At 58.4% G+C, this 56,623-nt stretch carries 54 protein-coding genes, 3 tRNA genes and 1 pseudogene (2 of these 58 only partly in view); 26 read left to right on the top strand and 32 right to left on the bottom strand.

Annotation, left to right across the window (positions count from 1 at the left end; translation table 11 throughout):
• Together hslU and argB are read left to right on the top strand one after the other, a co-directional pair.
• Positions 1-577: the final stretch of an ATP-dependent protease ATPase subunit HslU gene (gene hslU, locus DFW101_RS14810; RefSeq protein ID WP_009182334.1), read on the top strand. 803 nt of this gene lie to the left of the window's left edge; only the last 577 of its 1,380 coding nucleotides appear in the window; its start codon lies beyond the left edge, outside the window; the stop codon is at positions 575-577.
• Positions 578-605: 28 nt separating this feature from the next.
• Positions 606-1,499, top strand: a complete 894-nt coding sequence (gene argB / locus DFW101_RS14805) for an acetylglutamate kinase (RefSeq protein ID WP_009182333.1) — start codon at positions 606-608, stop codon at positions 1,497-1,499.
• A gap of 252 nt (positions 1,500-1,751) precedes the next feature.
• Here the strand turns inward: argB and DFW101_RS14800 are convergent, their stop codons facing one another.
• The gene (locus DFW101_RS14800; protein ID WP_009182332.1) at positions 1,752-2,738 is read right to left on the bottom strand and encodes an SAM-dependent methyltransferase; all 987 of its coding nucleotides are present in this window, start codon (positions 2,736-2,738) and stop codon (positions 1,752-1,754) included.
• 127 nt (positions 2,739-2,865) lie between these two features.
• Here DFW101_RS14800 and DFW101_RS14795 point away from each other — a divergent pair, with 127 nt between their 5' ends.
• Positions 2,866-3,702 (top strand): ribonuclease H-like domain-containing protein, encoded by an 837-nt coding sequence (locus tag DFW101_RS14795; RefSeq protein ID WP_009182331.1) that lies wholly within the window; start codon positions 2,866-2,868, stop codon positions 3,700-3,702.
• Between the two features lie 153 nt (positions 3,703-3,855).
• Here the strand turns inward: DFW101_RS14795 and pyrR are convergent, their stop codons facing one another.
• The gene (gene pyrR / locus DFW101_RS14790; RefSeq protein WP_009182330.1) at positions 3,856-4,398 is read right to left on the bottom strand and encodes a bifunctional pyr operon transcriptional regulator/uracil phosphoribosyltransferase PyrR; all 543 of its coding nucleotides are present in this window, start codon (positions 4,396-4,398) and stop codon (positions 3,856-3,858) included.
• Positions 4,399-4,531: 133 nt separating this feature from the next.
• Between pyrR and DFW101_RS20015 the strand changes: the two genes are divergently transcribed.
• From DFW101_RS20015 to DFW101_RS14755, 5 genes are all read left to right on the top strand, one after another.
• Positions 4,532-4,855: an IscA/HesB family protein gene (locus tag DFW101_RS20015; RefSeq protein WP_009110673.1), complete on the top strand. Its 324-nt coding sequence runs from the start codon at positions 4,532-4,534 to the stop codon at positions 4,853-4,855.
• 120 nt (positions 4,856-4,975) lie between these two features.
• Entirely contained in the window at positions 4,976-5,320 is a 345-nt protein-coding gene (locus DFW101_RS14775; RefSeq protein WP_009182329.1) for an IscA/HesB family protein, read from the top strand.
• Positions 5,321-5,430: 110 nt separating this feature from the next.
• A complete protein-coding gene (locus DFW101_RS14770) occupies positions 5,431-5,763 on the top strand; it encodes a hypothetical protein (protein WP_009182328.1) in 333 nt (110 codons plus the stop codon).
• Between the two features lie 338 nt (positions 5,764-6,101).
• On the top strand, positions 6,102-6,488 hold the full coding sequence (locus DFW101_RS14760; protein WP_009182327.1) for a response regulator transcription factor: 387 nt from the start codon (positions 6,102-6,104) through the stop codon (positions 6,486-6,488).
• 29 nt (positions 6,489-6,517) lie between these two features.
• Complete coding sequence (locus DFW101_RS14755) at positions 6,518-8,257, top strand: HD domain-containing phosphohydrolase (RefSeq protein WP_009182326.1); 1,740 nt, start codon at positions 6,518-6,520, stop codon at positions 8,255-8,257.
• Between the two features lie 90 nt (positions 8,258-8,347).
• On the opposite strand, the gene fabZ is transcribed toward DFW101_RS14755, so the two are convergent.
• The 6 genes from fabZ to lysS all read right to left on the bottom strand — a co-directional run bounded on the left by fabZ (position 8,348) and on the right by lysS (position 15,691).
• Positions 8,348-8,812, bottom strand: a complete 465-nt coding sequence (gene fabZ / locus DFW101_RS14750) for a 3-hydroxyacyl-ACP dehydratase FabZ (protein ID WP_009182325.1) — start codon at positions 8,810-8,812, stop codon at positions 8,348-8,350.
• Between the two features lie 71 nt (positions 8,813-8,883).
• Complete coding sequence (locus DFW101_RS14745; RefSeq protein WP_009182324.1) at positions 8,884-9,390, bottom strand: OmpH/Skp family outer membrane protein; 507 nt, start codon at positions 9,388-9,390, stop codon at positions 8,884-8,886.
• Between the two features lie 171 nt (positions 9,391-9,561).
• Positions 9,562-12,210, bottom strand: a complete 2,649-nt coding sequence (bamA, locus tag DFW101_RS14740) for an outer membrane protein assembly factor BamA (RefSeq protein ID WP_009182323.1) — start codon at positions 12,208-12,210, stop codon at positions 9,562-9,564.
• On the bottom strand, positions 12,182-12,883 hold the full coding sequence (locus DFW101_RS14735) for an ABC transporter ATP-binding protein (RefSeq protein ID WP_009182322.1): 702 nt from the start codon (positions 12,881-12,883) through the stop codon (positions 12,182-12,184). Before DFW101_RS14735 ends, bamA begins: the two co-directional genes overlap by 29 nt.
• Complete coding sequence (locus DFW101_RS14730; protein ID WP_009182321.1) at positions 12,876-14,105, bottom strand: lipoprotein-releasing ABC transporter permease subunit; 1,230 nt, start codon at positions 14,103-14,105, stop codon at positions 12,876-12,878. Before DFW101_RS14730 ends, DFW101_RS14735 begins: the two co-directional genes overlap by 8 nt.
• Positions 14,102-15,691: a lysine--tRNA ligase gene (lysS, locus tag DFW101_RS14725; protein ID WP_009182320.1), complete on the bottom strand. Its 1,590-nt coding sequence runs from the start codon at positions 15,689-15,691 to the stop codon at positions 14,102-14,104. Before lysS ends, DFW101_RS14730 begins: the two co-directional genes overlap by 4 nt.
• A gap of 175 nt (positions 15,692-15,866) precedes the next feature.
• Here lysS and DFW101_RS14720 point away from each other — a divergent pair.
• From DFW101_RS14720 to DFW101_RS19600, 4 genes and pseudogenes are all read left to right on the top strand, one after another.
• A tRNA-Asn gene (locus DFW101_RS14720) sits at positions 15,867-15,942 on the top strand.
• Positions 15,943-16,452: 510 nt separating this feature from the next.
• Entirely contained in the window at positions 16,453-16,968 is a 516-nt protein-coding gene (locus DFW101_RS14715; protein ID WP_009182319.1) for a GNAT family N-acetyltransferase, read from the top strand.
• 582 nt (positions 16,969-17,550) lie between these two features.
• On the top strand, positions 17,551-19,821 hold the full coding sequence (locus DFW101_RS14710) for a methyl-accepting chemotaxis protein (RefSeq protein WP_009182318.1): 2,271 nt from the start codon (positions 17,551-17,553) through the stop codon (positions 19,819-19,821).
• A 486-nt stretch (positions 19,822-20,307) separates the two neighbouring features.
• Positions 20,308-20,446: pseudogene (locus tag DFW101_RS19600) on the top strand (IS5/IS1182 family transposase); the annotation flags it as partial.
• A 77-nt stretch (positions 20,447-20,523) separates the two neighbouring features.
• Here DFW101_RS19600 and DFW101_RS14705 read toward each other — a convergent pair.
• The 8 genes from DFW101_RS14705 to DFW101_RS19205 form a co-directional block, all read right to left on the bottom strand.
• Positions 20,524-21,231: a cytochrome c biogenesis CcdA family protein gene (locus tag DFW101_RS14705; RefSeq protein ID WP_009182317.1), complete on the bottom strand. Its 708-nt coding sequence runs from the start codon at positions 21,229-21,231 to the stop codon at positions 20,524-20,526.
• 12 nt (positions 21,232-21,243) lie between these two features.
• Positions 21,244-21,612 (bottom strand): thioredoxin family protein, encoded by a 369-nt coding sequence (locus tag DFW101_RS14700; RefSeq protein ID WP_009182316.1) that lies wholly within the window; start codon positions 21,610-21,612, stop codon positions 21,244-21,246.
• A gap of 356 nt (positions 21,613-21,968) precedes the next feature.
• Positions 21,969-22,199, bottom strand: a complete 231-nt coding sequence (locus DFW101_RS14695; protein WP_009182315.1) for a thioredoxin family protein — start codon at positions 22,197-22,199, stop codon at positions 21,969-21,971.
• A gap of 42 nt (positions 22,200-22,241) precedes the next feature.
• Complete coding sequence (locus DFW101_RS14690; protein WP_009182314.1) at positions 22,242-23,330, bottom strand: permease; 1,089 nt, start codon at positions 23,328-23,330, stop codon at positions 22,242-22,244.
• Between the two features lie 85 nt (positions 23,331-23,415).
• Positions 23,416-23,799 (bottom strand): putative zinc-binding protein, encoded by a 384-nt coding sequence (locus DFW101_RS14685; protein WP_009182313.1) that lies wholly within the window; start codon positions 23,797-23,799, stop codon positions 23,416-23,418.
• Positions 23,800-24,091: 292 nt separating this feature from the next.
• Positions 24,092-25,504, bottom strand: coding sequence for a radical SAM/SPASM family putative metalloenzyme maturase (locus tag DFW101_RS19210; RefSeq protein WP_009182312.1), 1,413 nt, complete (start codon positions 25,502-25,504; stop codon positions 24,092-24,094).
• A gap of 116 nt (positions 25,505-25,620) precedes the next feature.
• Positions 25,621-26,718 carry an ACR3 family arsenite efflux transporter gene (gene arsB, locus DFW101_RS14670; protein WP_009182311.1) on the bottom strand — a complete coding sequence of 366 codons (1,098 nt, stop codon included), beginning with the start codon at positions 26,716-26,718 and terminating at the stop codon, positions 25,621-25,623.
• A 21-nt stretch (positions 26,719-26,739) separates the two neighbouring features.
• Positions 26,740-27,087 carry an ArsR/SmtB family transcription factor gene (locus DFW101_RS19205; RefSeq protein ID WP_009182310.1) on the bottom strand — a complete coding sequence of 116 codons (348 nt, stop codon included), beginning with the start codon at positions 27,085-27,087 and terminating at the stop codon, positions 26,740-26,742.
• A gap of 329 nt (positions 27,088-27,416) precedes the next feature.
• Here DFW101_RS19205 and DFW101_RS14665 point away from each other — a divergent pair, with 329 nt between their 5' ends.
• On the top strand, positions 27,417-28,652 hold the full coding sequence (locus DFW101_RS14665) for an ISL3 family transposase (protein WP_009179504.1): 1,236 nt from the start codon (positions 27,417-27,419) through the stop codon (positions 28,650-28,652).
• A gap of 486 nt (positions 28,653-29,138) precedes the next feature.
• Here DFW101_RS14665 and DFW101_RS19595 read toward each other — a convergent pair whose 3' ends face one another.
• The 7 genes from DFW101_RS19595 to DFW101_RS14645 form a co-directional block, all read right to left on the bottom strand.
• Positions 29,139-29,741 (bottom strand): hypothetical protein, encoded by a 603-nt coding sequence (locus DFW101_RS19595; RefSeq protein ID WP_009182309.1) that lies wholly within the window; start codon positions 29,739-29,741, stop codon positions 29,139-29,141.
• A gap of 214 nt (positions 29,742-29,955) precedes the next feature.
• Positions 29,956-31,191, bottom strand: coding sequence for a hypothetical protein (locus DFW101_RS14660; RefSeq protein ID WP_157137660.1), 1,236 nt, complete (start codon positions 31,189-31,191; stop codon positions 29,956-29,958).
• Positions 31,149-31,856 carry an ATP-binding protein gene (locus DFW101_RS19200; protein WP_157137659.1) on the bottom strand — a complete coding sequence of 236 codons (708 nt, stop codon included), beginning with the start codon at positions 31,854-31,856 and terminating at the stop codon, positions 31,149-31,151. Before DFW101_RS19200 ends, DFW101_RS14660 begins: the two co-directional genes overlap by 43 nt.
• Before the next feature lie 172 nt (positions 31,857-32,028).
• A complete protein-coding gene (gene hsdR, locus DFW101_RS14655; protein ID WP_009182308.1) occupies positions 32,029-34,425 on the bottom strand; it encodes an EcoAI/FtnUII family type I restriction enzme subunit R in 2,397 nt (798 codons plus the stop codon).
• Complete coding sequence (locus DFW101_RS19195) at positions 34,425-36,056, bottom strand: restriction endonuclease subunit S (RefSeq protein WP_009182307.1); 1,632 nt, start codon at positions 36,054-36,056, stop codon at positions 34,425-34,427. Before DFW101_RS19195 ends, hsdR begins: the two co-directional genes overlap by 1 nt.
• Positions 36,056-36,481 carry a nucleotidyltransferase substrate binding protein gene (locus DFW101_RS14650; RefSeq protein ID WP_009182306.1) on the bottom strand — a complete coding sequence of 142 codons (426 nt, stop codon included), beginning with the start codon at positions 36,479-36,481 and terminating at the stop codon, positions 36,056-36,058. The genes DFW101_RS19195 and DFW101_RS14650 overlap by 1 nt, the downstream gene beginning before the upstream one ends.
• A gap of 3 nt (positions 36,482-36,484) precedes the next feature.
• Positions 36,485-37,990, bottom strand: coding sequence for a class I SAM-dependent DNA methyltransferase (locus DFW101_RS14645; protein WP_009182305.1), 1,506 nt, complete (start codon positions 37,988-37,990; stop codon positions 36,485-36,487).
• Positions 37,991-38,633: 643 nt separating this feature from the next.
• Between DFW101_RS14645 and DFW101_RS14640 the strand changes: the two genes are divergently transcribed.
• The 3 genes from DFW101_RS14640 to istB all read left to right on the top strand — a co-directional run bounded on the left by DFW101_RS14640 (position 38,634) and on the right by istB (position 41,483).
• On the top strand, positions 38,634-38,975 hold the full coding sequence (locus DFW101_RS14640; protein WP_009182304.1) for a DUF6573 family protein: 342 nt from the start codon (positions 38,634-38,636) through the stop codon (positions 38,973-38,975).
• A 203-nt stretch (positions 38,976-39,178) separates the two neighbouring features.
• The gene (istA, locus tag DFW101_RS14635) at positions 39,179-40,693 is read left to right on the top strand and encodes an IS21 family transposase (protein ID WP_232285950.1); all 1,515 of its coding nucleotides are present in this window, start codon (positions 39,179-39,181) and stop codon (positions 40,691-40,693) included.
• A gap of 13 nt (positions 40,694-40,706) precedes the next feature.
• Positions 40,707-41,483, top strand: a complete 777-nt coding sequence (istB, locus tag DFW101_RS14630; RefSeq protein ID WP_009180350.1) for an IS21-like element helper ATPase IstB — start codon at positions 40,707-40,709, stop codon at positions 41,481-41,483.
• A 745-nt stretch (positions 41,484-42,228) separates the two neighbouring features.
• Here the strand turns inward: istB and DFW101_RS19590 are convergent.
• Positions 42,229-42,978, bottom strand: coding sequence for a hypothetical protein (locus tag DFW101_RS19590; RefSeq protein ID WP_157137658.1), 750 nt, complete (start codon positions 42,976-42,978; stop codon positions 42,229-42,231).
• Positions 42,979-43,203: a hypothetical protein gene (locus DFW101_RS19585; protein WP_157137657.1), complete on the bottom strand. Its 225-nt coding sequence runs from the start codon at positions 43,201-43,203 to the stop codon at positions 42,979-42,981.
• Positions 43,204-43,748: 545 nt separating this feature from the next.
• Here DFW101_RS19585 and DFW101_RS14620 point away from each other — a divergent pair.
• The 7 genes from DFW101_RS14620 to DFW101_RS14590 all read left to right on the top strand — a co-directional run bounded on the left by DFW101_RS14620 (position 43,749) and on the right by DFW101_RS14590 (position 50,888).
• A complete protein-coding gene (locus DFW101_RS14620; RefSeq protein WP_009182302.1) occupies positions 43,749-43,985 on the top strand; it encodes a hypothetical protein in 237 nt (78 codons plus the stop codon).
• Positions 43,986-44,032: 47 nt separating this feature from the next.
• On the top strand, positions 44,033-44,269 hold the full coding sequence (locus DFW101_RS14615) for a hypothetical protein (RefSeq protein ID WP_009182301.1): 237 nt from the start codon (positions 44,033-44,035) through the stop codon (positions 44,267-44,269).
• An 82-nt stretch (positions 44,270-44,351) separates the two neighbouring features.
• On the top strand, positions 44,352-44,516 hold the full coding sequence (locus DFW101_RS19580; protein ID WP_157137656.1) for a hypothetical protein: 165 nt from the start codon (positions 44,352-44,354) through the stop codon (positions 44,514-44,516).
• Positions 44,517-45,060: 544 nt separating this feature from the next.
• Entirely contained in the window at positions 45,061-47,565 is a 2,505-nt protein-coding gene (locus DFW101_RS18705) for a DNA primase family protein (RefSeq protein WP_083838494.1), read from the top strand.
• A 1,380-nt stretch (positions 47,566-48,945) separates the two neighbouring features.
• Positions 48,946-49,323, top strand: coding sequence for a DUF6573 family protein (locus tag DFW101_RS14600; RefSeq protein WP_009182298.1), 378 nt, complete (start codon positions 48,946-48,948; stop codon positions 49,321-49,323).
• A 384-nt stretch (positions 49,324-49,707) separates the two neighbouring features.
• Positions 49,708-50,067, top strand: coding sequence for a hypothetical protein (locus DFW101_RS14595; RefSeq protein WP_009182297.1), 360 nt, complete (start codon positions 49,708-49,710; stop codon positions 50,065-50,067).
• A gap of 263 nt (positions 50,068-50,330) precedes the next feature.
• Positions 50,331-50,888 (top strand): tyrosine-type recombinase/integrase, encoded by a 558-nt coding sequence (locus DFW101_RS14590; RefSeq protein ID WP_009182296.1) that lies wholly within the window; start codon positions 50,331-50,333, stop codon positions 50,886-50,888.
• 240 nt (positions 50,889-51,128) lie between these two features.
• On the opposite strand, the gene DFW101_RS19575 is transcribed toward DFW101_RS14590, so the two are convergent.
• Entirely contained in the window at positions 51,129-51,293 is a 165-nt protein-coding gene (locus DFW101_RS19575) for a hypothetical protein (RefSeq protein WP_157137655.1), read from the bottom strand.
• Here DFW101_RS19575 and DFW101_RS14585 point away from each other — a divergent pair.
• Together DFW101_RS14585 and DFW101_RS14580 are read left to right on the top strand one after the other, a co-directional pair.
• On the top strand, positions 51,292-52,407 hold the full coding sequence (locus tag DFW101_RS14585) for a tyrosine-type recombinase/integrase (RefSeq protein WP_009182295.1): 1,116 nt from the start codon (positions 51,292-51,294) through the stop codon (positions 52,405-52,407). The genes DFW101_RS19575 and DFW101_RS14585 overlap by 2 nt on opposite strands.
• Before the next feature lie 34 nt (positions 52,408-52,441).
• Positions 52,442-52,648, top strand: coding sequence for a hypothetical protein (locus DFW101_RS14580; protein ID WP_009182294.1), 207 nt, complete (start codon positions 52,442-52,444; stop codon positions 52,646-52,648).
• A 157-nt stretch (positions 52,649-52,805) separates the two neighbouring features.
• Here the strand turns inward: DFW101_RS14580 and DFW101_RS14575 are convergent.
• The 6 genes from DFW101_RS14575 to panC all read right to left on the bottom strand — a co-directional run bounded on the left by DFW101_RS14575 (position 52,806) and on the right by panC (position 56,168).
• Positions 52,806-52,883, bottom strand: a tRNA-Glu gene (locus tag DFW101_RS14575).
• Between the two features lie 14 nt (positions 52,884-52,897).
• Positions 52,898-52,971: transfer RNA gene (locus tag DFW101_RS14570), tRNA-Gln, on the bottom strand.
• A 78-nt stretch (positions 52,972-53,049) separates the two neighbouring features.
• The gene (locus tag DFW101_RS14565; RefSeq protein WP_009182293.1) at positions 53,050-53,397 is read right to left on the bottom strand and encodes a hypothetical protein; all 348 of its coding nucleotides are present in this window, start codon (positions 53,395-53,397) and stop codon (positions 53,050-53,052) included.
• A gap of 35 nt (positions 53,398-53,432) precedes the next feature.
• Positions 53,433-53,936, bottom strand: a complete 504-nt coding sequence (locus tag DFW101_RS14560; RefSeq protein ID WP_009182292.1) for a DciA family protein — start codon at positions 53,934-53,936, stop codon at positions 53,433-53,435.
• A gap of 66 nt (positions 53,937-54,002) precedes the next feature.
• Positions 54,003-55,172 (bottom strand): methionine adenosyltransferase, encoded by a 1,170-nt coding sequence (metK, locus tag DFW101_RS14555; RefSeq protein ID WP_009182291.1) that lies wholly within the window; start codon positions 55,170-55,172, stop codon positions 54,003-54,005.
• A gap of 132 nt (positions 55,173-55,304) precedes the next feature.
• Positions 55,305-56,168 carry a pantoate--beta-alanine ligase gene (gene panC, locus DFW101_RS14550; protein WP_009182290.1) on the bottom strand — a complete coding sequence of 288 codons (864 nt, stop codon included), beginning with the start codon at positions 56,166-56,168 and terminating at the stop codon, positions 55,305-55,307.
• A 129-nt stretch (positions 56,169-56,297) separates the two neighbouring features.
• On the opposite strand from panC, the gene DFW101_RS14545 reads away from it, so the two are divergent.
• On the top strand, positions 56,298-56,623 hold the 5' portion of the coding sequence (locus tag DFW101_RS14545) for a hypothetical protein (RefSeq protein WP_009182289.1). The gene runs 910 nt beyond the window's last position; only the first 326 of its 1,236 coding nucleotides appear in the window; its start codon is at positions 56,298-56,300; its stop codon lies off the right edge, out of view.

Below are 56,623 nucleotides of genomic sequence, written 5' to 3'. Positions count from 1 at the left end.
CTTCATCGACGAAATCGACAAGATCTGCGGCAACAAGTCCGGCGGCTCGGGTCCCGACGTCTCCCGCGAGGGCGTGCAGCGGGACCTGCTCCCCGTGGTCGAGGGCTGCGTGGTCAACACCAAGCACGGCATGGTGAAAACCGACCACATCCTTTTCATCGCGGCCGGGGCCTTCCACTTCTCCAAGCCCTCCGACCTGGTGCCGGAACTGCAGGGCCGGTTTCCCCTGCGCGTGGAACTGCGGGCGCTCACGGCCGAGGACTTCTATCGCATCCTGACCGAGCCGCAAAACGCGCTGACCGTCCAGTACCGGGCCCTGCTCGGCACCGAGGGCGTGGACCTGACCTTTACCGACGAGGCCCTGCGCGAGGTGGCGGACTTCGCCCGGAAGGTCAACGAGGAGACCGAGAACATCGGGGCCAGGCGGCTCTACACCATCATGGAGAAGATCCTCTCCGACCTGTCCTTCGAGGCGTCGGACCAGTCGGGGCAGGCCGTGGTCGTGGACCCGGCCTACGTGCGCGACAAACTCAAAGACGTGGCCGAGGACCGGGACCTGTCCCGGTACATCTTATAGCAACCGGCAACCGGGGGGAGCGGGAGATATGGATCGGGAACACGCCAAGGCGCGGCTGCTGCTGGAGGCCCTGCCCTACATTCGCCAGTTTTTCGGCAAGACGGTGGTCATCAAATACGGCGGCCACGCCATGGTCGACGAGGAACTGCAAAAAAGTTTCGCCCTGAACGTCATCCTGCTCAAATATATCGGCATCAATCCCGTCATCGTCCACGGCGGCGGGCCGCAGATCGGCCGGATGCTCAAGCAGCTCAACATCACAAGTGAGTTCCGCCAGGGCCTTCGCGTCACCGACGACGCCACCATGGATGTGGTCGAGATGGTCCTCGTCGGCAAGGTGAATAAGAACATCGTCAACCTGATCAACTTAAACGGCGGCACGGCCGTCGGCCTCTCCGGCAAGGACGGCCGGCTGATTACCGCCAGAAAGCTCGAAATGGTGCTGGAAAAAGGCGACGCCCCGCCGGAAATCATCGACCTCGGCAAGGTCGGCGAAGTGACCGGCATCAACACCTCGCTCATTACCACGCTCCTCGCCCAAGGATTTATTCCCGTCATCGCGCCCGTCGGCGTGGACGAGGCCGGCGAGACCTACAACATCAACGCCGACACCGTGGCCGGCGCCATGGCCGCGGCGCTCGGGGCCAAGCGCCTCGTGCTCCTGACCGACGTGCCCGGCGTCCTCGACAAGGAACGGACCCTCATCTCGTCCCTGGACATCAAGGAGGCTTCCGAAGCCATGCAAAACGGCATCCTGACCGGCGGCATGATCCCCAAGGTCACCTGCTGCATGGAAGCCGTGGACGCGGGTGTGGAAAAAGCCCACATCCTCGACGGCCGGGTCGAGAACTGCATCATCCTGGAGTTTTTCACCAACTCCGGCATCGGCACCGAGATCGTCTGCAAGCGCTGCACGGCGTAGAGAGAGAAAGAAGAGAAGAAAAGATGCCTCCGGCGTCCGGGGGGGGATCATCCCCCCGGACCCCCTGAATGGGAAAAATAGAAAAAGCCCCGGTGGTGACGCCGGGGCTTTTTTATCGCTGCATGGAATGAGATGTGCGGGCTTCAGCCGGTGCCCCCTTTGAGGGGGTCCGGGGGGAATCATTCCCCCCGGCGGGTCCAGGGCAGAGCCCTGGCGGGGTTCGGGGCGGAGCCCCGATTCGTCTTTCCTCGGCTACCAGCGTCCGGGCATGGCCGGGAGCCAGGCTTCGGCGATGTACGGCTTGAAGTCCTTGCCGATCTGCCACAGCCGGGTGAGCCGGCCTTCGATGACGATGGACCGGGGCCGCAGCCGCAGGTTGCGGTAGTGGCGGGGCACCTGGAAGCGGTTGTTTTTGGACAGCACCACGTCGAGTTCCGCCTCGCGGTCGCGGACGACCAGGGCTTCCGGGAAAAAGACGGTGTTTCGCAGCCGCTTGGAAAACATGGTGAAAAGCGTGGCGTGCAGGGCGGAAAACGGTTCGGCCGACAGCCGGGCCGTGGGCGCGGCCACGTTCTCGTTGCCGACAAAGGCGATGGGTCCGTCGGGCAGGCCGGCATAGGCGGCGGGCAGCCGGGCGTCGGCCAGCCGGATCTCGCCGATGCCGAGCGAGCGGAAGATCTCGTCCGTGCGGGCAGCCACGTCCGGGTCGCGCTCGATGCCGTAGAGGTGCGTTTCGGACACGCCGTTGCGCCTGGCCTGGAACCAGGCCGCAGCCAGCAGGATGCCGCTGCCCGTGCCGAGGTCGAGCCCGAGGAACGGGTCCTGGACCTGGGACGGCGGCAGGGGCCTGTTGGCCACGGACCGGAAGATGTGGGCCGTGCGCGGCAGGTCGGCCAGCATGCGCAGCGGAAAAGCGCTGCCGTTGCCGGCCAGGGGCACCGCCCCGTCGGCCCCTTCCTCGGACCACAGGTCATAAAACCGACCGAGCAGGGTGCTCAGTTCCGTCAAAGGAACGGCATGGTCCTCGGAACCGGGGTAGAGCGAGGCGAAAAAATACTTGAGCAGGAAACTCAGCACGTCGGCATCGGCCATGGGCACGCCGGGGTGGGCCAGGCGTTCGAAATCGTCCCGCAACGGGCCGGCCCGGTAGATTTCCCGCGCAATGACGGTTTCCCGGCCGGGCCTGGCCGGCGATGCCGCCTTGGGCGACGGGGACGAGGCGTCGGTGTGTCGCAACATGGGCGCTCCTTCCTTGGAATGGCGATCAGCCCGGCGGCAAAATACGCCGGCTCCCGTAACCCATGCAGGTTTGGTGCCGTCACACACGGAGGTTGAGCCCGGACCGCAAAAGGGGTAAGGCCCTCGCGTGCTCAAACATACTTTCGTGCATCTGCCCGGCCTTGGCCCCACCACCGAACGCCGCCTCTGGGCGGCCGGCATCCTCACCTGGGACGACTTCCTGGACGCAAAGACGCCGCCCTTCGGTTCCGTCAAGGCTCCCATGTGGCGGCAGGAGCTGGAGCTTTCCAAGGAGCGGCTGGCTGCCGGCGACGCCGACTGGTTCGGCGAACGCCTGTCCCCGGCCGAGGCCTGGCGGCTTTTTTTCGAGTTCCGCGACGGCTTGGCCTGCGTGGACATCGAAACCGACGGCACCCCGCAAAACGAGGTCACGGCCGTGTCCCTCTACGACGGCCACAATACCGTGCGCACCTACGCCCACGGCCAAAACCTCCACGACTTCGCCACCGACATCCTGGAGAGCAAGGTGCTGGTCACCTTCAACGGCCGCTGCTTCGACGCGCCGGTCCTGCGGTCCCACCTGCGCGCCGTGCTGCCCAAGGCCCACATCGACCTGCGAAACGTCCTGACCGCCATCGGCGTCAAGGGCGGGCTCAAGAAGTGTGAGGAACGCTACGGCGTGGACCGTGGCGGCCTGACCGGGGCCGACGGCTATTTCGCCGTGATCCTGTGGCGGGAATACACCCGAAGCGGCGATCCGGCCCTGCTCGAAACGCTCTTGGCCTACAACGCCGCCGACGTCCTGGCCCTGCCCGTGCTCCTGGCCCACGCCATAAACGAGCTCTTGGAGCAGACGCCCTTCGCCGCCCGCTACGCCCTGCCCATTCCCCGTCCCGGCGACAATCCCCACGCCCCGGACCCGCGCGTGCTGCGAAAGCTGGCCTGGGCCTTTTCGCGCAAATAGCCGGCAGGACGCGGCCGGCCCGGGCGGCGCTCCCCCTTCCCTGGCGGGGTCACCCGGGGCGCCTTGTGATCCCTTGCGAACTGCGAAGTCAACATGTTTAAATAATTATACTATTTAAAAAAATCCCGTCCTGTTTTTCGGAAGACCACAACCCTAGCCGACCAGCAGCACGCCGTCTTCGCCGTCGAGTTCGGCCACGGCCACGTCCACGTGTTCGCCCTGGGCGGTGTGGACGCGTTTGCCGAAATAGTCGGCCTGGATGGGCAGTTCCCGGTGGCCCCGGCGGTCGATCAGGACAAGCAGTTCCACCCGGTTGGGGCGGCCGTAGTCGAGCAGGGCTTCGAGGGCGGCCCGGATGGTGCGGCCCGAGAAGAGGACGTCGTCGATCAGGACCACGTTCTTGCCGGCCAGCGGAAACGGGATGTCCGACGGCCCGACCTGGGGCTGCACGTCCCGGTTGGTCCAATCGTCGCGGTACAGGTTGATGTCGAGCTTGCCGAGCGGCACGTCGCAGCCGCCCCGGGCGTCGAGCAGGGCTTTGAGGCGGGCGGCCAGTTCCGCCCCCCGCCGCTGGATGCCGACCAGGGCCAGGCCGCAGGCCGGATCGTGGCGTTCGATGATCTCGAAGGCCAGCCGGTCCAGGGTGCGCCGCACTTCGCCGGCGGTCATCAGTTTTTTCGATTTTGTCACGCGCATTCCCCCAGGCTTTTCCGGCAGATACCGCAGATGCCCGGGCGGCGCAACGCTGCGTCGCCCCGGGAGGAACCCATTTGACTTTCCGATCGGTCATGCTTAGTTGCATCGAAAGAGCTTGATTGCGGAGGATACCATGGTTGAATTGACGGAAAGCGCCAAGACCCAACTGGATGGGTATTTCGCGGACAAGGAAAAGACGCCCATCCGGATTTATCTCTCGTCCGGCGGCTGAGCTGGCCCCAGGCTGGCGCTGGCTCTGGATGAGTCGCGCGATACGGATGCGGTGCTCGATGTTTCCGGCTACACGTTTGTCATAGAAAAAGACCTGCTTGAGAAGGCCTCGCCCCTCAAGGTCGACATGACCTACATGGGATTTTCGGTCACTTCGAGCCTGGAACTCGGTGGCGGCAGCAGTTGCGGCTCCTCGTGTTCCGGCGGTTCCTGTTCGACCAGCTGATCTCCCGGGAGATCGCATCGGGAATCACCGGAAGTTTGGCCCCGCATCCATAGACGAGGCTTATTTGACAATCCAAACCCCGGTGATTACCCCTTTGACATCTCTCGTTTGGAGGTTCGCATGGTTTCATTGACAGACACGGCGCGAGCCGAACTCGACAACTATTTTGCCGATAAAGACAAGGCCCCTATCCGGGTGTATCTGAACAAGGGCGGCTGCTGCGGCCCCTCCCTGACCCTGGCCCTGGACGAAGCCCGCGACAACGACGACGTTTTTGACGTCAACGGCTATACCGTCGTGGTGGAAAAGGAGCTGTTGGCCTTGGCGAGCCCCATCACCGTGGACATGACCGACTACGGCTTTGCCGTGAGCTCGAATCTGAAGCTTGAAGGCGGCGGTTCCTGCGGCGGCGGTTCGTGTGGCAGCGGTGGCGGCGGTGGTTGCGGCGGCGGCTGCTCCTCCTGAGCGTTTCCCGAAAGACACGTCAGCTCCAAGCGGGCCGGCCCCTGGCCGGCCCGCTTTTTTCGGGCGAACCCCTTGTTGACAGGCCGGCCCGGCCCTTTTAGATTTTGGCCATGGACATCCGGGAAAACGATCTTTTCAGCCTGACCGAGGCGGCGGACATCGCCCTGTCCGCCCTTTTCACCCCTTCCGGCCGGCCGAGCCTGCGCGTCTTCCTGTCGTTTCTGAGCGACAGCGGCCCGCGCCTGGAACTGGCCGCGGACGAACCGACTGGCGACGATGCCGCCTTTTCGGCCCGGGGCTGGCGGTTCGTGGTCAACCGCGCCCTGTTGCAGCAGGCGGCCCCCCTGGTGGTCGACTGCGGCGAGGAAGGGTTCGTCATCCGGTCGAGCCTCGATTTCTCCCTGGCCGGCGGCAATTGCGGCGGCTCCTGCGGCACGCACTGATCCCCTTGGCCTTCCGGCCCGGCCCCCCGGCTCCGCCGGGTCCCCGGACGCGTCGCGGCACGCGGCGTGCCGCGACAGCCCGGCCCGACCGGCCGCTCCTTGGCCAACCGGCCATGATTTTTTGCTCTTTCCCGTGTCTCCCCCAGGGTCCGAAGCCGGCGTCTTCCTCCTCATTTTTTTGGTTTTTTTTGACATGCCCCTTACCGGCCCAAACCCGGACGGGGGAATTTCCCCGTTCCCGTACGGTTTTATGATGGCCCCGCCGCCGGCACGCCTTGCCAAGCACGCCGGCTTTCACTAGTATTCAAATTGGTTGGCGCCATGCAAAGGAGTCGTTCATGCCCGGGAAGATTCTCATCGTCGATGATGAGGTGCATATCCGCATGCTCCTTGAGCAGACGCTTGAGGAACTGGAGGAAGACTGCGGCGTGGAGATCCTGTCCGCCCAGAACGGCGAGGAAGGGCTTGAACTGATCCGGTCCCAAAAGCCGGACGTGGTCTTTCTGGACATCATGATGCCCAAACTCAACGGCTACGAGGTCTGCCAGCGCGTCAAGGAAGACCCGGCCATAACGAGCATCGGCATCGTCCTCTTGACGGCCAAGGGCCAGGAAGTGGACCGGCGCCAGGGCCTGGAGCTCGGGGCCAGCCGGTACATGACCAAGCCCTTCGACCCGGACGAGGTGCTGCGGGTGGCCAGGGAACTCTTGAACCTCGAGTGCTGAGTTTCCGGCTCGGCCCGTCCGCATCCTTCATGGTTCCCCTGCGCCGGCTGCTCAAGAAAAAAAATCTCGCCCCGCTGCTCGGCCGGGCCGAGGCCCTGCTCGGCTCGGGCTGGACCGTGGCTGTCCTCGAATCCGCCCCCGAGGGGGACGATTCCCCGTTCCGCCACCTCGAACCCCTGCACCTGGACGGCGCCCTGATCGGCTACCTGAGTGTCACCGCCCCCCCCGAGGCCAGGTCTGGGGCCTTGGACGCGGCGCGGCTGCCGGAACTGGCCCGGTTTGTCGCGGGCAGCATCGAGGCCCTGATCGAGGGCGAATCGCTCCGCCGCAGCCTGGCCGGCGAAGCCCTCGGCAAATACCGGGAGATTTCCCTGCTCCACCGGGCCACCCTTGGCCTGAACGGTTCCCTGCGCCCCCGCGACGTGGCCCAGGCCCTGCTTGGCGAATACCGGCACGGCGAGTTGCCGGCCGAGGTGGGCATGGTCTTTCTGCGCCCCCCGGACCAGGACGAGTTTGTGCCCATGTGCGCCTTTGGCGACGTGGCCGGCTGCCGGCTGGCCGACATCGCCCGATCGACGCTCTTCTGGGACATCGCCCGGACCCAGAAGGGCGAGATCGTAAACGACCTGTCCGTGGACCGCCGGTGGCGCGGCGAAGCCGACCTGACCTCCCTGCTCCTGTCCCCGCTTTTCGCCTCCAACCGGTGCGTGGGCATGCTGGCCCTTGGCGGCGTGTCCTCGGTGCGCTTCGAGGCCAGCCACCTCCAGTACGTGGGGACGCTGGCCACCGTGGCCGGCATCGCCATGGGCAACGCCCTGCATTTCGAAAGCTTCCAGACGCTCATTAATTCCCTGATGCAGGCCCTGGCCACGGCCATCGACGCCCGGGACCCCTTCACCGCCGGCCACTCCCAGCGCGTGGCCAGGCTCGGCGTGGCCCTGGCCAAGGTGGTGCACCGGGATACGGAATTTTTCCCGGACGTGGCCTACACCCCGTCCGACCTGGAAGAGCTGCTCTATGCGGGACTGCTCCACGACGTGGGCAAGATCGGCATCCGCGAGGAGGTCCTGACCAAGGCCACCCGGCTTCCGGCCGGGACCATGGCCGTCATCGGCCAGCGCCTGGCCCTGGCCGCCTTGGCCGACAGCCGTTACGCCAAGGTCGGGCTGGACGATTTCGCGGAACTGGAGCGGATAAACGCCGTCGACGCCATCAGCCGCGAGGACGCGGCCTTCGTGACGGCCATCGGGGCGAGCCAGGTCCGGATCGCCGGCACCCCGTTCCCCCTTTTGACCGAAGAAGAATTGACCTGCCTGCTCATCCCCCGGGGCAACCTGACCCCGGAAGAGCGCCGGGAGATCGAGCGCCACCCGGCCGAATCCCACCGCATCCTGCGCCACATCCCGTTTCCGGAGAACATGGGCCGGCTGCTCGACATCATCTCCCAGCACCACGAGCGCCTGGACGGCTCGGGCTACCCCGCCGGGCTCAAGGACGCGGACATCCTGCTCCAAAGCCGCATCATCGCCATCGTGGACATCTACGACGCCATCACCATGGCCCGGCACTACAAGCCGGCCCTGCCCCGGCAAAAGGCCCTTGGCATCCTGTGGAAGGAGGCCGAGGCCGGCCGGATCGACATCCGGCTGGTCACGCTCCTCGACCGGCACATCGGGGTCATCGAGGAAGACTGCGATCGCCTGCGCGGCCGCCTGGACCTGTCCGACTACCTCGACCACGAATCCAGGCCGGCCTGCGCCACGGCCTGACGGCCGCCGCAAGGCTTCCGGCCGCCCCCGGCTCCCCGGAGGCCCCCCGGAGGCCGGGCCGGGTCGCCCGTCCGGACCGGCCGGGCCGGCCTAGACCGCGCCCTTGTCCACCACCGCGGCCGACAGGTCGGCCTCGGCCACGACCTTGCCGTCGACCGAAGCCTGGGCCCGCATCTTGCAAAGGGTCATCCGGCGCTTGAGGTCGAAACACCGGAGCACGAGCTGGTCGCCGGGCGTCACCGGCCGGCGGAACTTGGCCTTCTCCACCCCCGTGAACATGAAGATCCGGTCGCCAAGGGGCCCGTCCAGGCTTTTCGACACCAGGATGCCGCCGGCCTGGGCCAGGGCTTCGAGGATCAGCATGCCCGGCATGACCGGCACGCCCGGGAAGTGGCCCTGGAAAAACGGCTCGTTTATGGTCACGTTTTTTAGGGCCGTGATCGAAACGCCGGGGTCGTATTCGAGGACGCGGTCCACCAACAGGAACGGGTAGCGGTGGGGCAGGAGGTCGAAGATCTCGGTTATGGCGATGGGTGCGCCCGGGGTCGTGGTCATGGCTGGTCCTCCATGTGAAAAAGGCCGGGACGACAAACGCCCCGGCCCATCAAGACGGCTTGGCGAACGCCCTATTTGGCTTTGTCGAACTGGGACTGGATGGCGGCGGTCACATCCATCTTGGGATCGTAGTAGGGCACGCTGCGGGCTTCGAGGATGATGCTGAAGCCATTCTGGGTCGCGTAGTCGGAAACGACCTTCTGCAGGCGGTTGAGCAGGGGCTGGAGCACGCCCTGCTGGGCCTGCTGCTCTTCCTGCTGGAGCTTGTTGCGGTCGTCGAGATACTTGCGGGCCTTGCCTTCGAAATCGGCGGCCTTGGCCTTCATGGCGTCCTGGGACAGGGCCACGCTCTTTTTCTGCAGTTCGTCCTGCATGCGTTTCAGTTCCTCGCCCTGGGCGGCGATGGCCTTTTCGCGTGCCTCGAACTTGCTCTTGAGGCCGGTCAGGGCGGCCTTGCCGGCGCTCGAGTTGGACAGGGCCTCATCGAGGTTGATGATGCCGATTTTGCCCTGGGCAAACGCCGTCACCGGCAGGACCAGAACGGCCAACACAATCAAAACCCGTACCATTACGGCCATTACGCGACTCCTTGCTCTTTCCGTGTTTCGGGGGGCCGTCGCCCCCCGGTTGTTTTGCTCTGTTTCCCGGTCCGCGTCCCGGTTGCGCGACCGCCTGTGCGGCACGGCCACGGTCCGGTCATCCTTCCATGCCTGCCCCGCGGGTGTCCGCGCCGGCGTTCCCTGCCGGACCTAGAAGGTCTGGCCCATGGTGAAGCCGACCTGCGACGGCTGCAGGTGGTGCCGTTCGGCATCAAGGCCGTAGCCGTATTCCACCCGGATGAGCCCGAGCGGCGAATACCAGCGCACGCCGGCACCGACACTCTTGTAGAAGTCGAAGCCCACATCGCTGTAGTCCATCCAGGAGTTACCGGCGTCGAAGAAGACCACGCCGAGCAGGCCGTTGGACTTGCTGATGGGGAAGATGGTTTCGAAGTTGGTGAAGAACTCCGCCTTGCCGCCGATACGCTCACGGGTCCAGGGGTCGCGGGGAGAGATCTTGTCGAGCTCGTAGCCGCGCACGTTGTTGATGCCGCCGAGGTAGAAGCGTTCGTAGACCGGGATGTCGCCGCCCGCGTTCGGGAAGAGCACGCCGGCCTGGCCGCGCCAGTGGAAGACCATGTCGAGCGGCAGGGGCTGGAAGTAGTTCGAGGTGAAGACCGGCTTGATGAAGGCGTCGTCGCCGCCCACCGCGCCGCCGGCGTATTCGAGCGACAGGGTGTTCTTCGTGCCCTTGGTCGGCTTGGTGGCGCTGTCCACGGTGTCGCGGTCGATCTCGGCGTACACGGAACTGGCCCAGTGCCAGCCGGCCGACTGCTGGATGACGCTCGAAGCGTCCCAGTTGGTATGGTAGATGTGGTAGTGGTCCAGGCGGTAATCCCAGGACAGAACCGTGTATTCGCCCAGGGGATAGGCGAACCGGAGCTTGGCGCCGGTGGTGGACTTCTTGAAGTCGTCGTAGGCCCGGTAGACCTGGTAGACGTCCACGCCCGCGGCCAGGTTGGAGTCGTAGACGCGCGGGTTGGTGAAGCTTAAGATGCCCCGGCTGGACTTGCCGCTGAACATGCCCTGGAACTTGGCGTGGTAGCCCTTGCCGAAGAGGTTCTTCTCTTCCACCGAGCCGCCGAAGAACACGCTGTCCGAGGTGGAGTAGCCGGCGCCGAGGCTGATGGCGCCGGTGTTCTTGTCCTTGACCTTGACCTTGATGTCGACTTCGCCCGGATTGTCCGTGGGCACGGTCTCGATGTCGACCTTCTCGAAGTATTCGAGCTTGTCCAGGCGCTCGTTGGAGCGGCGAAGCTTGGAGCCCGAGAAGAGATCGCCGTCGGCCAGGCGGACTTCGCGGCGCACCACGTTGTCGCGGGTCTTTTCGTTGCCCTCGATGGAGACGCGGCGCACGTAGACCTTGCGGCCCTTGTTGACCACGTAGACGATGTCGATGACCTTGGTCTCGGCGTTTTTCTTCATGTCCACGTCGGCTTCGGCAAAGGCGTAGCCGTCGTCGGCGTAGAGCTCGGCCAGGGCGTTCAGGTCGTCGCGCACCACGGACCGGTTGAAGTAGTCGCCCTTGGCCGACAGCTCGTCGAGCTTGATCCGCTCGAGGAGCTTGGGCTGGTCGTAGAGCAGGTCGCCGCCGAAGGCCACGGAACCGACCTTGTAGCGGTCGCCCTCTTCCACCCGGAAGATGACCGTGATGCCGTCGTCGCCGTAGACGACCTCGGGCTGGCCCACCTTGGCGTCCACGAAACCGCGGTTGGCGTAGTAGGCCTCGATGGCCGCGGCGTCGCGTTCGAGCATCTCTTCCTTGAGCACGCCCGAGCCCGTGACCCAGGACCAGAAGTGCCGGGTGGAGGTGGCCAGCTCGGACTCCAGGTCGCCGGCCGAAATCAGCTTGGCGCCCTCGATCTTGACTTCCTTGATGTAGAGCTTTTTGGGCTCCTTGATGATGATGTTGAGCCGGGCCACGCGCGGGTCGGTCTGCTCGAGCTCGTAGGTGACCTCGGTCTTGTAGTAGCCCTTCTTGCTGTAGAGCTCGCGGATCTTGCCCAGGTCGTCGGCCAGGACCTTGAGGTTCAGGACCCCGCCGGACTTGGTGCTCATGGCCTCGAGGACATCGTCTTTTTTCACGTCCCCGTTGCCGGTGACGCCGATGGCCTGGATGCGCGGCTTTTCCTTGACCACGAACGTCAGGCGCTTGCCGCCCGGGGCGTTGTCCAGGCGGACCTGGACGTCGTCGAAGTAGCCCATGTCGAAGAGCTTCTTGACGTCGTCGTTGACGGCCTTGGGGTCGTAGTTCTGGTTGACCTGGCTCTTGATCTTTAAGAGCACCACCTCTTTGTCGAGGATGGAGTTGCCTTCCACGTCGACTTCGACGATCCGGTCCGAGGAGCCGACGGCCGAGACTTGGGGCCTTATCTTGTCGGCCAGCTCGGCGGCCGCGGTGTCGAGGCCGACCACGCTCTTGGCCGAGGCGAAAACGGCCACCGGCTCGCCGCCGCCGGCCTTGGCCACGCGCGCGTCGAGGGAGAGGCCCTCGCCGACCTTGGAGATGCTGCCAAAGACCACGTATTCGGCCCGGGCCCCGGCGGCGAGCCGGCGGGCGGCGTCGGCGCCGGCCACGGCCTTGCCGCCCTCGGCCGTGGCGGACACGCCGGCCGCCTTCAGCTTGTCGGCCAGAATGCGGGGCAGGCTCGCCTGGACGGACTGCAGGGCGTCGGCGGCGTTGATCTCAAAGGGCAGGACCAGCACCTTGCCGGACTGGGCCATGGCCTGGCCCGCGGCCAGCAGGAGGCACACGACAAGAAGGAGCCCCTTAAGACCGAAATGTTTCGTTGCGCGCATAGAGTTCTCCACCCTGCAGCTCCAGTCTCCGGCCCATGAGGGCGGCCAGGTTATGGTTGTGGGTGACCACAACCAATGTCATGCCCAACTCGGCGTTCAGGCGGGCGAGGACCTCGCCAACCCGGGCGCCGGTGGATTCATCGAGATTGCCGGTGGGTTCGTCGGCCAAAAGGACGGCTGGCCGTAATAGCACAGCACGGGCGATGGCCGCCCTCTGTCGCTCTCCCCCGGAAAGGGTAGTTACCCTGTGTTCGGCCCTTTCATCAAGCCCCACAAGCGACAAAGATGCGCGGGCCTTCTCGAAAGCCTCGCGCTTGGATTCGCCGGCGATCAGGGCCGGCATGGCCACGTTTTCGACCGTCGAAAACTCCGGCAGCAGATGGTGAAACTGAAAGACGAAGCCGATTTCCCGATTGCGCAACCGCGCCGCCTCGTGCGGGGCCAGCCCGCCAAGGTCCCGGCCGCGGAACCGGATGGTGCCGCTGCTTGGCCGGTCCAATGCGCCGAGGAGATGGAGCAGCGAGGACTTGCCCGACCCCGACGCCCCGAGAATGGCCATGGAGTCCCCGGCCCTGATGGTGAAATCCAGGCCCTTTAAGACCACGATCTCCTCGGCCGGGCCCTGGTAGGCCTTCCTGACCTTGGTCAGCTCGTAGAGCGGGGCATCAGTCATGGCGCAGGGCCTCCGCCGGTTCCAGTCGCGAGGCCTGGCGGGCCGGGTACAGGGTGGCCAGGAAACAAAGGGCCAGGGCGGTCAGTCCGATCACGGCCAGATCCGGCCAGTCGAGCCGGACCGGCAGGTGGTCCATGGGATAGACGTCGCCCGGGATCTTGATGAACTGGTATTTTTCGAGGGAGAGCGCCACGCCGAGGCCCAGGCCGTAGCCGAGCGCCGTGCCCACGAACCCGATGATGGTGCCCTGGAGCATGAAGATGTTGCGGATGTTTTTGGCTGTCGCGCCCATGGACATGAGGATGGCGATGTCCCGGGTCTTTTCCATGACGAGCATGACCAGCGTGGTGATGATGGAAAAGGAGCCCACCAGGACGATCATGACCAGGATGACGAACATGGCCGTCTTTTCCAGGTGCAGCGCCTTGAACAGGTTGCCGTTCATGTCGATCCAGGTCCGCACGTAGACCGGCGGCCCGCCCATGGCCGTGCGGACCAGGGGGGCGAGGGTGTCCACGGCGTCCACGTCCGCCACCTTGAGTTCCAGGCCCGTGACGATGTCGCGCTTGAAGCCCAGCAGTTCCTGGGCGGCCGGTATGGAGACGTAGGCCAGGGTGGAGTCGTATTCGTACATGCCGGTCTTGAAAAGGCCGCAGATGGTGAAGGTCTTGACCTTGGGCGAGAAGCCGGCCGCGGATTCCTTGCCGGCCGGGGACATCAGGTTCAGGGTGTCGCCAAGGGCCAGCCCGAGCCGGTCGGCCAACTCCCGGCCGACGATGATGCCCGGGAAAAGCCCGGGTGCGGTCAGGTCCTCGAGCTTCCCTGCCGTCATCTCGGCCGGCAGGGCCAGGACCTTGCCGGCCGAAGCCGGGTCCACGCCGCGAAGGACCACGCCCTTGACCCCGCGCGGGCTCGACAGCATGACCTCGGTGTAGACGAAGGGCGTGGCCCCGAGGACGCCGGGCACGGCCTCGGCCTTTTTCATGTCCTCGCGATAGTCGTGGAGGGCCCCGCCGGCCACGGACGCCACCATGTGGGCGTTGATGCCGAGGATCTTGTCGCGAAGCTCCAGGGAAAAGCCGTTCATCACCCCGACCACGACAATGAGCGAAGCCACTCCGAGGCCGACGCCGAGGATGGAGATCAGCGAGATGACCGAGATGAAGGCCTGCTTCTGGCGGGCCAGGAGATAGCGTTTGGCGATGTAAAGTTCGAAACTCATGAACCGGGGGAGCCTTCGGGCCGAAGCAGCGGAAACAGGATCACCTCGCGGATGGAGGCCTGGTCGGTCAGGAGCATGACCAGCCGGTCGATGCCGATCCCCTCCCCCGCCGCCGGCGGCATGCCGTACTCCAGGGCCCGGACGTAGTCGTCGTCCATGCGGTGGGCCTCGTCGTCGCCGGCTTCCTTCTCGCGGACCTGGTCCTCGAAGCGCAGGCGCTGGTCCACGGGGTCGTTTAATTCCGAAAAGGCATTGGCCATCTCCCGACCGCAGATGAACAGCTCGAACCGGTCGGTGATGGTCGGGTCCTCGCTGTTGCGGCGCGACAGCGGCGAGATCTCGGTCGGATAATGGTAGATGAAATGCGGCTGGAGGAGCTTTGGCTCGACGAAGATGTCAAAGAGCTTGGCCTGGACCTTGCCGAGCTTTTCGCCCTTGAGGACTTTTTCCCCGCTCTTTTCCACCAGCGCCTTGGCCGCGTCGAAGTCCCGGTAGACGTCCGGGGAGATGCCGCCGACCTTCTCCAGCGAATCGTGGAAGGCGAGCCTGGTCCAGCCGAGGCCGAGATTGATCTCCTGGCCCTGGTAGGTCACCACGTCGCCGCCGGTCACGGCCCGGGCCAGGTGGCTGAAAAGCCGCTCGGTCAGGTCCATGAGGTCGGTGTACCGGGCATAGGCCCAGTAGAACTCGCACATGGTGAATTCGGGGTTGTGCCGGGTGGAGACGCCTTCGTTCCTGAAGTTGCGGCCGACCTCATAGACCTTCTCGAACCCGCCGACGAGCAGCCGCTTCAGGTAGAGTTCGGGCGCGATGCGGAGAAACAGCCCCATGTCCAGGGCATTGTGGTGCGTGACAAAGGGCTTGGCCGTGGCCCCGCCGGGAATGGCCTGCATCATGGGGGTCTCGACCTCCATGAAGCCGGCGGTGTCCAGAAACGCCCGCAGTTCGCGCACGATGGTGGTGCGGGCCTTGAAGATCTCGACGGCCTTGGGCGTCACGATCAGGTCCACGTAGCGCTGCCGGTAGCGGGTTTCCACGTCTTTTAAGCCATGGAACTTCTCGGGCAGGGGGCGCATGGACTTGGTCAGCAGGCGGACGGTGTCGGCGTGGAGCGTCAACTCGCCGGTCTTGGTGCGGAAAAGCCGCCCCGAGACCCCGACGATGTCGCCAATGTCGAATTTTTTAAACGTCTGGTAGGCCTCGGTCCCGAGCTTGTCCCGCTCGGCAAAGACCTGGATCCGGCCCGAGGCGTCCTGGATGGTGAAAAAGGCGACTTTGCCGAAGGAACGCAGCGAGACGATGCGTCCGGCCAGGCGGAAGACCGTGGGCACGGCCGCCAGGGCCTCTTCGTCCAGGGGTTCGTGGCCCGCGGCCACGGGACCGATGTCCTCGCCCTTCTCGAAGTCGTTGGGGTAGAGCGGAACGCCGTCGTCAAGGAGCTGCACGGCCTTGGCGATGCGGTTCTTGAAGACCTCGTTGAGTTCGTTGCCGGCGTCCAGGCTTTCGAGCAGGGGACGAAAGTCCTCCACCCGCTTGGACTTGACCGGGAGCTTGTATTCTTTCTGACGTGGCGCGTCGCTGCCCACGGGGATTCTCCGTTGCTTGGGGCGTTGGGCCGCCTTTCCAAGCGGCCAAGCGCGTATCGATACGAGAAATGGCGGACCGCGTCAACGCGTGGCCGCCAGGGATTTTTCCGGCCTCCCGCAAAAAACGCTTGACGGGATGGGCGCACGAGTATAATTCGCTTCTTCGCTTCGCTGTTCCCCGGTAGCTCAATTGGCAGAGCGGGTGGCTGTTAACCACTAGGTTGGCGGTTCGAGTCCGTCCCGGGGAGCCAGAATATCCAGGGCGTCGGCCACATCGGCCGACGCCCTTTTTTGTTGTCCGATTTTGTTGTCCGAAATTTCTCCCCCTGCCGCCGGTGCCGCGACGGGGCCGGGCCGCCGCCCTTCCGGAACACGCCCTTGGCAGCCCGCGCGATCTTGACGCCGTGGGGCCCCCTGCGTAGGAAGGCCTCACGCAATCGCTTTTGCAGCAGAGGTTTTTTTGCAAACACACACATTGGATCTTGTGGCGCTGGTTGCCGGCGAGAGCTGCGGCCGGTAACGCTCCCAAGGCGTGCGCCTCCTGGCATGAAGGAGGCGTCTTTCCCCTGCGGAGCGGCCTTTCCCGCCCGTACCGATCCGGTCCGACCTCCTCGGGCCGGCCATTCTCCGCTCTTGTCCGGCAACCACTTCCTTGGCGTTTCCCTGGCCATCACGGACCACGCGCGTCGCATGGGACGGGCCTTGCCCCCGTCCGGTCCCCTGACGCCCATGCGCCGCCAACGCGCACAAGGAGTGCCGCCATGCACATCAGAGAAGAACGACCCGAGGACGTTTCGCGCATCTCGCCAATACAATACGCCGCCTTCCAGGGGCATCCCATGCACGCGCCCGGCGCCGAGCCCACCGAGCACCATATTGTCGAACGCCTGCGCGCTTCCGGGGCCCTGGCCCTGTCCCTGCTGGCGGAAGCCGGCGGGGAGGCCGTGGGGCATATTGCGCTTTCGCCCGCGGCCGTGGGCGAGGAACCGGACGGCTGGCTCCTCCTTGGCCCGGTCGGCGTCCTGCCGCGCCGCCAGGGCCAGGGCATAGGTTCCGCCCTGGTCCGCGAGTCGCTCCGGCGGGCACGCGGCAGCGGGGCCGCCGGGATCGTCCTGGTGGGCGATCCCGGATTCTACGGCCGCTTCGGGTTCGGGAACGTACCGGGGCTGGTCTACCGGGGCGTGCCGGACCAGTATGTCCTGGCGGTGTGTTTCGGCGACCAGGCCCCCGCCGGCGAAATCGTCGCCCACGCGGCCTTCGCCGTATCGGGCGCATAGCCCCGTCCTGGCGGCAGCCGGGGGCAGCGAACGCCCCGGCTGCCGCCAGACCAGGCAGCCCCCCTGGGCAAGCCGCCATGCACAGAACCGACCGGCTGCTTGGCCTGATCCTCCCATGGCGCAACGAGGGACAGCAATGTCCGGGGCAGCGGCTTGCCCCAGGTTTTCGCACATCCTCCCCGTATCCACGTGCACGACTCCCGGGCCCCGGCGCGTGGCACGCATGACGGAAGAGAAACCGGCAAATCTCCCGCTGGCCACGCCAGACGCTTCCGACCTTTCGCCCGTGCGGGCCACTTTTTGACCGGCGGACAAGCCGACCCACCCGCAGACGGATGGGCCGTTCTTTCTTTGGCAAAATACGGTTCGAGACAAGGCCTCAACGACAACGGGGCATTGCGAAGAAGAAAGGATGAGAGTATTATTACAGCATCCACAATCACCCGAAGCGACAGGGGTGATGCATGCGCGCAATAGCGCTTGTCGTTCCTGTGGTGGCCGGGTCTTTTCGATGGATTGGAGCAGGCGGTGTACACGTTTCGGTTATGTTGATGCAAGCGTCTTGTCTAAAGGGGGGGGTATATGCAGCTCAAATCTATCCAGGCAAAAATTTTGCTGCTGGCTGGAAGTTGCTTGTTGGCGAGTGCGGCGTCACTCGTCTGTTACAATTTGTATTCAACGACAAAGACGCAAAAATTGGTCTCGGCGCGTGTGGGGGCAATCCTCGAACAAGAGGCCAAGCGGAACCTGACGACGCTTGCAGCCAACCAGGCGGCGGTCATCCAGAGCGCCCTGGAGGACAATCTGGTCACGGCCCGGACCATGGCCAAGGTTTTCGCGGTCGTGCGCGAACACATGGCCCGCCTGGCCGCCAGGGACGGCATCCCCAATCCCTCGCGCGACATCCTCAACGACATCTTGCATCAGGTGCTGGAGAACAACCCGGCCTATCTGGGTGCGTATTCGGCCTGGGAGCCCGATGCCCTGGATGGGCGGGACAAGGAGTTCGCCGGAAAAACGGACGCCGGGTACGATGCCACCGGCCGCTTCATTCCCTACTGGAACCGCGACGCCAACGGGAAGATCGCACGCCAGGCCCTGGTGGACTACGAAAGCCGGGAGCTCAATGACAACGGCGTCGGCAAGGGGGCCTGGTATCTGGGCTCACGGGAGACGGGCAAGGAGATCGTCCTCGACCCGCTGCCTTACATCATCCAGGGCAAGCGGGACTGGCTGACCACCCTCAACGCGCCCATCAAGGAAAACGGCAAATATCTCGGGCTGGCGGGCACGGACCTGCGCCTGAACTTTCTCCAGGATCTGGCGGGAAAGGTGGACACCAGCCTGTACGGAGGCAAGGGGGACGTGGCCATCGTGAGCCATGACGGCCTGGTCGTCGCCAGCAGCGAGCATCCGGAGGCCATCGGGCTGCCGCTCAAGAACATTTCGGCAGAGTGGGAGGTCGTCACCCAAAACGTCAAGGCCGGCAAGGCGATGCTCGACGTCAGCCCCGCCACGGGGGTCTATCGGGCTCTGGCCCCCATCAGCCTCGGGCGCAGCGGCCGGCCCTGGGCCGTGCTCATCCGCGTCCATCCCGACATCGTCCTGGCGGAAAGCAGGAGCCTCGACGCCCAACTGACCGACCTCAACCGGGAGAACACCCTGTGGCAGGTCGGCGTCGGGCTCGGGGTCACGGCCCTGGCCCTTGGCGTGCTGTGGGTCTTCGCCTCCGGGCTCGTGCGCCCCTTGCGTCAGGCGGCGGCGTTTGCCGGCAAGGTCGCCGAGGGCGACTTCTCCCAGACCCTCGATATCCACCAGGCCGACGAGACCGGCATCCTGGCCAAGGCCCTGACGCGCATGGTCGCCAATCTCAAGGAGATGATCGCCCAGGCCGAAGAGAAGACCAAGGAGGCGGGCGCCGAAGCGGCCCGGGCCCGGGCCGCGGTTGCCGACGCCGAGCAAGCGCGCCGCCAGGCCGCCGAGGCCCAGCGCCAGGGGAAGCTCGATGCAGCGGACCGCGTCGAAGACGTGGCCCGGGCCGTGGCCCAGGCTGCGCAGGACCTCTCCCTGCAGGTCGAGCAGTCCAAGGAGGGGGCGGACCTCCAACGCCAGCATGCCGGTGAAACGGCCACGGCCATGGAGCAGATGAACGCGACCGTGCTCGAGGTGGCGAAGAATGCTTCCGAGGCCGCGCAAGGGGCCGGAGTGGCCCGGGACAAGGCCAAGGACGGAGCGGACGTGGTGCGCCAAGTGGTGGCGGCCATCAACGGCGTGCAGGAACGGGCCGCCACGCTGCGGGCCAACATGGACGAACTCGGCAAGCAGGCCGATGGAATCGGCAATATCATCGGCGTGATTTCCGACATCGCCGACCAGACGAACCTGCTCGCCTTGAACGCCGCCATCGAGGCGGCCCGGGCCGGCGAAGCCGGGCGCGGATTCGCGGTCGTCGCCGATGAGGTGCGGAAATTAGCGGAAAAGACCATGAACGCGACCGGCGAGGTGGGCAATGCCGTCCGAGCGATTCAGGCCGGGGCACGTTCCAGCATCGAGGGCGTGGAAGGTGCGGCGCGGGCCGTGGACCGGGCCACGGAACTGGCGAGCCATTCGGGCGCGGTGCTTGGGGAAATCGTGTCCATCGTCGAAAATTCCGCCGACCAGGTGCGCTCCATCGCCACGGCCTCGGAGGAACAATCTGCGGCAAGCGAACAGATCAACCGGGCCGTGGACGATATCAACCGGATTTCGGAAGAAACGGCCGATGCCATGGCTCGGGCCGCCGGTTCCGTCGAAGAGCTGGCGCATCAGGCACAAAACCTGACGCGTCTGGTCGAAACGCTGAAAGCCGACTGAGCGGACCGGCCCCGCCAGCAAGGAAGGCGGCTTCGGCCGCCTTCCTTGAAAACGAGCCCTGCCCCGCCAAGATCCTGAAACCACCCCGCCCCGCCAGCCGAACCCCCAGCCCGTCCATGGCTGTCACCTCGGCAATCATATTGGGCCAGGGCTATGGCCCGGCCCGCCGAACCTCCAGCCCGTCCGTGGCCGGGCCGAGGCGCAGACCTGCCCCTTTCGCCAGGCCATCGCATAAAGGCAACGGTGCTCCGATCGCCTGTGATGGGACCCGCCTTCTCCCGAAGCAATAGCCAGCCGGAACACCGTGACGCTGTGGACGAGGAAGCGCGCCGACGGCGACTTGGAGGCCGATCCCGTTCCCATGGTTGGCCGGCTCAAGCTGATTTTCATTGCGAATTCCGTCCCCCAGGCCTGTGGCCCCTCTGGGAATCGGCTATCAATAAGAACTGCCTCATTCTTGGCCAAAAGCGCCAACAGCTCTTTCCCGGAACATTAAGGAATCCCACGGATCGGGGGGAAAAAAGGAACAAAGCGCCATATCTCTGGAGACGGGCGTGGCGTCCCGTTCTCGGTCGTCGTTGCCGGAACCAATCGGCATGATGTCAGTCAACTGCAAGCAGTGCTGGGAAACAAGATGGCCGAGCCAATCATGGACTTATGGCATGTCCCTTCCTTAAATCCCTATTCAGACTGTTGGCAACCTTAAGCGGCCAGAAACGGCCTGGCAAGGAAGTAGATTCCGAGAAGCGCGATCATTGCCCCGGCGGTTTTTCGGAACCAGGTTCCCCCGTGACGCATGGCTCCGTTGTCCAGCCAGCGCTGGACCAGGGCCGTGGAGCTGCCGGCCACCACGATCGGCAGGCAGTGCCCGATAGCGAACAGTACGATGAGCACCACGCCGGTGAGGATCTTTTCCTGAATGGTGATGATGGCCAGGATGGGAGCGATGAACCCGAAGGTGCACGAACCGGACAGGACGCCGTAGGCCAAGCCGAGGAGAAACGCTCCCCCAACCCCCTTGACCTTGAGCTTGCCCATCATGCCGCCGGAGACCGAGCACTTGGCGACCCCCATCATGTCCAGGGCCACCCAAATCAGCACGGCGCCGACGAGGATTGTCCAGTATGGCCCGATATCACCAAGCATTCTTCCAAGGAGCGTACAGAGAATCCCGATGACTGCGATGGTCACAAACAGGCCGGCGGTAAAGGCGACGGCATAGCGCGCCGCCTCCCGACCATGGATGATTCTGCCTTGTCCGGCGACATAGCCAACGATCAAGGGGATGGAAGCCAGGTGGCAGGGGCTGAAAAGAACACTCACCACCCCCCAGAGGAAACAGCCCACTGCGGCAACGATGAGGCTGCCGGTCATCCAGGTATTGATGGTCAAAAACAGTTGGTCCAGCATGCCACGCTCTCCTTACTGGGCCAATAATTTATCCAACCTTTCGCTGATCGGCGCTTTGTCCAGAAATCCTTCGTGGCGGTACGTTTCCTTTCCCTCTTTATCGTAAAATATTTGCGTCGGAATTACCTTCAATCCAAATTTAGCTCCCTGATCCTTGTTTTCCCATACATCGATAAAAATGATCGCCGCTTTCCCCTTATATTCTTTTTCCACTTCCTCCATGACGGGCATCATCATTTTGCACGGGATACAGGCCTTGGCTCCGATATCCACCATGGTCACCATGCCCTTGACCGGGACCTCAGGAACAGGCGAGGCGGCGAAGCAAACCCCGGCACCAAGCACAAAGACGAGAGCAAAACACAGTGCGGTATGTTTCATGACGTTCCTCTATTGAAATATTCGGTGTAACAAGCAGGAATTATGCCACATTTTTTAACTTATATTTTCAGTGTCTTGTCGAATACACCCCCTTTATCGCGCAGCATCTGAAGAATTACTATACACTCGGAATCGTCTTCATGTCTATTTTGTAGACATCTTATCTCGCCATATCATACTTTCGCGCTCTACATAGAGACTTTTCATAGCCAATAAATTTGATCGTGCATGGGTGCTCTTCCTCCGTACCTATGCGAAGAACCAAACGCCCCGGGGCTAGCCGCAGGCGGCAAGATGACCACGCGAACCAAAGAGGAGAAGGCCCGCTCCTGCTGTGGTTTTTTTGGGCCTGCCGCCTACTTGAGCCAGGAAAGGACGTCAGCTTTGGAGGGCACTTTGCCCACCACTTTGACCTCGCCATCAATGACGACGGCCGGGGTCGAAAAGACGCCAAAGCCGGCGATCTGCTGGAAATCCGCAATTTTTTCCACGGTGGCGTCAACTCCGGATTCCTTGACCGCCTCCAGGACTACTTTTTCGGCTTCCTTGCATTTGGCGCATCCGGGACCAAGAACCTTGATTTCCATAATATTCCTCCAATGTTGGCAATTTTCGATCAACCCAACCCGTTAGACGATGGCGTTGAAAAGATACCCCACCAGCAAAATGCCCACCCCGACGACCCCGGCGAAGACAACGATCAAGCGGGGCTTGAGCACTTTACGCAAAATGATCATCTCGGGCAGGGACAGGGCGATCACCGCCATCATGAACGCCAGAACCGTGCCCAGGGCCGCGCCCTTGCCAAGGAGCGCCTCGACCACCGGCACGATTCCCGCCGCGTTGGAATACATGGGGATGCCGACCAGGACGGCCGCCGGCACCGACCACCAGGCGCCCTTGCCCATGATCGAGGCCATGAAGCCTTCCGGCACGTAGCCGTGGATGCCCGCGCCCACGGCAATGCCGATCACGACGTACAGCCAGACCTTGCCGACGATGTCCGTGACGGCATGGAATCCGGCTTCGAGGCGGTCTACCCAGGTCTGATCGTCCGGGGGAAGCACCGAGGGATCGGTCCGGATCTTCATGACCCAATCTTCGATGTAGGGCTCCAGATTGAGCTTGCCGAGCACCCAGCCCGCGACAATGGCCACGGCCAACCCGGTGCCGAGATAGAGGGCCGCCACCTTCCAGCCGAGCAGGCCGTAGAGCAGGACCAGGGCAATTTCATTGACCATCGGGGCAGAGATCAGAAAGGAAAACGTCACCCCCATGGGCACGCCGGCCGTGACGAAGCCGATGAACAGCGGCACGGCCGAGCAGGAACAAAACGGCGTGACGATGCCAAGCAAGGCAGCCATGACGTTGCCGGCGGATTCCCGCCTGCCGGCCAGAATTCGCCGCGTGCGTTCGGGCGTGAAAAAAGTGCGGATGACCCCCACGCCAAAGACCACCAGGGTCAGCAGCATGAGCACCTTGGGCGTGTCGTAGAGCAAGAATTCGACGGCGTCGCCAAGATGGCTTCCCTGGGCGATCCCCAGGACATCGTAGGTCAGCAGCCGGGAAAATCCGGGCAGCATGCCGTACACCACCCACCAGACGGCCAGGGCCGGCGCGAGCAGCAAGAGATAGCGGACAAGCTTCCCGTCGCGCGGACGCGGGCCTTGGGCCACGGCTTCTTTGGTACAACAGGTCTTCAATTCAAGGGGTTCCATACAAACATCTCCTCGATTGCCGCTTCCGCGGCCGGACTGACGGAGCAGTCCACCAGATTCGCGCAGGCCTTTCGTGGAAAAGCGGTCAGGACAGATTGGCGAAATGCGGGGCCACGGCCATGGCCGCCGTCAACACCCGCTCCTCGGTCACGGGGCTTTCCCCTTTTTTAAAACCCAGATCGGCCAACTGCACATGGCCGAAGTCGGTGAATCCGGCCTCTTCCAGCGACTTGCGGGCGCAGTTGAGGGGGCAGCCGTCGATGGCCACGATCTTGGACGCTGCTTCCGTGGTCTTGAGGATGCCGCTGACCCGACCGCCGATGCCGGCCAGACAGAACATCTTGGCCACGCCATCCGCCGTGAGTTTCCTGGCAACTTGATCGGCCAAGGCCCCGACGTCAGCCCCGCCGGAGCAGGCGAACAAGAGTTTGGGGGCGGCGGAACAGCAGCAGCTTTTTTTCTCGGACATGGGTTTCTCTCCAGTGTTTGGCAAGACGACCTCCCCTGCGAGGCAATCTTGACAATGCTTGTATGTTTTGCCAAATAGCAAAATATCAGCACAAAAAACTACTGGGCATCGACGCTCCATTGCGCACTTGTTTTTTAATTTGGCAAAATAGCCAAAAATGAACCCTTGTCAAGCACCGTCTCGTAGCGGGGAACGGATTGGGTTGTCACTCAAGCGGAAAGGCATTCTGATATTTTGGTTCAGAAAATGCCGTTCCCTCTTGTTTTGGCAACAGAATGACCATGCTGTTAAATTATACCAGGCCAGAAATACCCAAGTGGACAGTCTGTTCAAATTTGTCGATGCGCTGCGCAGCATCGCAGCAATCGTCGAACTCTCCATGTTCATCTTCCTGTCCCATACACTGGAGGAGTCCCATGCTCCACAAGCAATCTCCACAAGGAACTGTTTCACCGTAACAATCATTTTCAAAATCGATGCTATTGATATCTTCGCATGGATACACATTGCAGCCGGGGCAATGCGGGTATCTTTTTCGCATGACATCAGAATGAAATGATTTATATTTTGAGCTGTTCCATATCCAAGACAACGAATCCTTGGATAAGTCTCCGAATACTTTATGGGCGACTTGCTTCTCTCGCCCATAAAAATAGCAGTTGAAGCTTCGCCAGAGAAAATGGCACGGAGAAACCTTGCCATCCCACGCAATAAACGCACCTCCTTGTTTGACTCCCAAACAGGCGCGCCCGCTGACTGGCCTGACCGCCGGCAGAACAAGCTGGAGGCCAACAGCAGAAGCAACGGCCTCTGCCTTACGGAATACTGTCTCGACAGGACCAACATCATCGCCACCGATCAGATTTGCAACATGCAAAGGGATATCGTTTTCAAGCGCCTGGGACACCATCTGCCGGACAAAGCTCACCAACCTCAGGTCTTGCGGCGTCTTGTGATACTTCCAGAGAACGTTGAAGTATCGAGCAACATCTATTCCCTCTTGCCGTGCTTTGTCAGACCAAGCCTTGTAAAAATATTTCGCCGAACTTGTATTGATGCCAAAGACCGTCTGATTCGCTACGGTAGCACTAAAAGGCAAAATATGGGATACGACCAGCCTGCTTACGCCACGCTTAGCAAGCCATGCAATGATCGCAGGAAGCTCAGCGATGTTATCGCGCATGACAACAAACTCCGCGCCGACCTCCAACGTGTTCCCCGGGTGTTCTTTTTTCGCTTGAGCCAAAGCAGCCAACGCACGTTCGACATGCCCCAGGCTGCCTCCATTCCGGACGGCCTTGAAAAGCTCCGGAGAAGTCGAGTCCACGGAAAGAAAGATTCTGTCCAGCCCGGCCGCAAGGAGCGAGGAACAACGAGCCGTATTGAGCAGGTGCCCGTTGGTTTGAAAACCTACCCAGCTTTGGGCAGGCATCAAGCGTTTGCCCGTTCGAATGAATTCTTCGAGCAGCGGATGCAGTAGCGGTTCACCTATGCCATTGAGAACCAGGGCTTGAAGATACTTACATTCTGGCGCTAACGCATTGAACGTTTCTGGAAGCATGTCGCCGTCCATTGACTTGGCAGCTCCAGATTGCTTCACGCACATGGCGCAACGAAGATTGCATCTGGACGTCACCTCGACAAAGAGTCGCGACGGATGGTCTCGCTGCGCGAGATCATTGGATGTGCTGTCAATACTTGTCATTATGCGCCTCGCTGAAAAGCACTTTCATGAAGTACAACGGCCGAATTCTCTCAAGCCCAAAAGCCGCTTAAAACAGAGTCGTAGCGTCTCCAGCCGAAAGGAGCATGCGTTTCCTGTTACCGCGAAGGCGGACAGGCGACATGACAGACGCCGGTCGGCGTTTCCACCGCATACGGAAAGTACTTGCGCCGGAAAAACAGAGCGACATTCACAAGCGCGATCAGTACCGGGACCTCCACAAGGGGGCCTATCACGGCGGCAAAGGCCTCACCGGAATCGATGCCGAAAACCGCAATGGCCACGGCAATGGCCAGCTCAAAATTGTTGGATGCGGCGGTAAAACTGAGCGTCGTCGACTGTTCATACGTCGCTCCGGCCTTGGCCGAGAGATAAAACGAGGCCAGAAACATGAGCAAAAAATAGATGCCAAGGGGTATGGCGATGCGCACAACGTCAAGCGGCAACTGCACGATGTATTCACCCTTGAGCGAGAACATCACCAGGATGGTAAAAAGCAGAAAAACGAGGGTCAGCGGGCTGATTTTCGGAACGAAGACGGTTTCATACCAGTGTTCGCCCTTCATTTTGAGTCCGACAAACCGCGTGATCAGGCCGGCAAGAAACGGTATGCCAAGATAGATAAAAACACTTTCGGCGATCTGTCCCATGGAGATGTTGACCACAACGCCTTCAAGGCCAAACACTCGGGGCAGCACTGTGATAAAGAAATAGGCGTAGACCGAAAAGAAAAGGACCTGAAAAATGGAGTTGAAAGCCACCAGCCCGGCGCAGTATTCCCGGTCGCCCTGGGCCAGATCGTTCCAGACGATGACCATGGCGATGCAGCGGGCCAGCCCGATGAGAACCAAGCCGACCATGTATTCGTGATGCCCCGAGAGAAAGGCAATAGCCAGAAAGAACATCAGCACCGGACCGATGATCCAGTTCTGTACCAGAGAAAGAGCAAGCACTTTTCCGTTGCGAAACACCTGCCCCAGCTGCTCGTACTTCACCTTTGCCAGCGGCGGGTACATCATCAAAATGAGTCCCAGGGCTATGGGGATGTTGGTTGTCCCTACCTGGAAGGTATTGATGATGTCTTTCGTTCCAGGATACAAATACCCCACCCCCACGCCAACGAACATGGCCGCGAAAATCCACACGGTCAGGAAGCGATCAAGAAAGGACAGCTTTTTTACAACGCTCTCGCTCATGACGATCCTCCTGGGAGACGGCTATCCGCAGTGGGTACCCGTTTTAGTCTTCAGGTATTTACGGAGCCTTGCCTCATCTGCGATGGCGATTTCGTGGCTGCCAAGATTTTCGTGCAATGCTTCCATCACCCGGATGAGGATGGGATGTCGGGGGATGGAGAGTTTGTAATACATCCATTTGCCGACGCGCCTCCCACAAACCCATCGTTCTTTTTTCAAGTAGCTCAAATGCCTTGACACTTTTGGTTGTGGCAGTTCAAGCGACGCCGTCAAATCGCACACGCACAATTCCCCGTTCCGGAGCAGATTGAGCAAGCGCAGCCGGGTCGGGTCAGCCAACGCCTTCAATCCTTCAGCAAGCTCGTTCATGACTCCTCAAGTATTCGTTTAGGCGAATTTGTCAATATGTTTTGGCAAGCCAAGCAAGGTCAACCTCGACAGTCCTTTGGGACTGCAACGGGCCGAGATCCCCAGACGACTGCGGCACGGGGTCACGGTTGAGACCGCCCCGGAAGGCCGGCCCGTAAACGCGGAGCGGCCTTTGCAAGGGTTGAGGCAAGGGTGAGGCAACGGAAAAAAGCCCGCAGGGTGCTGCGGCAGCACGTCCACGGGCTCCAGGAAAGGCGGGAAAAAGAAAGGGTCCTTCCGACTTTTCCGTGGGTAGGTGACCGGATATGGTCCGCCCCGGGAGGGTGACCATGAAGGACACGGACCTGTATTCTCGGATTCTGGGGCTGAGTGACCCGTGGTTTGTTGCCGACGTCGAGTTGGACACGGCGGGAGGCCGGGTGGACGTCCATGTTGATCATGTTGCCGGTGTCCGCTGGCGCTGTCCGACCTGTGGTCGCGAACTGGCTTGTCGGGATCATGCCGAGCCTCGGGTATGGCGTCACCTCGACACCTGCCAGTTCAAGACCTTCCTTCATGCCCGGATTCCGCGCGTCGAGTGCCCCGAGCACGGCGTGCTTCAGGTGAGAGTGCCTTGGGCCGAGGCTAAAGGGCGTTTTACCTTGCTCATGGAGCGCTTGATCATCGATGTGTTGCGCGAGTGCGCCACCGTGTCCGGCACCTGCCGGCTCATGCGGATCAGCTGGGATGAGGCCTGGAACGTCATGGATCGAGCCGTCCGGCGAGGGCAAACCAGGAAGAAGACCACCCCCGCACGCTATCTTGGTATCGATGAGAAGGCCTTCCGCAAAGGTCACGACTACATGACCGTGGTCTGCGACCTGCTTGGCGGAACAGTGGAGTTTGTGGCCCAGGATCGCAAGACCGAGAGCCTCGAGGACTATTACCGGCAGTTCACGGCGCAGCAACTCGAGCGCATCCGGGCCGTGGCCATGGACATGTGGGAACCGTACTTCAAGGCCACGATCAAGCACGTGCCCGATGCGGCGCACAAGATCGTCCATGACCGCTTTCACATCATGCAGCACGTGGGCCAGGCCGTGGACAAGGTCCGCCGGCAGGAACATCGCGAACTGCTCCGCCAGGAAGACGAACGCCTCAAGGGCACCAAGTACATCTGGCTTTACCGGGAAGAGAATCTGCCGGACAAGCACCGACCGACCTTGGAAGCCCTGAAGGCCACGAACCTGAAGGTGGCCAAGGCCTGGGCGATGAAAGAAAGCCTGGCCGGATTGTGGAACTACCTCAGCGTCGGCTGGGCAAAGCGGTTCATGAAACGCTGGCTGACCTGGGTGAGGAAGTCAGACTTGCCCCCGATGCGCAAGGTCGGGGAGATGCTCTCTCGGCATCTGGACAACATCCTGACCTTTTGCCGGCATCGGATCACCAACGGCGCGGCCGAGGGACTCAACAGCAAGATCATGGCCATCAAGCGCAGGGCGTGCGGGTACCGCAATCGGGAGCACTTCAAGACCGCTATCTACTTCTTCTGCGGCGGCCTGGACCTCTATCCTAGACAGGCCTGAACCCGGGTACCCACGGAAAATCCGGAAGGACCGAAAAAGAGAAAGGCGCCAAGACCCCACTCTCGCGGGACCTTGACGCCTTGCAATTCTTTGGCGTCCCCAAGGGGATTTGAACCCCTGTTACCGGCGTGAAAGTGGCAGAGCAGACTCAAACACTTTACCAAACACCCCAATATACTTTGATTTTTTCCATTCACCACGGTCAAGAAAGGTGCTGTGTTCATGGCGTGGTGTGGACCTCGTGTGGACTTCGCACGGGGGAACACTGAGCACGTATCCCTCCCCAAATAGTTCTGTAATCTCGACGAAGCAAAACCATCTGGTTTGGATTAAGCGATGAAGCTGAACCGAATGCGCAGCATCCTGCGCAAATGGTTTCACTTGGTTTTAGGAGCCTACCCAATTCCAGTGTGATCACTTCCCTCATCTTCCCCGCAAGGGAACGCTTTCTTATTGCAATGTACAGCAAGCTAACCAGATTTGCTATTAAGATGATTTAATGTCTTTCAGGACTCTATCACATGCGCTAAGGTAATCACGTTTGATTTCCGGCGTGACAGTATCTGGACCTTCATGAACAAGTTTATTTCTAACGGATGCTATAAAACGTATGGAATTAACAGATCCATCTGAAATCTTATCTTCAACACTTGATGCTTTTTCATGAAGGCCTCGCCCAGTGCCACCTTTGTTTTCAAGGATACTTTCAATTGTTGAAGAAGCTCTAATGAGGTTGTCAAGAGACGTGTCTTTAGAATTTATTGCACTCCTGGACTCAATTTTCTTCTTGGGATGACTATGCTTATTGCGATGATTCAGATATGCATTTTTTAAATTTTTAGATCGTCTGTCGTCGGCTGCCCTAGAAGTAGTTGAATCGTACCCGCCCTTTGTCATGACAGTTGCAACAATTGAAACGCAGGCAGTCCCAGCTGCTACTACCCATTGTTTCAACTGCCTTTTCTTTTTTTGCGTATCGTCCAAACCAATCTCAAAATCTACAACTTCTTCAGATACAAAATCAACAACAGTGTCTTTGGCTGACTTTGCTGCGTTCTTTATCTTTGTTATATTGTCTCGGAAGTTCATCGCATATCCTTTTGCTAAGGGCACTGAACAATTCCAGGCGTTGGGCGTACTTTAGCACAGCAGACGCTAATTTACTGAAGAGATTTATAGTCAATTGCTTGGTCCGTAAACATTTCCAAGAGTCTATATTGACGGAGTAAGAGTGGACGAGCCGACTTAAACACTTTTTCAAACACCTTCTCTCCGGAGGGTATGATTTTATTAGGCATCTAATTTACCCATCTACCTTCGGTTTATGGATTTCACTTGCCGAGCGACATCGCGTCGGGGATGCCCCGTTCATAATCTCAATAAAGATTTCGTTTCGTTTTTTTGCCATAGACAACAAGGCTTTCACGTCTAGCACCGTCAAAAGCAACTTTCGTGGGCCATAATAGCGTGAATATGCAAACCCATTTTCTGTGTAAACCTTGTCGAATCCATTGTCCGAAAGATGTTCTTCGATTTGTCTGTCAAAATCAATTACCAAAAAACCCCAAGTTATGTTGATTGATTCTATATTTTTTCTTAGGGCTGATGCGTATGTTTCAATCTGAGTAATTCCCTTCGTCTTGTCAAAAAAGCTAACGCCAATTTTTTTAAGCTCAAAAAGGACCACGTCAGAAACAAAATTGGCATCCTCCCTTGGCATAACCATGAAAATGTCTGGCTTTTTATCTCCGAAAGTGTCCTTGACTACTTCCTGATCAAGAGCGCCGAGTATTGATGTTATCATTTTGTCGCTAGCGATGTAGTCGTACCCCATAAACTGGTGGCCAAAAATCCACATGTTGTTTTGTTCGGATTGAACGACATTCTCCCCCCTGAAATAGTCATCGTTCTTTTTTATAAGAATATTGTGAATAACGCTTTCGTTGCACAGGTTGTTGTCGACAAAGTGAAGTAAAAACTTGAGAATCGTGTCAGAGTACCAGACAAATTCAACTAAATTTTCTTTATTAATTTCGTTCGTATCTTCAATGTGACCAATAAACTCCTCAATAAGTGAAGAGTCTATGTTCTGCTCAAGCAGCCTTTTGTGGTATTTTTTTTCAAGGTATTCTTGTCTCGAAATATTGTACTCCTTGGCTTTTTTTCTAGAATTTATGGCTTTGGTTACAATGTCTATGTCATCAACTAGGCCGACGCACCCTTCCGTAGAAAGATATCTCTTTAGATAGGGATATTTCTTTTCTAGTTCAGACAAAATGTCTTCGTTCTTTTTATTTATTTCAGGGCAAACGGCTTTAATAATATCCGAGATTTGTCCTTGAAGGGATTGAGTGATTATATCGGCGGTAACAATATTGTCTCTTGGTATTTCATAGCTTGTCCTAAAATCATTGACGTACTTGTCTAGATACGGGCTGAACACTAAAAAAACAGCACCAATTTCATCGTCTAGATGAACTTTTATTCCAGTCTCTTTTACCGTGCGACGCTCTGTACAAAAATATGATTTTGTTGGCACATTTTTTTGAAAAAATATTTTATTAAAAATTCTTCGTCAGCCCTGATGAGCATCTTTTCTTTTGTAATTTCCTCTCGTGATATTTTGAATTTTGACTCTTCAAATTCCGGTATGTCTCTGTTGCAAATTGTTTCTTTGTCAAAGTCTTTAGATACAATGTCTATGGCGAATGAATTATTCATTGAAAACTCAATGAGAAGTTTCTCTAGAAGATAAGCTTTAACATCTTGGGACGATCTCGCTGCTTGCTTTGTCGTGTCAAATTTTTTCTTTATACCAGACAGGATTAGTTTTGTCCCCGTAGATTTTCGCATGCTTTTTGATATTCGAAAATATGATGCTTCAAATTTTTCATCAAAAATAAAGCCAACATCCGTAAATTCATCGTCGCCCTTGTAAGTGCTCTCGTATTTTACGATTGAAAACACCTTGAGATAGGCAAATCTACCTACGCCTCGACCTCCAATTTTCAACTTGTAGTCGGACATGAATTCATTGAATGAACCCTGGTTCTCGATGTGAAACCCAGCTCCATTGTCTGACACTTCAATAGAACGAATATATTTCTTGGAGTCTGTCCCATCTTGGTAGCCAATGGCGATTGAAATGTTTGTTGCGCCAGCATGAAGGGAATTGGCAACAGCTTCAACTACTGTGTCAAGCACGTTGACCCCATGAAGTCTGTGAACATAGTTTTTTATATTAACATACATTGTTGAGCCTTTTATTTAGTCATGTATGATATGCTGATTTTTTTGTCAGCGGTTCACTATGCAAAATAGTGCATGCCTTGGTTACGATTTAAACTTGCATGTTACAACATTGGACCTCTGATCATTACTTATACCGCACGTAAAGGTTTTTCTGAAACCCCACAAAAACATCTCGTATCCCAGCCACACTCCCCAGCTCCGCCACTGCATCACTCATCGAATGGTATTTCAATTCAATAAACCCAGGCAACTTTTCCCGGTCCAGCTCACTAACCCCTAGGGCCACGTAATGGTCAAGGACAAAAGCCAGGAATTGCTGTTCCTTGGATGAATACTTCGAGAAGATGTGATCTTTTCTGTTCTCGACACGGTCAGCACGACTTATGGGAGCAAGGGTGAAAGCGATGTAGGCGAGAACGTCGAACAGGTCGCTGTCCTCGGCATCAATCATCTTACTGACCTCTGCGAGCTGTTCACCCCCGAAGCCTTTCTCCTCAAGACCTTGAAGTAGGCGCTTCCGGGTGTCTGGTTTGCTCCAGATGGCTCGCAACTCGTCCTCGTCCTTGAAGAGTTCGGGCAGTTGCCCGTACAGGCTTTCAATGAACTGGGCTGCCGAGAGGGGCTTCCCATCAGGACTCCAGAAGGTGGTGGCGGTCATGTGCTGGATCATCCGCTCTTTGCCATCCGCCAGCTTGATCTTCGTCTTCACCCTTTTGCCGCATATGCACGGAATCCGACCGCACTCAGGACAGGGTTCAGGCTCTCGGACACACTCGCATGGGAGCTTGCCGCATACTGGGCATTCCTTGGGTGGCTTGACCGGCGGACGAGGTTCAGGCTCGATGGGGTCGCCGTCCCACTCAGGGTCATCGAAACGCTCATAGGCCTTCACGAAGTCGTAAATGGTGAAGTAGTCCTTGCCCTCGAAGAGGCGGGTGCCGCGACCAACGATCTGCTTGAACTCAATAATGGAATTGATCGGACGCATCAGGACGATATTCCTGACATTTCGAGCATCAACCCCGGTGGATAGTTTCTGGGAAGTAGTCAGAATGGTGGGGATGGTCTTGTCGTTGTCCTGAAAGACCCGCAGCCAGCGTTCCCCTTCACTCCCGTCGTTGGCGGTCACGCGGATACAATAATCAGGATCGCTGTTCTGCTTGGTCTGGTTGATGCAATCCCTGACCGCCAGGGCATGATCCTGGGTCGCACAAAAAACCAAGGTCTTCTGGGTCTGGTCGATCATGTCCATGAAAAGTTTGACCCGGTAGCGCTCGCGCTCGGCGATCTCGATGACCCGATTGAAATCACTCTCGGTGTAGCGCCTGCCTTCCTCGATGTCCCCTTCAATGACATTATCGTCAGCGGTGTATACGTACTCATCCAGGGTGGTGGCGATTTGCCTGACCTTAAACGGAGTCAGGTAGCCATCGTTGATCCCCTCTTTGAGTGAGTACACGTACACGGGGTCGCCGAAGTAGGCATAGGTATCAACGTTCCCTTTACGCTTGGGAGTCGCCGTCAGGCCGAGCTGCACCGCTGGCGAAAAATAGGTCAATATCTCGCGCCAGTTACTTTCGTCATTGGCTCCACCCCGATGACACTCGTCGATGACAATAAAATCGAAGAAATCGGGAGGATAATCCCCAAAGTTCGGGGCTGGATTGCCTGCCGCGTCCCGACCCGCCATGAAGGTCTGGAAGATCGTGAAGAAGATGCTGCCATTCTTGGGAACCATCCCTTTCTTGCGAATCGCGTCAGGGGAGATGCGGACCAAGGCGTCTTCGGGAAATGCCGAGAAAGCATTGTATGCTTGGCTGGCGAGGATGTTTCGATCCGCCAGGAACAGGATTCGAGGTCTGCGGCTGGGTTCTCCCCCGCCTTTCCAGTCCTTGAGGTTCCAGCGACTTTGGAAGAGCTTCCAGGCGAGTTGGAAGGCGATGAAGGTTTTGCCTGTTCCGGTGGCGAGGGTAAGGAGGATGCGATCCCTACCTGCCGCTATGGCTTCCAGGGCTTGGTTGATGGCATTGTGCTGGTAGTATCTTGCTTCCCAGCTTCCGCCTTTATCCTCGAAGGGAATGGCTGCGAACCGATCCCGCCACGTATTCTTTTGGGCAAAGGTAGATTGCCAGAGCTGGTCCGGGGTAGGGTAAGAGCTGACATAGCCTTCGGCCCCGGTGTGCATGTCTATCTGGTAAATGCCCTTCCCGTTGGTGGAGTAGGCGAACCGGGCTTGCAGCATGGTCGCATAGCGTTTTGCCTGCCCCACCCCTTCCGTGTCTTTCAGTCCCACCCGCTTGGCTTCGATAACGGCGAGCTTCTGCCCATGGAACACCAGCACGTAATCGGCAATGTCTTGCTTGCTGCGCTTGCCACCACCGATGAGCCGACCGTTGGTGATCTTTTCCCGCCTGATCCGGCTTCCTTCGACAATACCCCATCCCGCAACCGCAAGGACTGGATCAATCAGCTCCGCACGGGTTTCCGCTTCGTTCAGGTCATGGGATATGGTGGAGGACATCAGTGCTCCAAGGCGTCCGGGTTGAAGTCCATGGGGAGTTCGCCAGAGAAGGCTTTTTGGAGGAGGGATTGTTTGAGTCTGGTAAGGGCTTTAACTTTTGAGACACACTTTTTCACAAGCAACCGTGAGGTTTCATTTAGATTTCTAAGGTTGTCTACTATGGCTTGTTGTACTGGCAAAGCAGGCATGGCAAGAGGAAGATTCTGCACTGTCGACTTCTTTACTTTTTTCATCGTTGGGTTAGCCCCAGTAGCGCCATCTTTTATTATGTTGCGAAGCTTGCTCGATCTTAATTGAAAATAGACAAATTCAGTCAATGCGATATGTTTATCTACCTTCATTTTCATTATCAAATCAGGATAAATCGTGTTGGCGCTGACTCCATCGCAGACTGCAACGTGTCCAACAAGCTCAGGTGTATTGCTCCTTGTCATAAGGAGGTCGCCGTTTTCTACCCAATAATGTGCCTTAGGGTTTACCTGGGCAGAAGTATACTTTAACGCTTCTTTTTTAAATTGAAATCCTGTCACCGAAGACAGAGTAAGGACTGGAGTCCCACGATCTGAATGATGGCTGGCAGGTGGGGACCAACCATTTCGCGGCTGAAATGAGAGTATATCCTCTAGATTTTTCTCCTCCCACCCATCGCCTTTCTCCGCAAAGACTCTATCCAAATAGCTCTCGAACAACTCCCTGGCATTCGCAATATTCTTCTCGGTGTTGGCAATGGCGGTGTCGATGCACTCAAAGGCATCGTCTAGGATAGAGACGATGCGTTTTTGCTCTTCAATCGATGGGATCGCAATAGGGAAAAACGGAAATTCTTTTATTGAAATCCTGTCCACCGTAGCGCCGCGAATTGTCTTTGAATCAAGAAAGTTTCTATAAGATGGAGAGATATACTGATAAAGAAAGAATTTTGGAATAACTTCATTAGTCTTGAATCGTACAAGCCCCATTCTGCGCCCCAGGCAGCAATCAATATTGTCAGGGATAATTGCGGCTTGACCAAGCCTTGTTTCGTAAGAAAAAACGACATCACCTGCCTGAGGTCTTACGCGGCGTGTCCAGGTTTTGAAATCATTTTCCGTGACATGACGAGTCTCACGAAGATTAATCATCCCATCGTTTAGCGCTCCAATTCCAAGGAAAATAGGTCCTGTATCTACAGTTTTTGGAGTAGCATGAGGGCCATCAAAAATATCGGCCACTTCCCCAATACCTTTGGTGTTCCAACATTGATCAACAGGATCGTTTTGACATTTTTCAACACTTGCACATGATCCTTGTCCACGATCTTCATTGGTACATTCAGAGTGACCGAGGATTCCCCGCTGGTAGAAGACAACACCAACACGAGCAATGTGGTCGCGAAATTTGGCGTGAGTAATATCCCTAAATACCGTCATATCAATCGTATAGGGCAGATCAAGCGCATCAAGCTCGTCAAGAATCTGATTCACCTCCCTCTGGGAGATGTCCTCTCCAAACAAGCTCAGGTCGATATCCGAACCGGGCTTATAGTTACCTTTTGCCCGCGAACCATACAGCACTGCCTGCTTTACAACAGGATGCTTTTCAAAGACGGAATTTATCTGCTGAATCGTTTGCTCAGTGAGCCCGTAGCGCATTATTCACTCTCGGATTGTTCGTAGAACGCATTGAATTTTTTGGCCATCTTCAGAAAAGCAGGGTGGTGCTCGTCAAGGATTCTCTCGACGATCTCCTGGGCTCTTTCCAGATCGTAGGTGTGGGACGAGAGGTTCCTGTCCTTGATCATCGTCATCCACGTCTCGCCGTCTTCAAGCAGACCATTCTTAAACGCCTCGCGGACAGCGCCCCTTGAACCGATGATATCGCTGACCCCTTGATATTCGAGGTAGTCCTTCAAGACATTCCAGGCCAGTTCATGAGTAAATTCGAAGGACTGGATCACTCCCTGCGCTTCCAACGTGGAAAGCTCCCGCTCCTCGGCCAGCTTGACAGCGTTGGTCAGTGTCTGGAGCGCCTTCAGGAAGTTGTTGAAGCGCTGTTTCCACCGAATGTCATCCGACATGGCTCAGCCTCCTTGCGTCGCTCCGAGAAGCGTACGAATGGAACCCAACAATTCGGCGCTCTCCGCATCCAGCGCGGCAATCTCGTCCAGAATTTCTACGGGATCGCGCAGGGGAGCTTCCTCGGGAGCATTGGGGTTCTTCACCGAGAGGTCAAACGTCGCCCTGTCAATGTCCTTCACGTCCATGATCCAGGACTTCTCGGAATCCGCAAAGGTCGCTTGCAAGCTCACGAACTCTGCCAAGTCGTCGTCATTGAGGGCAGTGGTCTTGCCCATCTTTCTGCCGGGATCGAGCGTGTAATACCAGACCTTCCGCGTCGACGCTCCCTTCTGAAAGAAGAGCACTACCGTCTTCACTCCCGCCCCGAGGAACGTGCCGCCGGGACAGTCCAGGATGGTGAACAGGTTGCAGCTTTGGAGCAATTCCTGACGTAAGGCTCGAGAAGCATTGTCCGAATTGGACAGAAAGGTGTTCTTGATGACCACCGCCGCTCTGCCGCCCGCCTTCAGGTACTTGATAAAATGCTGGAGAAAGAGAAAGGCGGTCTCACCGGTCTTTATCGGGAAGTTCTGCTGAATCTCCCCACGCTCCTTGCCACCAAAGGGCGGATTGGCCAGGATGATGTCGTAGCGGTCCTTCTCCTGCACATCGGCGAGATTTTCCGCCAGGGTGTTCGTGTGGATGATGTTGGGGGCTTCGATCCCGTGCAGGATCATATTCATGATGGCGATGACGTAAGCGAGGCTCTTCTTTTCCTTCCCGAAGAAGGTGGAAGTCTGGAGCGCACGAAGCTGATCCACCGTTAAAGTCGATCCATTCCCGTTCTCACTCTCTTTCCCGTCCGGCCCATAGCGCAAGTAGTCAAACGCTTCGCACAAAAATCCCGCCGACCCACATGCTCCGTCGTAAATGGTCTCACCGATCTTGGGCTTGATGACCCTGACCATGGCCCGGATAAGAGGACGGGGCGTATAGTACTCGCCGCCGTTTCTCCCGGCGTTCCCCATGTTCTTGATCTTGGCTTCGTACAGGTGGGAAAGCTCGTGCTTCTCCTTCTGGGAGCGAAAGTGAAGCTGATCCACCAGTTCCAAGGCATCCCGCAAGGAGTAGCCACTCTGGAACTTGCTTTTTATCTCACCGAAAATCTCGCCGATCTTGTATTCGATGGTGTCCGGCGAGGAGGCCCGCTGCTTGAATCCCCTGAGGTAGGGGAACAACACGTCATTGACATAGGCAATGAGGTCGTCGCCAGTCAGGGCGTTATCGTGGTCGAAGCTGCCATCCTGCTTCTTGGGGGCGGCCCACTTGGACCAGCGATGCGCCTCGTCGATGATGTAGGAGTAGTCTTTACCAAGAAGCTCTGCTTCCATGGCACGTTCAGCTTCCAGGTCATCAAGATATCTCAGGAAGAGCATCCACGAGGACTGCTCGGTATAATCCAGCTCCGACGAGCACCCGGCTTCTTTCCAGAGCACGTCGTCGATGTTTTTAAACGTCTGCTCGAACATGTCGTCCTTGGCTGGGTAAGCGCCGTCTTGTCGGCGTTGCTCCCCAAGCTGTCTTGGAAGGTTCACAATCCCGACTTTTTATGTCGCGATCTATATGACTTACTACCGTTTCTAAGTACCCTGGCCCTGACAGGTTTACAAGGGCTGACGTGGTTCCCCAGGCTATTTGTCCAAGACATTCACCAGGGTCAGACCTGTCCTCCCCCCGGATAGATTCATCCTGAACCAAATGCGCAGGATCCTGCGCAAACAGTTTTCGTACTCCTCCCGTGACCAGCCCGCTTGGGCAAGGGTATCCTGACCCCTGGCCCCAAGGAATCTTCAACACGAGGCAGGAGTAATGACTACGATTTCACCACAAGCTGAATCTATTGCGGTCACGAACTTCAGAGCTGCTTTGGCTGACGACTTATCTTATACGACGATTAACCGAGTTGTCATGGCAATACGGACAGCAAGTCCAAACTCAAGTCTCATAAGATTTTCAGATATGCGGTCAGTTCTCGAAGAAGACTTCTCAAAGAAGACCATTGACAGGGTGATTATGTCGCTGAAGTGCTTTCGTCCCCAAGCAGATAACTAGACTTTGGCCCTTCCTAGTTGCTGACCATCGACTCCCGACAAAATCCATGAGGAATAATTCATGAGCGATGAATCTTGGCCCATCATATTCAGCTATACTCGCGCCCAAGCCATTGAGGACGGCGTCCTGATCGACGTCACCACCGAAGCGAAAGAGTGTGGATTTAAGCTGCCTGTCGCAATTGGCGACAATTTGTTTCAGCAGTACGTCATTCCGCCCAGTGGACTCGGGGGAGAGGGACAGTCAATGGAAGGCAGGCTCCATGACCTCCTGGCGCTGTCCATGGTCGCTGCCAGGAAAGGCTTGTCTCAGGATCGCGTTGAGTTCGACGTGCTTTTTCTCATGAAGCCTGGACAGCGGGCAACCGTCCGATGCGTCATTTGTCGGCGACCGCCCCAATGAGTCCATTTGATGATCACCTAATGGAGCCACGGAGTGCTCGCCTAATGGAGCCATTTGATGATCAGGCAATGGAGCCATTCCGTGATCACCTAATGGAGCCAATTCAGCTGTAGGCGACCGGGTTTCGGACCTTCGAGACGCCGCGTACTCCTTCCCCGATTCACAAAGGGGAGGAGCGCGGGATGTCCAATCGGAGGTTCGAGATGTACGAGTATCGTCATGCCCTTGTTCGGATGCGCCTTGGCGAGTCCGACAGGCAGATCACAAAGACCGGACTGATGGGGCGCAGAAAACTGGCCCACGTCCGTCTGACCGCCGAGTCGCAGGGCTGGCTCAATCCTGCGGCGTCCTTACCCACTGACGCGGCCTTGTCATCGTTCTTTGCAGGCCGGGCAACGAATCAGCCGTCCACATCCAGCATCATCCCCTTCCAAGACGACGTCCGGGACTGGGTCAAACAGGGCATCGCCGGCTGTACTATTCACCAAGCCCTGATTCGCAAGTACGGTTTCACGGGCGCGTATTCCAGCGTCAGGCGCTTCATCGCCAAGATAAAGGAAGTCACTCCGGTGGCTACTGTGATGCTGGATTTTGCTCCAGGCGATGCGGTGCAGGTGGATTTTGGTGCCGGCCCCGAGATTACTGACGCTTTTACGGGTGAAGTTATCAAGACGCATTTCTTCGTGATGACACTGGCTTGGAGCCGACATCAGTACGCGGAGATCGTGCGTGACCAAAAGATCGAGACTTGGCTTGGCTGTCACCGCCGGGCCTTCGAGTTTTTCGGCGGCGTCCCGGCCAGGGTCATCATCGACAATCCCAAATGCGCCATCACCAAGGCCTGCTACCACGATCCCGAGGTGCAGCGATCCTATGCCGCCTTCGCCGAGGGTTGCGACTTTCTGGTTTCACCTTGCCCACCACGCGATCCACAGAAAAAAGGCCGAGTGGAATCCGGCGTCAAGTATATCAAGAACAACTTCATGCCGTTACGTGACTTCCGCAGCCTGCGGGATGCCAATGAGCAGTTGCGAGACTGGGTCATGGGAATAGCTGGCAACCGCATCCATGGGACCACCAAGGAGCAACCCTTGGCGCTGTTTGCCGAGACGGAAAAGCACATTCTACGCCCTCTGCCGGACGTGCCGTTGGAGCTGGCCGTCTGGGCCAAGGTGAAGCTGCACGGCAACTGCCACGTTGAGTTCCGCCGCTGCTACTACTCCGCTCCGCACCGTCTGGTGCGTCAAACCCTGTGGCTGCGCGCCACGGAAACAACCGTCCAGATCTTCCACGACAACGAACTGGTCGCCATCCACTCTCGGCTGTCACGGCCGGGGAGCAAAGCCACTGTCCAGGAGCATCAGCCGCCTGAAGCCCAAGCCTACATCATGCACGATCCGCAATGGTGTCTGGCCCAGGCTGAGAAGGTCGGCCTGGCCTGTCGGGAATGCATCGACGCGCTGTTTGCCCACAAGGTCCTGGACAATCTCCGGGCCGCCCAAGGAACACTCCAGCTCAAGAAGAAGTATGGAGCTAAACGCCTGGAAGCCGCCTGCCGCCGCGCCATGGACCATCACGATCCCCGCTACAACACCGTCAAACGTATCCTGGAAAAAGGCCTGGATGTCCTGCCGCGTCCCGTTTTCCATGAGGAGGTGAAAGAGGTCTACAGAGGAAAGTCGAAATATTGCCGTGAATTGCGAGGAATACTACAATGAAGAGGAGGAACTCATGAACCCTATGCCAGCGCTCGAACCCGCGCTCAAGCAACTCCGTCTCTCCGGCATCCTGGATTCCATGGAGGTCCGCAACAAACAAGCCATCGAGGACGGCCTGTCACACGTGGAGTTCCTGGCCATGCTGATCCAGGACGAGGTGGCCCGCCGGGAACAGAAGAAGTTCTCACTGCGTGTCCGCCGTGCCGGTTTTCGCAGCGAAAAGACCTTGGAAAGCTTCGACTTCAGCTACAATCCGTCCGTCAATAAGGCGCTGATCCTGGACTTGGCCACCTGCCGCTTTCTGGAGGAAAAGGCCCCGGTGCTCATCGTCGGTCCCTGCGGCACTGGCAAGAGCCATACCGCCCAGGCCCTTGGCCATGCCGCCGCCAGAAACGGCTACGAGGTGCTCTTTACGCCTATCGGCAAGCTCCTGGGGATGCTCCAAGCGGCTAAGGCGACCAACACCTATGACAGAAAATTGTCCACCCTGGCCAAGACGGACCTGCTCATCATCGACGACTTCGGTTTGAAACCCTTTAAATCCTCTGAGGATGAGGATTTTCACGACCTGATCGCCGAGCGCTATGAGCGCTGCGCAACGGTCATCACCAGCAACCTGGACTTCGCCGAATGGGGGGAGGCTTTCAACAATAAACTGCTGGGGGCGGCGACCTTGGACCGGATTAGGCATGGAGCCTACAAGGTCATTCTTGAAGGAAGGAGCTATCGAAGCTCCCGAGAGGAAGCGGCGCTCAAAAACCTCATTGCCGGTGCGGAGGAAAACACCTAACTTTTCGATGCGTCCGAACCCCGGAATCGCCACCCAAGGTGGCTCCATTAGGGGTGAACATCGCTGGCTCCATTAGGGCGGTCAATGACACTTGGGGTTGATGATGCGATTGAGGTTGTTCGAGGTGGATCATCTTGCCAGGATTAGGGGCATGCCTCCACACGGTGGTCCTCCAGCAGGTGGTGCTCCACGGCGCAGTGGGCCGCCTGATTCCAGCAACAATAATCTTTCCCCTTTTACCCGTGACCAGCCCCCTGGCCCAGGATATCCTTCTGGCAAATTCCTCAATGCCACCAGGAGGCCGCCAAATGGACTTGGGAGATGACCAGTTACTCGAGTTGAAGGATGCGATTGTGAACGCCTTCCGTCCCGTGGAAAACTTGTTCCATATTTGTAGCCATTTATCCGTTGACGAGGGCGGCGAGACGGCTCGGCTCTGCTCGGAAATCGGTTTGGAACTTGCCCGGAGCTTTCGAGTCAAGCTTGATGCCGCTCTAGAAAGATTGACGGCCGAGACACGCCGGTCCTGAGGTCGGGATCGGCCCAGCATACTCATTTGCCACCTTCGCCGACCACTGGTTTCGACTGTAACGCACTTATTTCATACGAAATAACGCTGAAATATGTGCGTGGCAATCTGCATCACCCCCGCCAATGCCGAAAGACTCTCCACCGCCAGTACAAACAATGCCCGCAGGAACGCTCATGAGCAAGGCACCAGTTCACTCCAGTGCTGTTGCTCAAGTTAAAATTTGATTTTCCACGTTTTGCCGTCAGTGTTTTCATAACAGGCAGTGCCAAATCTGAATTTAATACTCTTAGCTAAATAATTACCAAGAAGGGGCAGCCTTTCTTGAAGCATCTTGACACATCGTCTTATTGCCTTTTCTACTGCTTCTGCACTGACTATCGAGGCATCACTGCTTCTAATATTTTTCTTTTTATTTTCTTCCAAGATGTTTTTCAAGAAGTACTCATCTCTGAACTTTTCAAGTGAAATATTCTTTTTGCCGACATACTTTGCGAACTTTTCTAACATACCCTCAATCTTCCCGTATTTTTCAAAAAATTCGAGGCCACTTTCCTCAATATTTTCGATTTGTTGGGTCAACGCCTTGTATGCCGCAACAATATCATTGCCATGCGGTATGTTTTCAAAACCCCTCGATTTCGATTCGTCTATTGAAAATCCATCGCCGCTTTTTGCTAAATCTAAAATACTCTCTTTGTTGAGATCATCAACCCCTCCGAACCCATTAGGCTTCATAGCATTGTTGGACAAGTGTCTCAAGTCTACCCGCCGACCTGGGTTAATTATTACCGTAGCAAGCTGAATGAGTCCACTTTTATCACCTATACCTATACTATTGCCTTCAAATGTAATATTCCATGCGTTTTTTTCAGCATCAAACTCGAATGAATTGCCAACACCATATTCAAACGTATATTTATTGCTTTCAAACCATCCATCGATGTCCGCGACCAGTCTGCTCAACTATTTGATGCACTCTTCCTTGCATTTTATATCGTCATCGCTGGAGGAGATGAAGTCTTGCCAAGATTCAAGGAAAGCCAGAGCTTCATTTTCAATCGCAACAACAATCTCAGTCGCCCTCTCTAGATAAACGTCACCGGTATCTTGATTCGCAGGGGCAGAATTCAATTCGCCGAGGACAGATTCAAGCTTCCGGCGCAAGCGGATATGGTCATGTTCTAGCACAAGTTCGCCACCTCAGGGTTCTGGGGCGAGATGCTAAATATGAAATTCAACGCGAGTCAATACCTCGTGCGAGGCCAACTTCGTTCGGAATTTTCAGTCCAGCTGCTGGTTGGCAGCTATCATCGTTTAAAGACTGCCACCTCCCTCTCACCGAACCACCCTTTCAGGTGGGCCGCCATGATGAGACTACGCTACTCTCCGATGGCCATCTGGGCCTTGGCACGGCAGTTGAAAAATAGACACCCGTCCGGAATCTCTCCTGCGAATTTTTTTTGACAGAAAATTTTATTTTTATATTCTAGTATATTATGCAAATAAATAAACACCGTCCTGCACTTTCCACCCGCCACATTACCCTTTGTCCGGCCGGGACAATTTTTGTCCCCCTGACCTTAATGCGAGGGAGAAAACCTGCGATGGGCAAGGCCTCCTGAACCACTGGCTGGTCAACAAGACGAAAAGGCTCCAGGGGACGGCCGCTCCAGCCCGCGATTGGCAGAGGCAACGATATAAAAACTCTAGCACCTTAAAAAGGAGACATCATCATGTGTACCACCAACGCAACTAGAAAGGAAAACGTTTTAGAAATTGACTTTAACCAGGGGCTTGCATTTGCCCTGGCAGAAGTTGTGCACGGGTATGTCGCCGCGATGAAGCTCCCTGTTGACGCAGCCCTCTCCATTAACATGACGGTAGTGATTGATGCTGGGCATTACGACGTTAGTAATGGCGACGCCTTCGGTGAAATCTACGGCGCGATGGATGTCAACCTCCAGCTTTAGTCTTGGCAGCGGGCGCCGCAACCTTAACATTTTACAATGGGGAAGTTATGGAATCGCGTGAATATCTTATGAAAAAGGCCAAGTTCTCTTCAACGGTTGACTTTGGCATGGGTCTGAAGTTCGTTTTGGCCGAAATCGTTCACCATTACATTGCGCGGCACTATATCCGCAAGGGAGCTCCTATTCGTTTGACTCTTGATGTTCCGCTGGATGAAGCCCTCTTCGACATCGATGACCTCGACGCCTTTTATAGACTCTACGAGGCCATGAAAGTTGAGATTTAGTTCAGGCCGAGACATGTGGAGCGGGGCTCGCCAGCGCCACCTCCAAAGCCGCCCCCGACAACTTAGAAACTATGGTGACTTTATGAAAACGCTCCTCGAACTCGCCGCCGATACGCAGGCCGCACTCGATACAGTAAAGAATAAATGTTCTCCGAAAGACCACGAAAACTGCCGCCGCTGCTGGGACCTCGAAACTGAACTTGAACGCCTGATGCGCCTCTACCACGAGTGCACCGGCACGAATTAACTAAACTTGTAACCAGGGGCACCTTCTTCGCCGGAGGGTGCCCCTTTTTTGATTTCACAACAAGGCACGGCGGCAAGGCCATTGACCAAATAAAAACATGCGAGCCGAGGCCCCATCCACTTCCCAAAACGACAGGGGATGGGGGAAAAATAGCCGGCGTCAACGGGCTCCCAAATAGCCTTCGCGGCCGGCCGTGCACTTATGCCGCTCGCTACCACAGGCAGAGAAACGGCTACACGACTGGAGAGCTTGGCGCAGCAATTCCGACCGGGCAGACGACCAATATTTGCCAAATTGGGCTTGCCTTTTTTGTCCACCGAATTTAATTTCACTTGAAACGACTTTCGCAAGGAGGTGGGCCGGACCCAACTGGACGAAGACTGTCGCCGAAGCTGATACCGTACCGATTTTCTCCTCTCCTATCTGCACCAGCCCCTGAATCCTCACAAGTAGTCCCGCAAAGCAGGCCAATACACGTTGGCTGAGGATTTTCTTTGGGAACTGGTTCCGCTTGCGCCCTGAACGCGCAGCCGAAGCCGCAGACATGGAGTTTTTTATGAACGGTCAGGCAGGGCCTCTCAACGAGGCCGTTTACGGGTACTACTCGCTTCAAATTGGTGACCATCCGCCGGATGGCTGGTTCGTCCTCTGGACCAAGGCACAAGGCATTTTCCCGTTCCATGCCACGGACATCACCGGCATGGCCTATAAGATCGGCGAGTTGCAGCAGCAGACTGACGTCTACGTGGGCATGGCTCTCCAGAAGACGAAACCCGAACCTGGAAAGCGCGGTACCGGCGCAAACACGGCCGCCATCTGCGGGGTTTGGATAGAGATCGACTGCCAGGAAGGGGTCCACAAGGAAAAGACCGAGAATCTCCCGACGAAGGAACAGGCCCTCGGCATCCTGAAAGGGCTTCCCGTCATTCCCACGGTCATCATGGACAGCGGCGGCGGCTACCACGCGCATTGGTGGCTCGACGCACCCCTGGTTTTCACCACGGACGACGAACGACAGCATGGACAAGATTTGGTCCGGCGCTTCCAGCAGGCCGTGGCCCACGTTTTCCATCAGCAGGGCTTTAAGGTCGACACCACCTCGGACCTTGCCCGGGTCCTGCGCCCGCCCCATACCTTCAACCACAAGTCCGGTCAGCCTGTCATGGTGACGGTCGACCATTATGACGCCAGCTTGCGGTACCGCGTTGACTATCTCGACGCATGCTGCCCACCTGCCACACCACCAATCCCGACTTCGGTTCTGCCGATGCCCACAACTCCGTCTGCGGGGCCTTCTGGCGGCCAGGAACTTGTCCAGTATCCGCCGGTAGAGCTTCAGCCCATCATCGACGGGTGCGCGTGGCTTCGGCACTGTCGAGATGATGCCGCGACCCTGCCGGAACCGGAGTGGTTCGCCGCACTTTCCATTGTTGTCCGGTGCGTCAACGGAGAGCAACAGGCCCACGCATTGAGTTCGTCCTACCCCGGCTATTCGGCCGTCGAAACTGACGGGAAAATCCGTCATGCACAGGCTGGCGGTCCTCGGACATGCGCTAACATCCAGGGAAGCCTGAATGCCGCGGCCTACTGCGCCACCTGCCCCCACCTCTCGAATGGATCGAGTCCCATCACCTTGGGCTTCCTCAAGACCAGCATAGCGCAGGGAGCCGGGTTCAACATGACCGACGCCGGCAACATGGATATCTTCGCGAAAGCAAACGCTGCTGATACCCGGTATGTCTGGGTCTGGCAGCTCTGGTTTCTTTTTGACGACGTGCGCTGGCAGGAAGACAAGGTGGGTAGCATCTACCAGAAAGCGATTGCCACCCTGCGGGATTTGGCCGATCAGGCCAAGCAGCTCCTGCCACCCAAGACAGCTGGTTACATCATCGAACATACTCTGAGCAGCGAATCCCGTGCGAGCCTTGGAAACATGTTGGCTCTGGCCAAATCCCATCCCGCGTTGGCTGCCGTGCCGGAGATGTTCGATGCCGACCCCTGGCTGCTGAATTTGCCGAATGGGACCATGGACCTGAAGCAGCAGACATTTCGTTCGCATGCCCGGGAAGACATGCTGACCAAGGTGGCCGGTGTCGCGTACGATCCGACGTCGACCTGCCCTCTGTGGCTGGCATTTCTCGTCACGATCATGGCAGGGAATCAGGCCTTGATCGGCTTCCTCCAGCGCTTCGCCGGGTATACGCTGGTCGGTGAAGTCAGCGAGCAAAGTCTGATTCTGCTTTATGGAACAGGGGCGAACGGGAAAAGCGTCTTCCTCGAGATTTTGCGCTTTGTGCTTGGGGAATACGCCATGCAGGCGGACTTCACTACCTTCACGGCCACCAAGGGACAAAACGTTCGCAACGATATTGCCCGGCTGGTCGGCGCTCGTTTCGTGACGGCCGTGGAGTCCGAGTACGGGACACCACTTGCAGAAGCGGTCATCAAGCAGGTGACGGGCGGCGAGCCGATTGTGGCCCGCTTTCTGTTCAAGGAGTTCTTCCAGTTTTACCCGCAGTTCACGCTCTGGCTGGCCTCCAACCACAAGCCGATCATCAAAGGTGGTGACCACGGCATCTGGCGTCGCATCAAGCTCGTACCTTTCGCAGTGACGATCCCTCCCGAGCAGCAGGACTCTGACCTGCCCAGCAAGCTCAAGGCTGAAGCGCCCGGCATCTTAAACTGGATGTTGGAGGGCAGCCGCGAGTGGCAGCGCCAAGGGCTTAATCCGCCGGCCGAGGTCATGGCGGCCGTGTCCGAGTACAGGGGCGAAATGGACCTGCTCGCTGAATTCCTTGACGAGAAATGTGTCCTCGGCCTGGGCGAGAAGGTCAAGGCCAAGGACCTCTACAAGGCCTACCGCGAGTTTTGCGAGGCCGAAGGGGAGTTCGTCTTGGGCAAAAAACGCTTCGCAGACCTGCTGCTCCAGCGCGGTTTCCGCAAGGCCAAAATCGGCGACATGATCTGGTCTGGCCTCGGCCTGAAGCAGTCCACTGCGCCGGCCGAGCCTCCGTTTGGACCTGCGGGTGGATGGGGGTCTTTCCGCTAATTGTCGCGCCTCCGGGGTCGCCGCCGTGGTGGCCCCGGAAAAACGGAAAATCGGAAAGAAATTTCAGAGGTGATTTCTGGGGAGGTCGCCCCCACGACGATGTCCCAGGTCGACGGCTCCTTGGTCGCCGTTAATGATGTAGAGGTAGGCCGAGGCAGAGTATCATGATGAGGACACTGCCCAAAAATTTGCTCCTCAAACTTTTTCCGTTTTTCCGTTTTTCCACCCCTCCCAGGGCCGATCGCATCCTGGCCCCCGGGAGTGTAGGTTCAGCACGCCGCAGGTTCGGGGCAACTTTCGATGCACAAACATTATTCAAATCATATCTCTACTTACATGACAGTCGAAAAACGACCTATTCGATGCTATGTATATTCAAACTTTCCGATAGATATTTATGAACGACAATATTTTGCTATATTTTCAACAAATTCGTGACAAGTTATTTTGTAACATTTGGCAATACCAGTCCATAAGTTGGTCGTGTGTGCCTTGAAGTCTCGACAGTCCAGTTCCGATGTTGTTCGGATGGATTTGCTACCCAAGCAAAACCAAGGCTAAAAAAACCTCACCTTCTCCGTGAATATCACACTGCGTCGTCCTCATCGAACGCGGATGCCGGAGAAGTGCGTACTCGTCACGGAGCGATCCGGGCGGGGGAGTTGCTGATGCCGAAGCACTGGCCCGTTTTCCACCGGATTAGACCGCTGGCCCATACGTCGGACGAGAACCCGGCCGTTTGAAGTCCGTGGCTCACAAGCCTCAAGGGACGCCACCGAAGGGAATGGTGCGAACCCTGACGTATGCGGCGATTAGGTGCGGGACGGCGCTGACGTGACTGTCGATATGACCAAGGGAAGTCTCTTTGTCTTGCTCTTATAGTAAGACGCAAAGGCGTGAGGGCCTGAGACATCGAGATGGCTGCGTATCCGTAAGGGATACACCGGAGTGACGCTTCGAAGTGCTAAAAGCTTACAAATAAAACAGATTACGAACTTTTTGACCAAATCATATAGTCAAAAAATAGTTCAAAAATCTCCGCACTCGCGGAAAATATACCATCTTTAGTGCTTTCACCAGAAAAGTACACCTCAAATGCGTCACTCCGGCGTCGCTGGATGCGGGAAAACCGCCTGTCCAGTGGCAAACGGGGGTCGGAACTGGCAACAGTCCTGGCCTATCGTAAGGCCTCATCGCCGTCGCTCCTACTGGGGCCTCGGCAATGTGGCTGGGACTGTTTCTACAGGGATTCTCCGGCTTCGGCTGGAGCAATCCCTTTTTCTTTTTTCGTAGCCGCGCCGGCGTCAGGGACCGTGACCACTTCGGCCAAGCCAGGGTATTCTCCCCGTATTTACCCTTTAAATACTGGAGGATGCCAACATGGACGAATTCAATCTGATCTATTCCTACAGCCGTGCCCAGGCCATTGAAGACGGCGTTTTAATCGACGTGACCACCCAGGCGAAGGAAGCCGGATTCAAATTCCACACCGTCGTTACCGACAACCTTTTCCATTCTTACATCCAACCGCCGGCTGGCCTGGAAGGCGAGGGGCAAAGCAGTTCCGGGCGGCTCCACGATCTCTTCATGGTCCTTCGAACGGCCATCCTCGGCAAATCCGCTACGGATTACCTCGAACTTGACGTCCTTTTCCTGATGGCACCCGGTCGCCACGAACGTGTTCGGACCATCGCCGTCGTCGGTCCTGGTGATCACGGTGAACCGGTCATGACCATCATGCTGCCGGGCGACGATTAACTCGGCTGGTCCTATGGGCGGGGTATTCTCCTGTACAGGGCAGCGGTCACCATTTCCAAAATAATAGCGAGGGCCAGGCTCCCTTTTGGGGGTGCCCTCTTCCCGGATCCATTTTGGGGACGCCCTTCCCAAGCCCCCGGAGCCCCCTATACCCCCCATCCCTGGGGTTTTGGGGGCTTCCCCGGGGTTTTCTATCCCCCAGACCCAAAAGCCCCGGAAATCGCAGTTCCGGCCCAAAGCCGCTTTTTCAGGGAGAATAAGTTCGCTGACACATGGTCCAAACAGCTGATTTTACATGAAAAACGCATTATTTATGCGCATTTTGACAGAATTATGCCGTAATTACAGATATTTAATACAAAACAACTACAAAAGGAGTTCACCATGGCAAAGAAGCCCGAAACCACCGAGACTGAATCCACAAGAATCGAATCTCGGTATCAACCAGGCCTACTGCGTCAGTGCATCTCCGAGAACCTCTCGGCAGACTCCATGATGGAACGTGTTGGCATCCTGCACAAGCAAACCTTGCGAAAGCATTTACTGCGACTCATGGCAGAGGACAAGACCTTCTACGACATTGAAGGCCTCTTCCTGCGGGGCAACAACCTTCCCAAGGTAAACCCCAAGGGGAGGGTGACGCTTAACCTGCGCGGCATCATCATCGCCGGCCAGGAGGTACGCGAAGGCGACCTCTTTCAAATCCAGATCGAGGAAGACCGCATTGTCCTCACCCGAGGATAACCCACAACCGAGGGGTCCGGCCGTAAGGCTTGGCCCCTTCTCTCTTTCGGGGCATCCCGCCGCCGGCGAGCCCGATACAAATGATGCCATTTCCAAAGCCGCTTTCTAACCAAGAAGCGGCATTGACCCAGGATTTTCCCAAAAGGCTTTAAGCTTCAACGAGATACCTGGGTTTGTGCCGCCGGCCAAGCTCCCAGTGCTATTTTCAAAGATCGGTTTGATCCTTTCCCCAAGAAAAACATGCTTTCCAGGAGGTTGAAGCCATGAAGGTCCAGCCCATTACCGACTTGCGCCATGTGCGAAGCATCAAGAGACTTTTGGTCGACAGCCCGAGGGACAAGCTCCTGTTTGTCATGGGCGTCAACTCCGGCTTGCGGGTCCAGGACCTGCTGGCTCTCCATGTCTCTGAAATGCGCGGACTGAAGCTCGGTGACCGCATCTCCATCCAGGAGAAGAAGACCGGCAAGCCAAACGTGCTCATCGCAAACAAGGAGATTCTGGCAGTCCTGGAGGAGTACCTCGCCATCGCCCAGCCCGAGGACAGGCACTACCTGTTCAAAAGCCGCAAGACGGCGAACTCGCCCCTGACAACCCTGTCCGTCACCAAGAAGGTGAAGGCCTGGGCCGCCGCCATCAACCTCAAAGGAAACTTTGGAGCGCATACTCTGCGCAAGACCTGGACCTACCACCAGCGCCGTGAATTCGGCGTCTCCTGGGAGGTTCTGGCCAAGCGGCTGAACCATTCCAGCCCATCCGTCACCCGCCGATATCTCGGCATCCAGGACGAGGAGGTGGAGCAGGTGCTCATGAATACCTTGTAAGCCAAGGGGGCCAAAGCCCCCTTTTTTCGTCACCGACCTCGGGAGTTTCGACACCATCGTTGATTCAGTAACTCTACACGCAAAAAAAACGAAGGAGAATGACTGAGCAAGAAACGAGGCAAATAAGCGTAGTAAAAATACGACAGAGAAGAATTTTTCGATGTACAATTGCTTTTTTTCTCGGGTGTGGCAAACCCAAAGTGGGACAAGGCCGATATAGTTCCCCGGAGGCTCGCCATGCTACTTGCTGAAAATCTTGGCAACCCGCTCACGCCACAGGAGCTCGCCCGCATCCTTGGCGTATGCACCAATACCGTCCGCAAATACTACACTCGCTGGGGTGGTGTCGAGATCGCCCCAGGAAAAATCCGGTTTTTCGAGAACCGCGTGAAGGAGGCTCTCCATGCCAACACTCGTGAAGAAATTCAACCCGCCCCGGTGGCGGGCAGTCGTGACCGTCAACGGAAATCGCAAGGAAAAACAGTACCCGGACGGGTCGGAAAAGAGCCGTCGTGCCGCCGAACGTTGGGAGGAGGCCCAACGGAAAGCACTCAAGACGCCGGAGCCGACCGTCACGGACTCGCCGACCTTGCTTAACTTGTCGAATTCATTCTTGGATTTTGTCAAGGAGCGGCAGAGTCGTCAGACCTACGTGGAGAAACTGGCCGTGATGACCCGGACCATCAAACGGTTTGGCCGAGACACCGAGATCGCGGACATCCAGGTGGCCGACGCCATGAAATTCCTGAGCGACCAAAACCGGAACCGCTCCGGCTACGCCGCCAACAAGGAACGCAAGGTGCTGGTCACGGCCTGGGGCTGGGGCAAGAAGTACATGCCCGGCTTCCCGGACGGCCCCTGTCCGTTCCAGGTCGTTGACCGTTTCCCGGAGCAGCGGCAGCCCAGATATGTGCCCCCGGAAGACGACTTCTGGGCGGTCGACGGGGTCGCTGAGGGACAGGATCGTGTCATGCTGCTGACGTTCTTATTCCTGGCCGCCCGGCGGGGTGAAATCTTCCGACTGAAGTGGTCGGACATCGACTTTGCCGGCAACACCGTGACGCTGTGGACACGAAAGCGCGCTGGCGGTGACCTGGAGGCCGACCCCGTTCCCATGGTTGGCCGGCTCAAGCAAATCCTCCTGGCTTGGTGGGAACACCGCCCGATCAAGTCAGAGTTCGTCTTCGTCAACCTCGACGAGACGCCGTTTTGCAAGCAGTACCTGGGCCTGCCCTTCACCAACCGGCAGCATCTCATGGAACGCCTCTGCAAAAAGGCCGGCGTCCGTGAGTTTGGCTTCCACGCGATCCGCCACCTGACCGCCAGCATCATGTACCGCGAGGGACAGCCGGTGGCCGTCATCCAGGCGGTGCTGCGCCACAAGTCGCCCCAGACGACGACCAAATACCTGCAAAGCCTTGGCCTTAAGCAGACTCAGGAGGCCATGGAGGCGGTCATGGGCAACCGTGGACCAGGAAAGGTGACGCCGATCAAGCCGGCCGTCGAAGCCCAAGGATGAGCATTTCCGTAAACCTTTAACCGTGGAGGCTATTATGAACGTGTCTTCAAAAAATCAATTCGAAATGGAGTTGTCCAAGTCCTTGCTGGAGATGGCATCAGCAGGCAGTGACAACTTCACCTACAACAAGGGGCGTGGAATTCTCCTGATCGGGCGTGGTGTCAACGCAGTTCGAAACAAGGCCATTCCAACTGACCGTGACGACGGGGGCAATGCTCCGGAGGTAAAAGAGCTTGAGTAGCCCGCAGCAGACGCTGACGAACAATGGGGGGCTTTACGCCCCCCGTTGTATCACAAGACGCCGGTCGATTTGACGCAGCAACAGAGGGCGGGATGTGGACTAGATGTGGACCAAAGAAAAAACGGCTTACGCTTTTGACGTAAACCGCTGAATTTCCTGGCGTCCCCAAGGGGATTTGAACCCCTGTTACCGGCGTGAAAGGCCGATGTCCTGGACCAGGCTAGACGATGGGGACGGAATTCTTAATCTTGGCTGGGGGACTAGGATTCGAACCTAGGTTGACGGAGTCAGAGTCCGTAGTCCTGCCGCTAGACGATCCCCCAGCAGGCTCAAGCTCAAGAGCGGATACTAATAGGCGGATTTCGCCGACCCGTCAAGAACTTTTTGCCGCTCCGGCAAATTCAGGACGCTTTGGCCAGGCGGCGCGTCCGCTTCTTCAGCTTGTTGATCTTGCGGCGCAGGATCTCTTTCGCCTTGCGCTCGCCTTCACCGGCGGTTTCCGCGCGCTTGGTGCGCAGATCACGCATCTTGCTCTTCATGGACAGGATCTTGGTCTTGTACGGGGTGGCCTTCACGCCCTCCTCGCCGCCGATGCCAAGGACTTCCTTGATCTGGACCAGGAGTTCGTCCTTGCCCAGGCCCGACGCGCCCGTAATCTGCGGAATCTGCTTGAGCACCAACTCGCGCAGTTCCTTGGCCGTCATTTTGTCCAAGGGCTTTTTCAGATCAAGCTGCAAACCTTCGCTCATAATCGCCTCCACGAAAATTTTTGTATCGCGCCGTCTTATGCCGCCCGGCCCGTCTTCTTGCGGCCGCCCCGGCTGGGCCGGCCCGACGGCTTCGGCCCGGTCTCGAAATATGCAACATACTTGGCGTAGCATCGCCCTACGGGCGTCGTCGGATCAAGCGCCCCAATCAGTCCGCCGAGGTGCTCCGGGCGCGTGGTCGGCGGCGTGGTGAAGCGTGGGGGCGCTGTCCGTAGCGCATCCAAGGAAACCCGGTCTCCTAGCAGATCGAACCGCACCCTGTCAAAGGCTTCCTGCCCCAGGGCGGCATTGACCAGCGATAAAATTTCCGGGGCCGCGAAATGCATCTCCTGCATGACCACCGGATCGTCCGCGCCAAGGATCAGGTCCCGGCGGCGGTGCCCAAGCGGCCGGACCAGCTCCGCCGTCTCCGGCCCAACGATTGTCACCCACCGCCGGCAGACTTCCACGAAGTTGCGGCGGTGGCGGGCTTCCTTTTCCGCCACGAAGCGGTCCAGGGACTCCGATAGCCTACGCAGCATGGCCCGCCCCGTCCGCCCGGGCGGCGGCCGGACAACAAGCCGGCCGCCGTGCCGGACGGTGCGGCATCAGATCTTGAGCGCCGTCTTGAGGTCGGCCACGGCGTCGGTGCGCTCCCAGGTGAACTCCGGGCGCTCCCGGCCGAAGTGGCCGTAGCACGAGGTCGGCTTGTAGATGGGGCGCTTGAGGTCCAGGCGCTTGGAGATGAAATACGGGCGCAGGTCGAAGACCTCGCGCACGGCCTTGGTGAGGGCCTCGTCCGGGATGTCGCTCGACCCCATAGAGGTGACGAGCACGGACAGGGGCTCGGCCACGCCGATGCAGTAGGCGATCTGGACTTCGCAACGGCTGGCCGCGCCGCTGGCCACGATGTTCTTGGCCACGTACCGGGCCATGTAGGCGCCGGAGCGGTCCACCTTGGACGGGTCCTTGCCCGAAAACGCGCCGCCGCCGTGGTTGCCCATGCCGCCGTAGGTGTCCTGGATGATCTTGCGCCCGGTCAGGCCGCAGTCGCCCATGGGGCCGCCGATGACGAACCGGCCGGTGGTGTTGATGTAGACCTTGGTGTTCTTGTCGACCAGGTTGGCAGGCAGGGTATGGAAGATGACTTCCTGGCGCACCGCGTCGGCCAGGTCCTGGTGGGCGATATTCTCGTCATGCTGGCAGGCCACGACCACGTTGTCGATGCGAACAGGCTTGCCGTCCACGTATTCGACAGCCACCTGGGTCTTGCCGTCGGGGCGCAGGAAATCGAGGACCTTGTTCTTGCGCACATACGACAGGCGGCGGGACAGCTTGTGGGCCCAGTAGATGGGGGCCGGCATGAGGGTCTCGGTCTCGTCGCAGGCGAAGCCGAACATCATGCCCTGGTCGCCGGCGCCCTGCTCCTCGGGCTTGGTCCGCACCACGCCCTGGGCGATGTCGGCCGACTGCTTGTCCACGGACGACACGACCGCGCAGGTTTCCCAGTCAAAGCCCATGGTCGAGCTGTTGTAACCGATCTCCTTGACCGTCTCGCGCACGATGGACGGAAAGTCGGCATAGGCCGAGGTGGTGATCTCTCCGGCGATGAAAGCCAGGCCGGTGGTGACCAGGGTCTCGCAGGCCACATGCGCTTCCGGGTCCTGGCTCAGGATGGCGTCCAGGATGCCGTCGGAAATCTGGTCCGCGACTTTGTCCGGGTGCCCTTCGGTCACGGATTCGGAGCTGAAAAGGTACCGGCCCTTGGCGTTGATCATATGTGGTATCCTCCCTGTGACAGCCGCTGGTATGCTGCGGCCGTGGCGAATCTACGAACTGTTTCAACCGTTGATTGAAAATTCGATCTGGTAGCTTGGCACTCGGAAAAAAGCAAGGTACCGGACAACTCCCTATCGCGTCGTTTGCGTGACGTCCACCCATCGGTTGTCGATCAGGCGGGCCCGGGAGAACTTCACCGCCGCGGCGAAAAGGGCCGGGCCCGCGAGCCGGGGCATGGGCTCGATGCGCTCCGGATCCACGCACTCCAGGTAGTCGATCGTTCCGGCCGGCAGGTGGGACTCGAAATAGGCCCGCGTCATCGACAGGATGCGGGTCGCGTCCCGCTCGCCCGAGGCGGCCAGGCCGGCCGCGAATTCGAGCCCCCGGTTGATGTGGACCGCCTCGGCCCGCTCCTGGGGCGTCAGGTAGACGTTTCGCGACGACAGGGCCAGGCCGTCGGCCTCGCGCACCAGCGGCGCGCCGACGATCTCGACCGGAAAGCCCAGGTCGGCCACCATCCGGCGCAAAATGGCCAACTGCTGCCAGTCCTTTTGCCCGAACACGGCCAGGGTCGGCTGGGCGAGCAGGAAAAGCTTGGCCACGATGGTGCACACGCCCCGAAAGTGGGTCGGCCGGGACGCGCCGCACAGGTGCCGGGCCAGGGCCGGCACCTCCACCCAGGTCGCGGCCCCGGGCGCGTACATGGCCTCGGGCGCGGGCGTGAAAAGGACGTCCACCCCGGCCCGCTCCGCCAGGGCCGCGTCGCGGTCCAGGTCGCGCGGATAGGCGGCCAGGTCCTCGCCCGGGCCGAACTGGGTCGGGTTGACGAAAATGCTGGCCACCACCCGCTCGGCCCGCTCCCTCGCCAGACGCAGCAGGCTCTCGTGGCCGGCGTGCAGAGAGCCCATCGTCGGGACAAGGCCGGTCACCGTCCCCTGGCGCAGCCAGTCCCGGCAACGCTCCCGCAACACCCCCGGATCGGAAACAATGTCCATGGCGAACCTCCCTGCGGTTTCGCGGCCTCTAATCCAAGCCCCAGGCCGTGTAAAGCGACCATGACAATCCCGGGCCACACGCGTAGGACAGAACGCACACCATCCCCCGCACGCTCCAAGGAGAACGCCATGGCCCACACGCGCCCCGGATTCGCGTCCATGCTCACCCTCTTGTGCCTGCTGTCCCTGCCCGGCTCCGCCTTTGCCGCCGCCAAGGCCGCCAAGGCCGGCCAGACCGAATCGCCGCCCGTCCTGTCGGCCGCCACCCTCCTGCCCGCTTCGGTCCTCGCCGGCCCGAACCACACCGTGGACGACAAGGTGGTCAACGACGGCTACATGAACATCTATACCCTGCACACCCCCAAGGGCGACCTGCGCGTCGAATCCACCGCGCTCCTCTACACCCGCATCCGGGAACTGAACGCGGCCGCGGCCATGGACCAGGTCAACAAGGG

Origin of the sequence: Solidesulfovibrio carbinoliphilus subsp. oakridgensis (assembly GCF_000177215.2) — a bacterium.
Classification (GTDB): Bacteria; Desulfobacterota; Desulfovibrionia; order Desulfovibrionales; family Desulfovibrionaceae; genus Solidesulfovibrio; species Solidesulfovibrio carbinoliphilus.
This window is presented reverse-complemented; position numbering and strand designations above follow the sequence as displayed.

What these genes read in the sequence shown, in the direction of transcription:
- argB (WP_009182333.1), top strand. Translation starts at nt 606, where the DNA reads ATGGATCGGGAACACGCCAAGGCGCGGCTGCTGCTGGAGGCCCTGCCC.
- DFW101_RS14800 (WP_009182332.1), bottom strand. Translation starts at nt 2,738, where the DNA reads ATGTTGCGACACACCGACGCCTCGTCCCCGTCGCCCAAGGCGGCATCG.
- pyrR (WP_009182330.1), bottom strand. Translation starts at nt 4,398, where the DNA reads ATGCGCGTGACAAAATCGAAAAAACTGATGACCGCCGGCGAAGTGCGG.
- DFW101_RS14775 (WP_009182329.1), top strand. Translation starts at nt 4,976, where the DNA reads ATGGTTTCATTGACAGACACGGCGCGAGCCGAACTCGACAACTATTTT.
- DFW101_RS14770 (WP_009182328.1), top strand. Translation starts at nt 5,431, where the DNA reads ATGGACATCCGGGAAAACGATCTTTTCAGCCTGACCGAGGCGGCGGAC.
- DFW101_RS14760 (WP_009182327.1), top strand. Translation starts at nt 6,102, where the DNA reads ATGCCCGGGAAGATTCTCATCGTCGATGATGAGGTGCATATCCGCATG.
- DFW101_RS14755 (WP_009182326.1), top strand. Translation starts at nt 6,518, where the DNA reads ATGGTTCCCCTGCGCCGGCTGCTCAAGAAAAAAAATCTCGCCCCGCTG.
- fabZ (WP_009182325.1), bottom strand. Translation starts at nt 8,812, where the DNA reads ATGACCACGACCCCGGGCGCACCCATCGCCATAACCGAGATCTTCGAC.
- DFW101_RS14745 (WP_009182324.1), bottom strand. Translation starts at nt 9,390, where the DNA reads ATGGCCGTAATGGTACGGGTTTTGATTGTGTTGGCCGTTCTGGTCCTG.
- bamA (WP_009182323.1), bottom strand. Translation starts at nt 12,210, where the DNA reads ATGCGCGCAACGAAACATTTCGGTCTTAAGGGGCTCCTTCTTGTCGTG.
- DFW101_RS14735 (WP_009182322.1), bottom strand. Translation starts at nt 12,883, where the DNA reads ATGACTGATGCCCCGCTCTACGAGCTGACCAAGGTCAGGAAGGCCTAC.
- DFW101_RS14730 (WP_009182321.1), bottom strand. Translation starts at nt 14,105, where the DNA reads ATGAGTTTCGAACTTTACATCGCCAAACGCTATCTCCTGGCCCGCCAG.
- DFW101_RS14715 (WP_009182319.1), top strand. Translation starts at nt 16,453, where the DNA reads ATGCACATCAGAGAAGAACGACCCGAGGACGTTTCGCGCATCTCGCCA.
- DFW101_RS14710 (WP_009182318.1), top strand. Translation starts at nt 17,551, where the DNA reads ATGCAGCTCAAATCTATCCAGGCAAAAATTTTGCTGCTGGCTGGAAGT.
- DFW101_RS14705 (WP_009182317.1), bottom strand. Translation starts at nt 21,231, where the DNA reads ATGCTGGACCAACTGTTTTTGACCATCAATACCTGGATGACCGGCAGC.
- DFW101_RS14700 (WP_009182316.1), bottom strand. Translation starts at nt 21,612, where the DNA reads ATGAAACATACCGCACTGTGTTTTGCTCTCGTCTTTGTGCTTGGTGCC.
- DFW101_RS14695 (WP_009182315.1), bottom strand. Translation starts at nt 22,199, where the DNA reads ATGGAAATCAAGGTTCTTGGTCCCGGATGCGCCAAATGCAAGGAAGCC.
- DFW101_RS14690 (WP_009182314.1), bottom strand. Translation starts at nt 23,330, where the DNA reads ATGGAACCCCTTGAATTGAAGACCTGTTGTACCAAAGAAGCCGTGGCC.
- DFW101_RS14685 (WP_009182313.1), bottom strand. Translation starts at nt 23,799, where the DNA reads ATGTCCGAGAAAAAAAGCTGCTGCTGTTCCGCCGCCCCCAAACTCTTG.
- DFW101_RS19210 (WP_009182312.1), bottom strand. Translation starts at nt 25,504, where the DNA reads ATGACAAGTATTGACAGCACATCCAATGATCTCGCGCAGCGAGACCAT.
- arsB (WP_009182311.1), bottom strand. Translation starts at nt 26,718, where the DNA reads ATGAGCGAGAGCGTTGTAAAAAAGCTGTCCTTTCTTGATCGCTTCCTG.
- DFW101_RS19205 (WP_009182310.1), bottom strand. Translation starts at nt 27,087, where the DNA reads ATGAACGAGCTTGCTGAAGGATTGAAGGCGTTGGCTGACCCGACCCGG.
- DFW101_RS14665 (WP_009179504.1), top strand. Translation starts at nt 27,417, where the DNA reads ATGAAGGACACGGACCTGTATTCTCGGATTCTGGGGCTGAGTGACCCG.
- DFW101_RS19595 (WP_009182309.1), bottom strand. Translation starts at nt 29,741, where the DNA reads ATGAACTTCCGAGACAATATAACAAAGATAAAGAACGCAGCAAAGTCA.
- hsdR (WP_009182308.1), bottom strand. Translation starts at nt 34,425, where the DNA reads ATGTCCTCCACCATATCCCATGACCTGAACGAAGCGGAAACCCGTGCG.
- DFW101_RS19195 (WP_009182307.1), bottom strand. Translation starts at nt 36,056, where the DNA reads ATGCGCTACGGGCTCACTGAGCAAACGATTCAGCAGATAAATTCCGTC.
- DFW101_RS14650 (WP_009182306.1), bottom strand. Translation starts at nt 36,481, where the DNA reads ATGTCGGATGACATTCGGTGGAAACAGCGCTTCAACAACTTCCTGAAG.
- DFW101_RS14645 (WP_009182305.1), bottom strand. Translation starts at nt 37,990, where the DNA reads ATGTTCGAGCAGACGTTTAAAAACATCGACGACGTGCTCTGGAAAGAA.
- DFW101_RS14640 (WP_009182304.1), top strand. Translation starts at nt 38,634, where the DNA reads ATGAGCGATGAATCTTGGCCCATCATATTCAGCTATACTCGCGCCCAA.
- istA (WP_232285950.1), top strand. Translation starts at nt 39,179, where the DNA reads ATGTACGAGTATCGTCATGCCCTTGTTCGGATGCGCCTTGGCGAGTCC.
- istB (WP_009180350.1), top strand. Translation starts at nt 40,707, where the DNA reads ATGAACCCTATGCCAGCGCTCGAACCCGCGCTCAAGCAACTCCGTCTC.
- DFW101_RS14620 (WP_009182302.1), top strand. Translation starts at nt 43,749, where the DNA reads ATGTGTACCACCAACGCAACTAGAAAGGAAAACGTTTTAGAAATTGAC.
- DFW101_RS14615 (WP_009182301.1), top strand. Translation starts at nt 44,033, where the DNA reads ATGGAATCGCGTGAATATCTTATGAAAAAGGCCAAGTTCTCTTCAACG.
- DFW101_RS19580 (WP_157137656.1), top strand. Translation starts at nt 44,352, where the DNA reads ATGAAAACGCTCCTCGAACTCGCCGCCGATACGCAGGCCGCACTCGAT.
- DFW101_RS18705 (WP_083838494.1), top strand. Translation starts at nt 45,061, where the DNA reads ATGGAGTTTTTTATGAACGGTCAGGCAGGGCCTCTCAACGAGGCCGTT.
- DFW101_RS14600 (WP_009182298.1), top strand. Translation starts at nt 48,946, where the DNA reads ATGGACGAATTCAATCTGATCTATTCCTACAGCCGTGCCCAGGCCATT.
- DFW101_RS14595 (WP_009182297.1), top strand. Translation starts at nt 49,708, where the DNA reads ATGGCAAAGAAGCCCGAAACCACCGAGACTGAATCCACAAGAATCGAA.
- DFW101_RS14590 (WP_009182296.1), top strand. Translation starts at nt 50,331, where the DNA reads ATGAAGGTCCAGCCCATTACCGACTTGCGCCATGTGCGAAGCATCAAG.
- DFW101_RS14585 (WP_009182295.1), top strand. Translation starts at nt 51,292, where the DNA reads ATGCCAACACTCGTGAAGAAATTCAACCCGCCCCGGTGGCGGGCAGTC.
- DFW101_RS19575 (WP_157137655.1), bottom strand. Translation starts at nt 51,293, where the DNA reads ATGGAGAGCCTCCTTCACGCGGTTCTCGAAAAACCGGATTTTTCCTGG.
- DFW101_RS14580 (WP_009182294.1), top strand. Translation starts at nt 52,442, where the DNA reads ATGAACGTGTCTTCAAAAAATCAATTCGAAATGGAGTTGTCCAAGTCC.
- DFW101_RS14565 (WP_009182293.1), bottom strand. Translation starts at nt 53,397, where the DNA reads ATGAGCGAAGGTTTGCAGCTTGATCTGAAAAAGCCCTTGGACAAAATG.
- DFW101_RS14560 (WP_009182292.1), bottom strand. Translation starts at nt 53,936, where the DNA reads ATGCTGCGTAGGCTATCGGAGTCCCTGGACCGCTTCGTGGCGGAAAAG.
- metK (WP_009182291.1), bottom strand. Translation starts at nt 55,172, where the DNA reads ATGATCAACGCCAAGGGCCGGTACCTTTTCAGCTCCGAATCCGTGACC.
- panC (WP_009182290.1), bottom strand. Translation starts at nt 56,168, where the DNA reads ATGGACATTGTTTCCGATCCGGGGGTGTTGCGGGAGCGTTGCCGGGAC.